Origin of the sequence: Streptomyces malaysiensis subsp. malaysiensis, from assembly GCF_040653035.1 — a bacterium.
GTDB classification, from domain to species: Bacteria; Actinomycetota; Actinomycetes; order Streptomycetales; family Streptomycetaceae; genus Streptomyces; species Streptomyces malaysiensis.
This window is the reverse complement of the sequence record NZ_JBEZNG010000048.1, coordinates 1-51,421: the sequence shown is the minus strand read 5'-3', so window position 1 is coordinate 51,421 and position 51,421 is coordinate 1. Positions and strand designations below refer to the sequence as shown.

The window sequence follows — 51,421 nt, the reverse complement described above, 5'->3', positions numbered from 1 at the left end:
CCGTTTCACCGGTCTCTCCGGGCGCTTCCCTTCGGTGTTTCCAACCTTACCAGATCCGATTTCCGGTCCGTTTCCGATCCGAATTCCGTTTCCGGCCCCCTGCTGGAGCGGGGTCTTTCGCGCCTTCCGGCGTGTCCACCACTTTAGCTAATTTCCCTCTCAGCTCCTAATCGGAGCCCCGGGTCTTGATTTCGCGCAGCGAAATAGGACCCTGTTCGGGAGTTGTCGTCTAGTGGTTGGCCGCTCCGGGGCCACTGTGACTCGATCATGGGATCGCGCCGACAGCACTGCCCGTCTCAAGCGGCTCGGGCTACGTTAGGCGCCCTGTCCAGCAGAGTCAAGTTCCGACCTGACGGCGCGTCGAATTCCGGCGACGGGGCGTGTGCGCCCGGTAGGGGCTGACCGAGGGCTCGCCATCGATCCAGAAGCGCCAGGGATGAGTTGCGCCCTCCCCGCCCACACCGGTGCGCGGACCGCTGAGCACCTGGGCGGGCCGGGCGGGGTGGCCGGTGAGTATGGCGAGCGCGGCGTCGGGACCCGCGCAGACATCGGTGCCGTCAAGCCTGCGGTCCACGCCCAGGGCCGTGGCCAGCCGGGCCGGGCCCTTGGCCAGCTCATGGTCGTTACGCGCCTTCGGCCTGCGCTGATGGGCCCGCGCATGGCCGTGCAGCACCTCGCCCGCGCGCAGCAGCACCCCGCTGGGATGGCCCTCCGGTCCGCAGACCAGATTGAGGCAGTGCCACATGCCGTAGGTGAAGTAGACATACGCATGGCCCGGGGGGCCGAACATCACGGCGTTGCGCTCGGTGCGGCCCCGGTAGGCGTGCGAGCCGGGGTCGGCCGGGCCCGCGTACGCCTCGACCTCGGTCAGGCGCAATTCGATCGGTCCGTCCGGGGTGCTCCGGACCAGGACGCGGCCCAGGAGGTCGGGCGCGACCTCGAGGACGGGTCGGTCGAAGAAGGAGCGGTCGAGGGGCTCACGGTCAGGTCCTGCTGTCACGCGCCCCGAGCGTAGTGGAACAGATATCAACCGGTGGTTGGAGGCGGCACCGGTCCGCTGGAAGGGTATGAGCCGCGGAACCGTCCACGGCTGTTTCGCGTTCCTACGTGTCAACAGTGATCGAGTGCGATCGAGTCAAGACGCAGTCGCGTCCTTGAGAGGGAGAACATGGGCTTCAAGAAGCTGCTCGCGAGTCTGGGTGCCGGTGGCGCTTCGGTGGAGACGGTGCTGACCGAGGAGAACGTCGTCCCGGGCGGCATTGTGCAGGGCGAGGTCCGCATCCAGGGCGGTTCGGTCGCGCAGCGGATCGAGGGCCTCTCGGTCGGCTTGCAGGCGCGGGTCGAGGTGGAGGGCAACGACCAGGAGTACAAGCAGGACGTGGAGTTCACCCGGCAGCAGCTGGGCGGTGCGTTCGAGGTGCAGCCGGGTGCGGTGCACGCGGTGCAGTTCGGCCTGGAGATTCCGTGGGAGACCCCCATCACCATGTTCCTGGGCCGGCATCTGAGCGGTATGAACGTGGGGGTGACCACGGAGCTGGCCATCGCGCGTGCGGTGGACTCGGGCGATCTGGACCCGGTCCATGTGCATCCGCTCCCCGCCCAGCAGGCCATCCTGGACGCCTTCGGCACCCTCGGCTTCCGGTTCAAGAGCGCCGACCTGGAGCGTGGTCACATCCGCGGGACCCGGCAGCGGCTGCCCTTCTACCAGGAGATCGAGTTCTACGCGCCGGAGCAGTACCGGGGCCTGAACCAGGTGGAGTTGTCCTTCGTCGCGGACGACCGCGAGATGGACGTGGTGCTGGAGATGGACAAGAAGCCGGGGCTGTTCACCGAGGGCAGTGACACCTACCGGTCCTTCACGATGAACCTGGCGTCCTTCCAGGACACCGACTGGGCCGCGTATCTGAACCAGTGGCTCGCCCAGGTCGGCGGCAAGCGCAACTGGTTCTGAGCTCTCCCTCTCCGGACCCTGACTTCCGCGCGGGGCGCGCACCGAAGCCATCTCGGTGCGCGCCCCGCGCCGTGTGTCAGGACGCGTTGCCGGGTGCCGTAGGCCGTCGCCGTACGTCAGGGCCATATGTCAGGGCCGTAGTTCAAGGGCCGTCGTCGTAGCGCACCACCAGGGGGCGTCCCTGCGTGGCCCAGTACGCCTCCGCGTCGGCCAGGATGTCCGCCGCGATCGCGGCGGCGTCGGGGTCCGCGTCGCGGAAGGCCGGCCAGCCCTGGATGTCCAGCAGACAGCCGCTGGGCTCGCGGCCCTCGGCCCACCAGGACAGATCGGTGACGCAGTCGGCGAGGGCATCCCAATTGCGCCCGTACCAATGGGGAAAGCGCAGGTCCCGGGCGCAGCGGTCGAGGAAGCCGTCCTTGTCCGTCACGCCGTCGAGGCGCAGGTGGAGGGCGAGGGTGGGGCCGGTCATGGGCGACATGGTGCCAGCCCGGCGAGCGGCGGTCTCGTTAGGCTGGCCGCGGAGATGATCCACTGCGACCTGAGGAGGTTCTTGAGGTGTCCGAGCAGAACCGGCCCCCACTCCCCCATGACTTCCATCCGCCGGTGCCGTCGTTCACGGTGGTGAGCGACGATGTGGAACCGGGCGGCACGCTCAACTCCGCCCAGGTGTACGCGGAGGGGAACACCTCTCCGCAGCTGCGCTGGGAGGGGTTCCCGGAGGGTACGAAGAGCTTCGCCGTCACCTGCTACGACCCGGACGCGCCGACCGGCAGCGGTTTCTGGCACTGGGTGTTGTTCGACATCCCGGCCACGGTCACCGAGCTTCCGGCGGGTGCGGGCAGCGGCGGCTTCGCGGGCCTGCCCGACGGGGCCGTACAGGCGCGCAACGACTACGGGACGCGTGACTTCGGCGGGGCCGCGCCGCCGCCCGGGGACGGTTCGCACCGCTATGTGTTCACCGTCTACGCGGTGGACAGCGAGAAGCTGGGCCCGGACGCGGACGCCTCGCCCGCGGTGGTCGGCTTCAATCTGCGCTTCCACACGCTGGGACGTGCCCAGTTGATCGGGGAGTACGAGGCGCCGGCCGCGGGCTGACGCGGCGAAATTGCGTTGTTCTCGGCCAGGCTCCCGGCCAGAGTTGATCCCGGTCCCGCCCATGTCAGGCGCGGGGGCCGGGACACGGGATGCGGGGGTGGTCGGGATGCGCGAGACGCTGGTTCTGAACGCGAGCTTCGAGCCGCTGGCGACGGTGACGCTGCGACGTGCCGTGGTGCTGGTCCTCCAGGACAAGGCCGTTGTCGAACACGCTCACCCGGGGCTGCGGGTGCGGGCCGCGGACGTCGATCTGCCGCTGCCGCGGGTGATCCGGCTGTGCCGTTACGTACGGGTGCCGTTCCGAAGACGGGCGCCGTGGTCGCGGCGCGGGGTGCTGGTCCGGGACCAGCACCGGTGCGCGTACTGCGGCCGCCGGGCGACGACCGTGGACCATGTGGTGCCGCGGTCGCACGGGGGCGGGGACACCTGGCTGAACACGGTGGCCTCCTGTGCCGAGGACAACCACCGCAAGGCGGACCGGACTCCCGAGCAGGCGGGTATGCGGCTGCTCAAGGCGCCGTTCGAGCCCACGCCCTCCGATGCGCTGGTGCTGGCGCTGGGGGCGGCGGAGCGGGACGGGCTGCCGGAGTGGCTGGCGCTGCCGGCCTAGGGCGCTCCTGACACATCCGGGGGCCTCCTGGGGGGCCGGTCCGGGGGCCTCCTGGGGGGCCGGGAGGCCGCCCCGACCCCCGACCGTTCAGGTTCAGTCGATCCTGGGCTGTTCGCGGCGCGGGGCGGGCTCCTTACCGGTGGCGGCGGGGGTGCCACCGCCGTTGCCGCCGCCGGTCAGCGGGCCGAAGTTGCCCATGGCCCCACCGAGGCCCTTGAGGGCGTCGCCGATCTCGCTGGGCACGATCCAGAGCTTGTTGGCGTCGCCCTCGGCGATCTTCGGCAGCATCTGGAGGTACTGGTAGGAGAGCAGCTTCTGGTCCGGGTCTCCGGCGTGGATGGACTCGAAGACCGTACGGATCGCCTGGGCCTCGCCCTCGGCGCGCAGCGCGGCGGCCTTGGACTCACCCTCGGCCCGCAGGATCGCGGACTGCTTCTCACCCTCGGCGCGCAGGATCTCGGACTGCCGGACACCTTCGGCCTGGAGGATCGCGGCGCGCTTGTCACGGTCGGCGCGCATCTGCTTCTCCATCGAGTCCTGGATGGAGGTGGGCGGCTCGATGGCCTTGAGCTCGACGCGGTTGACGCGGATGCCCCACTTGCCGGTGGCCTCGTCGAGGACGCCGCGCAGCGCCGCGTTGATCTCCTCGCGGGAGGTCAGGGTGCGCTCGAGGTCCATGCCACCGATGATGTTCCGCAGGGTGGTGACGGTCAGCTGCTCGATCGCCTGGATGTAGCTGGCGACTTCATAGGTGGCGGCGCGGGCGTCGGTCACCTGGTAGTAGATGACGGTGTCGATGTTCACGACCAGGTTGTCCTGGGTGATCACCGGCTGCGGAGGGAAGGGCACGACCTGTTCACGGAGGTCGACGCGGTTGCGGATCGAGTCGATGAACGGGACGACGATGTTGAGGCCCGCGTTGAGAGTGCGTGTGTAGCGTCCGAAGCGCTCCACGATGGCGGCACTGGCCTGCGGGATGACCTGGATCGTCTTGATCAGTGCGATGAAGACCAGCACCACCAGGATGATCAGGACGATGATGATCGGTTCCACAGCGGCTCCCCGTGCCCTTCATGCGGTGATTCGGATGGTCGGGATGATCAGGTCTGGCGGTTCCCGAGGGTGGAGTCTGTCAGATTCATGGTCGACTCCGCAGCTCAACCGGGGCGTCCTCAACTCTTGATAGGACACCCCGGGTACGGCGTCTACATGACGACGGCCGTCGCACCGTCGATCTCCACTACGTCGACCTGCTGCCCGGGTTCGTAGCTCTGGCCGGGGTCGAGGGAGCGCGCGGACCAGATCTCGCCCGCGAGCTTGATGCGGCCGCCACCACCGTGGTCGACCCGCTCGAGGACGACGGCCTGGCGTCCCTTCAGCGCCTCGATGCCACTGCGCAGCTCGGGTTGCTGACGGCGGCTGCGGACCGCCATCGGGCGCACGACGGCGACCAGCGCGACCGAGACGACACAGAAGACGACGACTTGGAGCACGATGCCGCCCCCGAGCGCGTCGGTGATGGCACCGGCCACCGCGCCGACCGCGACCATCCCGAATTCGGGCATCGCGGTCAACACGAGCGGAATGCCCAGTCCTACGGCGGCGATCAGCCACCACACCCACGGATCCACATGGTCATGGTAGTTGGCGCCGGTCGTCGGGGACAGTGCGCGGATCACCCGTCGATGGCGCGGTGGGCGCGGAGGGCGGACATCGGGCCGGCGGAAATCAGGTCAGCGGCAGTCCCTGGGCGGTCCAGCGGTCGCCGTTGCGCTCGACGACCAGCGGGAGTCCGAAGCAGCGGGAGAGGTTGCGGGAGGTCAGCTCGGTCTCCACGGGGCCCGCGGTGAGCACCTTTCCCTGGCGGATCATCAGAACATGGGTGAAGCCAGGGGGGATTTCCTCGACATGATGTGTCACCATGATCATCGATGGCGCGAGCGGGTCGCGGGCGAGCCGTCCGAGGCGGCGGACGAGGTCCTCGCGGCCGCCGAGGTCGAGTCCCGCCGCGGGCTCGTCGAGGAGCAGCAGCTCGGGGTCGGTCATCATGGCGCGGGCGATGAGGGTGCGCTTGCGCTCGCCCTCGGATAGGGTGCCGAACTTCCGGTTGAGGTATTCGGTCATGCCGAGGCGGTCGAGGAAGGCGCGGGCGCGGGTCTCGTCGACCGCGTCGTAGTCCTCCTGCCAGTGGGCCGTCATGCCGTACGCGGCGGTGAGGACGGTCTGGAGGACGGTCTGGCTGCGCGGCAGCTTCTCGGCCATGGCGATGCCCGCCACGCCGATCCGGGGGCGCAGCTCGAAGACGTCGACGCGGCCGAGATGCTCGCCGAGGATGCGGGCGCTTCCGGCGCTCGGGAAGAGATAGCTGGAGGCGAGGTTGAGGAGGGTGGTCTTGCCGGCGCCGTTGGGGCCGAGGATGACCCAACGCTCTCCCTCTTTGATCGACCAGGAGACCTCGTCCACCAGAGCCCGCCCATCGCGGACCACCGATACGTCCAGCAGCTCCAGAACCTCGCTCATGAGCGCGTTGTCTCCCATTGCAGTCTCGAGTCGTGCGTGCGCCTGTGGGCGCAGCCCCCTGAGGAAAACCTACGCCACACGTTGTCGGTGGCAGTCCTTAGGCTGGTGCCATGCTCGATGAACCACGTTCAGGGCGCCTCGCGGCTTGGGGAAATGCCCTTCTCGCCGGACTTGTCTCCCCCGATGAGGCGGCGCATCGCATCGCGGACGAGGACGCGTCGCACCGGGTGGCGGGGCTTCCGGGGGAGTCCGGGCAGGTGGGGCTCACGCTGGCGCTGGGGCGGCTGCGGGCGCTCGGAGCCAAGGGGCTGCGGGTGGCGCTGCCCATAGCGGGGCATCCGCTGGGGCTGAGCGGCCCGCCGGAGTTCAACGCCCAGGCGCTCGAGGCGGGTGAGGCGGTGATCGCTACGGGGGCGGCGCTGGGCCTGGTGCCCGAGGTGTCCGCGGTCGGCCCCGAGGGTGATCAGCACGTCGAGGTGGTGTGGCGATGCCAGGGGGTGCGGGAGGCGCCGCCCGCGGATGTGCCGTCGCTGAGCGAGGCCGAGCGGGAGCTGGCCGAGGCCCTGCGGGAGGCCACGGAGGTGCTCTCGCGGCTGAATGTGGCCGGATCGGGCCCGATGGCCCAGGCGGCTCTGGACGCGTATCGGGCGCGGGCCGAGCGGGGCCGTGAGGTGCTGGCGCCGGGCTATCCGCCGCGGGCCCTACGGGTGCTGGAGCTGGCGCAGCGGGTGGGTGCGCTGGTGGACATCGCGTATACGGCGGGCGGGGACGGCCGGGAGCACGGCGGCGCGGTGAGCGCGTCGGAGATCACGGCGCGGGCCGAGGCGCTGCGGCCGGTGGAGCGCACCTCGCGGCGGGCGCAGGTGGCGGCGTACAACGCGTATGTGGAGGAGCGGGAGCGGGGCGGTCTCTGAGCCTTCCGGGGGCACCGGGGGTGTCATGGGGCCGACTCCGCCATGGAACCGGCCCTGTCCCGGGGTCGGCTCCGTCATGAAGCCGGCCCTCCTGGAACCGGGCTCGTCCCGGGGTCGGCCCCGTCATGGAACCGGGCTCCCGTGATGGAACCGGACCCCCGTCATGGAACCGGCCCCGGAGGCGGGTGCCTCCGGGGCCGGTCGGTGGTGAGTCGGGTATTCCGCCGGGGCGGGGCCGGTCAGCGGCCGCAGGGGACGCCGAACGCCGGGTTCATGGACCCGATGACCGAAATCGTGTTGCTGCAAAAGTTCACGGGCACGTGGATGGGCGCCTGAATGTTGTTGCCGGCGACCACACCCGGGGACATCGTGGCCCCACCGTCGGCCTGGGGGCCCTGGGCGGAGGCGACACCGGCACCTGCGACGGCGAGTCCGCCGGCCGCGATCGTGATGGCAGCGAACCTCTTGATGTTCTTCACTTCTCAAGACCCTTCATTCATCAGCGCGTCACCGCGGCGGTCCACCGCGGTACGCCGTGAAGAACGGCACGGGCGATGGCGAGTTGCGCTGTTCGAGTGATCCCCACACGTTGGTGTGATTTCACGGAGAAAGGCTGTTCATGCCCCGATTCCGTGCCGTACCGCCCAAAGCGCGGCCTGGGTGCGGTCGGAGAGGTCCAACTTCATCAGAATGTTGGACACATGGGTTTTCACGGTCTTTTCGGACAGCACCAGCGCACGGGCGATCTCCCGGTTGGACCGGCCGTCCGCGATCAGCGCGAGCACCTCGCGTTCGCGCTCGGTGAGCGAGCCGCGCCCCTGACCGCCGCCCTCCTCCTGGGAGAGCAGCGCGAGGGCCACCTCGGGCTGGAGCAGCACATGCCCGGAGTGGACGGACCGGATGGCGCGGGCGAGCGCCTCGGGGTCCACGTCCTTGTAGACATAGCCCGCGGCGCCCGCGCGCAGGGCGGGGACCACGGTGCGCTTCTCGGTGAAGCTGGTCACGACCAGCACCCGGGCGGGGTTGTCGAGGTCGCGCAGGGTGCGCAGCGCCTCGATACCGTCCAGGCCGGGCATCTTCACATCCATCAGGACGACATCGGGACGCAGCTCCTCGGCGCGGGCGACACCCTCCTCGCCGTCCGCCGCCTCGCCGACCACCTCGATGTCGTCCTGGACCTGAAGGAAGGTCCGCAGGCCGCGCCGCACCACCTGGTGGTCGTCGACGAGCAGCACCCGAATCCGTCCCGGGTCAGCCACCGGGCACCTCCATCTCGATCACGGTGCCCTTGCCGGGCGCCGACTCCACGGTCAGACCGCCGCCGACACCGCCGGCCCGGTCCCGCATCGACACCAGCCCGAGGTGGCGTCCGGCGCGCCGTACGGCCGAGGGGTCGAACCCCCTGCCGTCGTCGGCGACCCGGAGCCGGGCGCCCTGGCCGCGCCGGGCGAGGGTGACGTCGACCTGCCGCGCTCCGGCGTGGCGCAGCGCGTTGTGCAGGGCCTCCTGGGCCACTCGCAGCACCGCTTCCTCCTGGGCCGCGGGCAGCGCGCGTACGCCGCGGGAGGCGAAGGTGACATGGGCGGAGTGGGCCCGGTCGAGCACCTGCACCTGTGTCCTCAGCGTCGCCACGAGGCCGTCCTCGTCGAGGGCGGCGGGGCGCAGCTCCACGACGGCGGAGCGCAGTTCGTCGGCGGCCTCGGCGGCGAGCAGCGCGATCTGCTGGAGCTCCTCCTTGGCGCGGACGGGGTCGCGGTCCACCAGAGCCGCGGCCGCCTGGGCGGTCAGCCGCAGCGAGAAGAGCTTCTGGGAGACCGCGTCGTGCAACTCATGGGCGAGCCTGGCCCGCTCCCCGGCGATGGTGAGCTCGCGGCTGCGCTCGTAGAGCCGGGCGTTGGTCAGGGCGATGGCGGCGTGCTGGGCCAGGATGGACAGCAGTTCCTCGTCCTCGGCGGTGAATCCGCAGCCGCCCTCGGGCTTGGGGCATCGCTTGTTGGCGAGGAATACCGCGCCGAGAACTTCATCGCCGTCGGCAATAGGAAGACCCAAGAAATCAGACATAACGGGATGAGCTGATGGCCATCCCTCAAAACGGGCATCCAGTCGCACATCGGCGAGTCGCTGCGGGGTGGCGTCCTTGAGCATCGCGGCGAGAATGCCGTGCTGCCGGGGCAGCGGTCCGATGGCCTTCCACTGCTCCTCACTCACCCCATCTACTACGAACTGGGCGAAACCTCCGTGGTCGTCCGGAACCCCCAGAGCGGCATACTCCGCATCGAGCAGCTCACGGGCGGACACAACGATGGTCTTTAGGACATCACGGACTTCCAGATGTCGGCTCATGGCGAGCAGCGCACCGCTCACCCGACTCAGCCCGGCCTCGGGCCCGCCGGCCCGTCCTTTCGTCATGAGCATTACGTTACCGACCGCCATCCGGAGGGCATATCGGCCGGTCGGCGGCCACCTGATAAGACCTGAGCCCTAGGTCGAACGGCGCACACCGGACCCCCAAAGGGGCTGTTACAAGGGTGGAAAAAACAAACACCCTGAGCATTTGCGTGGGCACAGCGCGCAATATGAGAAGCTCCGCGATGTGAGCCCTGACACACGACTTAAATCACTTACGAACGTGCTTAGTGGACGTTTCATAGGCGACTGAGCGGGGATGACGGCCGTCCGCACGGGCATGAGCGGCCTACTTATCCACTAAGCAGCATCGTATGTCACGCCTTTGCGACAACTTTTTGCGGCAGCTAAGAATTTCCCCCAGTCGCACGGCGCCGTAGATCCATGAAACGGCGCTCTGCGCGCCGATTTGGCCTGCGACACAAGCGATTGGAAGAGGTCTACTCCGCCATGCCCCTGCCCAGCATCCCCGGTTACAACCGTCTCACCAAGACGCACAAGTACTCCGCCGCCGGTATCGCGGCCGCCGGTGCGGCCGCCATAGCCTTCGCGGTCGTCCCCGGTGGTGACGCCGGCGCCAAGACCACGGCCCAGGACCTGCCGAACAAGCCGGTCGCCCTCACCTCTCAGAAGGCCGACGCCCAGGCCCACCACGAGGCCCTGGTCAAACAGTCCGCCCTCGCCGACAAGCAGGCCAAGGAAGAAGCCGCGGAGAAGAAGGCCGCGGCGGAGGCCGCGAAGAAGAAGGCCGCGGAAGAGGCGGCCAAGAAGAAGGCGGCGGAAGAGGCCGCCGCGGCCAAGGCCGCTGAGGCGAAGGCCGCCAAGGAGCGCGCCGTCAAGCAGGCCGCGAGCCGCTCCGCCGCTCGTATCGAGACGGTCGCCGACACGAAGAAGACCTACCCGGACAACCTCGACGGCTGGATCCGCGAATCCCTCGACATCATGAAGGCGAAGGGCATTCCCGGTAGCTACCAGGGAATCCACCGCAACATCATCCGCGAGTCCGGCGGCAACCCGCGCGCCATCAACCTCTGGGACATCAACGCCCGCAACGGCGTGCCCTCCAAGGGCCTGCTCCAGGTAATAGCCCCGACCTTCAAGACGTACCACGTCGAGGGCACCTCCTGGGACCCCTACGACCCGGTCGCGAACATCACCGCCGCCTGCAACTACGCGGCCGCGCGATACGGCTCGATGGACAACGTGAACGGCCCGTACTGACCCCCGTACCGCTGGTACCGAACCTCAACGGCCTGTGCGGAACCCGGCGTTACGACGCCGAAGGGCGACGGCACCCCCTGTGTGCGAGGGGTGCCGTCGCCCTTGTCCCCGACGGTGGTGGCGGCTACTTGCGCATGACCTCCGGCTCATGGCGGCGCAGCAGCCGTGCGACCACGAAGCCGCACACGATGCCCAGGACGACCAGCGCGACCATGTCGATGCCCCACTGGGTCGTGGTGTGCTCCCACAGCGGGTCGGTGTCCAGGGGCTGCTTGCCGTCCCACGGCGCCATCATGTGGCCGGAGCCCGGACCCAGGTCCAGCGTGGCACCGGCCGCGCCGACCGCCCAGCGGGACGGCATCAGCCAGGCGAACTGCTCCACACCCGGGGATCCGAAGATCTTGAACAGCACACCGGTGAAGACCACCTGCACGATGGCGAACATCACCAGCAGCGGCATCGTCTTCTCGGCGGTCTTCACCAGCGAGGAGATGACCAGGCCGAACATCATCGAGGTGAAGCCGATCGCGATCACGGCCAGGCACAGCTCGGCGGCCGGCGGCATCAGCAGCCCCTCCTCGGGCAGCTTCCGCGTAGAGAGGCCGATCGCGCAGATGATGACGCCCTGGAGGGCGGTGATCACGCCGAGCACGATCACCTTGGACATCAGATACGCCGAGCGGGAGAGGCCGACGGCCCGTTCCCGTTCGTAGATGACCCGCTCCTTGATCAGTTCTCGTACGGAGTTGGCCGCTCCGGTGAAACACATACCGACCACGAGGATCAGCAGGATCGTCCCGGCGGCCTGGTTGAACGAGCCCTTCGGCGCGAACTGGAGGCCGAACTTCGCCGGGATGACGACGCTCACCGCCCCCAGCACGGCGGGCAGGATCACCATCAGACCCATGAAGCCCCGGTCGGAACCGATCACCGACAGATAGCGGCGGATCAGCGTCCACAGCTGCGAGCCCCAGCTCTGCGGCTTCTGCATCCGGGTCGGCGGGGCCTGGACATGGACCGACTGCGGGGCCACGGAGTCGAGGTCCGCCGCGTACATCTGGTAGTGCTGCGAACCGCGCCAGCGGCCCGCCCAGTCGTAGTCGCGGTAGTTCTCGAACGCCGAGAAGACATCCGCCCAACTGTCGTAGCCGAAGAAGTTGAGCGCCTCGTCCGGCGGGCCGAAGTAGGCCACCGAGCCGCCCGGCGCCATCACCAGGAGCTTGTCGCACAGCGCCAGCTCGGCGACCGAGTGGGTGACCACCAGCACGGTGCGGCCGTCGTCGGCGAGACCGCGCAGCAGCTGCATCACATCGCGGTCCATGCCCGGGTCGAGACCCGAGGTCGGCTCGTCCAGGAAGATCAGCGACGGCTTGGTGAGCAGCTCCAGCGCGACCGAGACCCGCTTGCGCTGACCGCCGGAGAGCGCGGTGACCTTCTTCTCCCGGTGGATGTCCAGCTTGAGCTCGCGCAGCACCTCGTCGATCCGGGCCTCGCGCTCGGCCTCGGCGGTGTCACCGGGGAACCGGAGCTTGGCGGCGTAGCGCAGGGCCTTCTGGACGGTCAGCTCCTTGTGGAGGATGTCGTCCTGGGGCACCAGACCGATGCGCTGGCGCAGCTCGGCGAACTGCTTGTAGAGGTTCCGGTTGTCGTAGAGGACATCGCCCTGGTTGGCCGGGCGGTAGCCGGTGAGCGCCTTCAGCAGGGTGGACTTGCCGGAGCCGGACGGGCCGATGACCGCGACGAGGGACTTCTCCGGGACGCCGAAGGAGACGTCCTTGAGGATCTGCTTGCCGCCGTCGACCGTCACCGTCAAATGGCGGGCCGAGAAGGAGACCTCACCGGTGTCGACGAACTCCTCGAGACGGTCGCCGACCAGCCGGAAGGTGGAGTGACCGACGCCGACGGTGTCGGACGGGCCGATGATCTGCTGCCGGACCGGCTGACCGTTGACATAGGTGCCGTTGTGGCTGCCGAGGTCACGTATCTCGAAGCGGCCGTCGGGCAGCGCCTGGAACTCGGCGTGGTGGCGCGAGACCTGGAGGTCGGAGACGACCAGGTCGTTCTCCAGCGCACGGCCGATGCGCATCACCCGGCCGGCGGCCAGCTGGTGGAAGGTGGTCGGGCTGCGGTCGCCCTGGCCGGGCGCGGCGCCTGCCGGGCCGGAGGAGCCGGAGGGGCCGGCGCCGGGGACGTTCTGCGCGAGATTGCCCTGCGGGGCCTGGGGCTGCTGCTGCGGGGGCGCCTGCTGCGGCTGCTGATGGGGCGCCTGCTGCTGCGGGATGAACGCCTGAGGCTGCTGCTGCCAGCCTTGGGGCTGCGCCTGGGGCGGCTGCCCGCCCGGCTGCGGCCAACCGCCGGGGCCGGGCTGCTGAGGCGGCTGCTGGGCGGGGGGCTGCTGAGGCTGCTGGGCCTGCTGGGGCATGCCCATCGCCCCCTGCTGACCGTATGCGCCCGCGGCGCCCATCGAGGCACCGCTGCCGGAGACGCTGAGCCTGGGGCCGTCGGTGGCATTGCCGAGATGGACGGCCGAACCAGGGCCGATTTCCACCTGTTGAATTCTCTGGCCCTGTACATAGGTGCCGTTGGTGGAACCCTGATCCTCGATGATCCAACTGCGCCCGCCCCAGCGCACCGTGGCATGTCGCCAGGAGACCCTGGCGTCGTCCAGCACCATGTCGCCCTGCGGGTCACGCCCCAGGCTGTACGACCTCGACGGATCAAGTGTCCAGGTCTGTCCGTTCAATTCCAGTACGAGTTCCGGCACTCCATGCCCCACTAGTTGTCCCCCGAGTTCCCCCCTGACACAGGGAGTCTAGGGATGGCGAACATCGTGAGGAACTATTTCAGGCTCAGTCCCTTCATCGGAAGTCGGGCTTTGACAAGAGCGCATCTCGGGCGTCGTTGACTCATCCGAAAGGCCCTCGGAAAGTGGTAATGGCTGACGGATAGTGCGGATCATGGTTTATCCGGGCAACTCGCGATGATCGGGGAGTCGGCGATATGAGCGCGAGCGGTGGCGGACGAGGGCCCTGGGGACCCGCCCTCCTCTCCGCGATCGCGACGGTGAGCTGGGCGTTTCTGGCCATGGCCGGGATCGCCGCGCTCGGTCTGCATCTGATCGGCGCCGATGGCGCGGGCGCGCTCGGGCCGATGACCGCCGCGGCGACGGTGCTGGCGGTCGGAGGTTCCGTCACTCCTTATGGCGATGTGTCCGCCTTCGGGCTGGGGGGCGCCCAGGCCCACGCCGCCATCGACCTCGCGCCGCTCGGGGTGAGCCTGGTCGGTGCGCTGCTTCTGGGATGGCTGTTCGTACGGTCGTTACGGGTCGCGGGGGCGGTGATCGGCCGGGCCGAACTCGCCGTGCGCGCGGGCCTGGTGGCCGTGCTCTTCCTGCTGCTGCTCGCCGGGCTGACCTGGGTGGGCAACGATACGGTCACGATCGACGGCGCCACGCTCGTCCTCCACGGCCTGGACAGACGGGCCACCGAGCAGGATCTGCTGAGCCGACTCCCCGAGCAGCTGGGCGATATCGCGGAGATCGGCGGCGGGCTGCTGCCGGACCGGCTGGCCGAGCTCGTCGACGCCAAGGCGTCCGTCGGCTTCACCGTGGCGCCGGGCCGTTCGGTGCTGGGCGGCGCGGTGTGGGTCGTCGCCGTCCTGCTGCTCGCGCTGCTGGCCTCGCGCCGTACACCGCTGCCGCCGGGCGCGCGGGCGCTGCACCGCACGGTCCGGCCGGCGGTGTCGGCGATGTGCGGGGCGCTGGTGCTCGCGGTCGGCGCGGGCCTGGTGGCCGGGATCTACGCGGCGGTCGGGGACGACCGTCCAGGGCTGGTGCTCGGGTCGGCGCTGCTCGGCGCGCCCAACGGGGTGTGGATCGGCGTACCGCTGGGGCTGTTCGTCCCCTGGTACGGCAGGGCGAGCGGCGCGCTGAGGCGGGTGCTGCCCGATCCCGTGGACGGTCTGCTCGCCGGGCCGGGCGGGGAGCGGATCACGGTGGCGCGGCTGGCCGAGCTCGACGGACGGGTCTGGCTGCTCGTGGCCGCGAGCGTGCTGCTGATGCTCACCGCCGGGGTGCTCACCGCGGCCCGTACGCCCGTGGGGAGCCCGCGGCCGCTCGCCTTCGCGGGGTGGTGTGCGCTGCGGCTGGGCGTGGTGACCGCGGTCGCGCTGCCGCTGCTGGTGGGGCTGACCCGGGTCTCGGCGGGGGCGAGCCTGTCGGTGCTCGGCTTCGACGCCTTCGGGGCCGGGCTGGAGCTGCACGGGAACGCTCCGCTCGCACTGGCCCTGGGTGCGGGGTGGGGCGCGGCGGCGGGGGCCGCCGGAGCGTTCGCGGCCTGGGCCACGGGCGCGGCGGGCCGCCGGGCCGCGGCGCTCGCGCGCGAGGACGTGGCGGCCGCCGCGGCCGCCACGCGGCGGCAGGACGGAGAGGCAGGGGCGAAAGGGGAGGAGGGCGGGGAGGGCGAGGGCCACGACGGCGGGCGCGGCCCATGACCTCGCCGATCATGCGAGGGGTGACCTCACGGCGACCGGGACATGAACGTTCCGCCTCGGCTTGCCGTCCACGGTGCGGGCTGCCGCGCGCGGCGCGCGAACAGCCGGATACGGTGGGAGGACCATGAGCGCATCGCGGATCCCCCCTGTCACCGCCGTCCCGGACGATGATGTCCCCACCCTCCTTGTCAAGATCTTCGGCAAGGACCGTCCCGGTATCACCGCCGGGCTCTGCGACACCCTGGCCGCCTACGGCGTGCACATAGTCGACATAGAGCAGGTCGTCACCCGGGGCCGTATCGTGCTGTGCGTCCTGGTCACGGCCCCCAAGGCCGATGGGGCGGAGGGCGATCTGCGGGCCACCGTGCACAGCTGGGCGGAGTCGATGCGGCTCCAGGCCGAGATCATCTCCGGCCGGGGCGACAACCGGCCGCGTGGCACGGGCCGCTCGCACGTCACCGTGCTGGGCAATCCGCTGACCGCCGAGTCGACGGCCGCCATCGCCTCCCGGATCACCGGCACCGGCGGCAATATCGACCGCATCTTCCGGCTGGCGAAGTATCCGGTGACGGCCGTGGAGTTCGAGGTGTCCGGCGCCGAGACGGAACCGCTGCGCACCGCGCTGGCCATCGAGGCCGCCGACATCGGCGTCGATGTGGCCGTGGTGGCGTCGGGGCTCCAGCGCCGGGCCCAGCGACTGGTGGTCATGGACGTGGACTCCACCCTGATCCAGGACGAGGTGATCGAGCTCTTCGCCGCGCATGCGGGCTGTCAGGCCGAGGTCGCCGAGGTCACGGCCCGGGCGATGCGCGGTGAGCTGGACTTCGAGCAGTCGCTGCACGCACGGGTCGCGCTGCTGGCCGGGATCGACGAGTCCGTGGTGCAGAAGGTGCGCGCCGAGGTCCGGCTCACGCCCGGCGCCCGTACGCTGATCCGCACCCTCAAGCGCCTCGGCTATCAGGTGGGCGTGGTCTCCGGCGGCTTTACACAGGTCACCGACGATCTCAAGGAGCGTCTTGGGCTGGACTTCGCCTCCGCCAACACCCTGGAGATCGTGGACGGCAAGCTGACCGGCCGGGTGATCGGCGAGGTGGTGGACCGGGCGGGCAAGGCCCGGCTGCTGCGGCGCTTCGCCGCCGAGGCGGGGGTTCCGCTGGTGCAGACGGTCGCGATCGGCGACGGGGCCAACGACCTGGACATGCTGAACGCGGCCGGGCTCGGCGTCGCCTTCAACGCCAAGCCGGTGGTCCGGGAGGCCGCGCACACCGCCGTGAACGTGCCGTTCCTCGACACCGTGCTGTATCTGCTGGGCGTGACCCGCGACGAGGTCGAGGCGGCGGACGCACACGAGGACTGACCCACGAGAACTGGCGCACGAGGACTGACCCACGAGGGCTTGAACGCGCCCGCGACGCGCACCGGCCCCGACGCGCACCGGCCCCCGGCTCCCCGACGACGTACGACGGCGGAGCGGGGGCCGGTGCGCCGGGATCACGCCCGGGGCATCACCCGGGGATCACTCGTGGGGCGCCCAGAAGCTGGTGAGACGTCCGCAGCCGAGCTCGACCGACTTCCACGAACCGCTGAAGGTCACGACCGCGAACGCGGAGGTGGGGAAGGCACCGCGGTCCATGCGCTCCTTGGCACCCTCGTCGGCCTCGCCCGCCAGCGCGTCGGCGAGGCCGTGCATCCCGGGGTTGTGGCCGAGGACCATCAGGTCGGTGATGTCGTCGGCGGTCTCGTTGATCACCTCGATGAGCTGACCGACCGGGGCGTCGTACAGCCGCTCCTCGTAGACGGTCTTGGGGCGCCGCGGCAGCTCATGGACCACCAGCTTCCAGGTCTCGCGGGTGCGCAGCGCGGTGGAGCAGAGGGTGAGTTCGGGGGTGAGACCGGCCTCCGCGATCCGGCGCCCGGCGATCGGGGCGTCCTTGCGGCCGCGCTCCGCGAGCGGGCGCTCATGGTCGGCCACCTGGGGCCAGTCGGCCTTGGCGTGTCGAAGGAGGACAATCCTGCGGGGCACATCGACGCTCATGCGTCCCAGCTTCGCATGAATCGGTGCAGGAGGCGCAGGGTGTTGGAACGACCTCGTCAAACGTGAGCACACCCGCGATACCGGCGGACACGGCTGATCACCACGGCCTACGGTGCTCACCCCACCGCGTCCCCGAAGGCCCGGTGCACCAACTGCACGACCTGCGAGACCGGCCCGGAGCCGCCGCTCTCGGCATGGGCGGCGGTGGGCCCGGTGAGCAGAAGCAGCAACGCCCCGAAGGCCACCGCCGGCAGAGCGACGGCCCACCACGGCAGCCGGGCGTCCACGCCGCTGACCGACGGGTGTACGGACCGGGTACGCGTGCGGGCGGACATGGGATCGCCTCCGGATCGCCGAACGTGTCGTTGGTTCGACGGTACGGAGCGTGCGGCGCCGCTCCCATCCGGTGAGCCACCCAGTTACCCCTGAGCCCAGCCCCCTAAGGGATGGTGGGGCCAGCCCCACCATCCGCTCCTCCGCACCAGGTCAGGGCGAGGCGAGGGTGGCGATCACGGCGATGATCGCGGTGATGCCCAGCATCACGCCGAAGATGATGAGGAGCTTCTTCTGGCCGTTCGGGGGGTTCTCATCGAGCACTGGCATGGCACCAGTGTCCCACCCCCGGTACGCGGCACCGATCAGCCCTCGTCCTCGAGGGTGCGGTCGCGTCCGGCCAGTACGCCCGCGACGATCTGCGGCACCATGAACCCGGCCATCAGCGCGAGGGGCTGCCCCCAGCCGCCGCTGTGCTGGTAGAGCACGCCGACCAGCAGCGGGCCCGGGATGGACAGCAGATAGCCGACGCTCTGCGCGAAGGCCGACAGCCGGACCACGCCCGCGTGGGTCCTCGTCCGCATGCCGATCATGGTGAGGGCCAGCGGGAAGGCGCAGTTGGCGACGCCGAGCAGCAGGGCCCACAGCCAGGCGCCCTCCGCCGGGGCCAGCCACAGCCCGCCATAACCGACGAGCCCGAGGACACCGAGGATGACGACCAGGACGCCCTGATGCCGCAGCCGGGCGGCGATCCGCGGCAGGACGAAGGCGAGCGGCACGCCCATCGCCATCATCACGGCCAGCAGCAGACCGGAGGTGGAGGCGGAGACCCCGGCGTCCCGGAAGATCTGCGGCATCCAGCCCATGGAGATGTACGCGGCGGTGGCCTGGAAGCCGAAGAAGACGGCCATCGCCCAGGCCAGCGGGGAGCGGGCGATGCGGATCGCGGGCCCGTCGGCCGGGGCGGCGGCGGTCTCGGCGACCGCGGCCGGGGCGCCCGTATCGGTATCCGTGCCCGTGCGCGTGCCCGTACCGCCGCCTGTCTCGGAGCCGCCCGCCTCCGAGGCGCTCGCCACCGAGGCGCTCGCGACCGGACCGTTCGCCCCCGGGCCGTTCGCCTCCGGGCCACTCTCCGCGCCGCTCGTACGGTCGCGGGCGAGGAACAGCCAGGGCACCAGCGCCACGGCGGCGAGCAGCGCCCACACCCCGAGCCCGGCCCGCCAGGAGCCGCCCAGCGCGTCGGTCATCGGCACGGTGACCGCGGCGGCGACGGCCGTGCCCAGCGACAGGCCCATCGAGTACAGCCCGGTCATCGCGCCGACCCGGTCCGGGAACCAGCGCTTGACGATCACCGGCATCAGGACGTTGCTCACCGCGATCCCGGCCAGGGCCAGCGCGCTGGCCGCCAGGAAGACCACGGTCCCGCCGGCGAAGGGGCGCAGCAGCAGACCGGCGGCGATGGCGGCGAGCCCGGCGCACACGACGGCGCCCGGCCCCCAGCGCCGGGCCAGCCGGGGCGCGGTGAAACCGAAGAGCGCGAAGCACGCCGGGGGCACGGAGGTGAGCACTCCGGCGACGGTGCCGCTCATCCCGAGGCCGTCCCGGACCTCCTCGAGCAGTGGGCCGAGGGTGGTGACCGCGGGGCGGAGGTTGAGCGCGGCGAGCAAGAGCCCCGCCGCCATGACGCGGCCGCGCCATGGCGAGGCCGCGCGGCGCGGTCCTCCCGGTTCCGCCGGGCTGGGCGCGGAGGCGGCGGTGTCGAGCGTCGCGAGATCGTCAGACGGGGACGTATGCATGCCGACCATCATAGAATCATGGGATGAATGCTCGTCCAGTGGCGAACGACCACCCGGTGACACCCGGACGGCATCATGATGGAAAGGCCCGTTCGCCCACTTCGGGCCGTGTCCGCCGCACGCACAGTCGTACGCACAGGAGAGTCATGCCGCTGACCTCGCCCCGGCGTTCCGCCCTCGCCGACCAGGTGATCGCCCAGCTGCGCGCCCAGATCACCTCGGGCGAATGGCCGGTGGGCTCGCGGATTCCCACCGAGCCCGAGCTGGTCGAGCAGCTGGGGGTGGCGCGCAACACCGTACGGGAGGCCGTGCGCGCCCTCGCGCACAACGGGCTGCTGGACATCCGCCAGGGCTCGGGCACCTATGTGCTGGCGACCAGCGAACTGGCCGGGGTGATGCACCGCCGCTTCGCCGCCGCCGACCCCCGCCATGTGGCCGAGCTGCGCAGCGCCCTGGAGACCAAGGCGGCCCGGCTGGCCGCGGAGCGCCGTACCGAGCAGGACCTCAAGCAGCTGGACGCACAGCTGGACCGGCGCGAGCGGGCCTGGGAGGGGGGCGATCCGGACGCCTTCGTCGAGGCGGACGCCACCTTGCACATGGCGGTCGTGGCCGCGTCGCACAACGATGTGCTGGAGGAGCTGTACGCGGACCTGGGCGCGGTCGTACGGGACTTCCTGCGCGCGGACGTGGGCGGCGGGATGGGCCCGGACGCGTATGTGGACCACGGACGGTTGGTGGAGGCGATCCGGGAGGGCGACGGGGAGCGGGCGGCGGCCGAGGCCAGCACCCATCCGTTCGGCTGTCGCTTCCGCGGCTGCTGAGCGACCGGGGGCGGCCGGAAGCGGGTGGCGCTCAGATGGGACCCGGCGCTCAGCGGTGATGGCTCACCCAGGCTTTCCGTATCTCCTTCCAGCAGCGCTCGGCGAGCCGCACATGTTCGGCCGGACCGACCTCCACCGGGCGGGTGTCCATGTCGGGGTCCCACCAACGGGCGCATTCGACGTGCAGCTGCACCCGGTCGGCGCCGGGATTGGGATTGAAGCAGTCGGTGGTGGCGTGCGAGCCGCGTACCGAGGTGCTGCACGCGGCCTCGCGCGGCCGGGGCCGTTCCTGTGCGGCGGAGCTGGAGGCGGCGATGACCAGACCCACCGTGGCGACGAGCAGCAGCGCGGCCGCGACACGGCGGGTCGTACGCATGCGGGACCTCCTCGGCCGTGCCGCTGGCGCCGGCGCTCCGGTCGGTGAGTCGGTTCGTCGTCGTGTCTCCACAGTGCGTGGATCCACCACCCATACGCGCGTCCTGCTCCCCCGTACGGGTGAACGCGCACGCGGAACGGCCGCCGCCCCGGACCCGCTGGTTCGCGGGGTGGGACGGCGGCCGTCGCGCGGAAACGCCGTGGGCTCAGGCGCCCATCATGTGCACACCGCCGTCGACATGCACGATCTCGCCGGTGGTGCGCGGGAACCAGTCGGAGAGCAGGGCCACGACACCGCGGCCGGCCGGCTCCGGGTCGGTGAGGTCCCAGCCGATCGGGGCCCGGTGGTTCCACACGTCCGCGAGCTCCTCGAAGCCGGGGATGGACTTCGCGGCCATGGACTTGATAGGCCCGGCCGAGACCAGGTTGCAGCGCACGTTCTGCTCGCCGAGGTCGCGGGCGAGGTAGCGGCTGGTGGACTCCAGCGCGGCCTTGGCCACGCCCATCCAGTCGTACTTCGGCCAGGCGAACTGGGCGTCGAAGGTCAGGCCGACGATCGAGCCGCCGCGCGGCATCACCGGCAGGCACGCCATGGTGAGCGCCTTGAGGGAGTAGGCCGAGACATGCACGGCCGTGCCGACGTCCTCCCAGGTGCCGCCGAGGAAGTTGAACGCGCCCTGCGGGCCGAAGGCGATGGAGTGCACCACGCCGTCGAGGCCGACACCCTCGCCCAGGTGCTCGCGCACCTTGTCGGCCAGGCCGTCCAGCTGCTCCTGGTTCTGCACATCCAGCTCGATGACCGGGGCGGGCTTGGGCAGCCGCTTGGCGATCCGCTCCACGAGGGAGACCCGGCCGAAGCCGGTGAGGATGACCTCGGCGCCCTCCTCCTGGGCCAGCTTGGCGGCGTGGAAGGCGATGGACGACTCGGTGATGACGCCCGTGACCAGGATGCGCTTACCGGCGAGAATTCCACTCATGACGTTCAGTGACCCATGCCCAATCCGCCGTCGACAGGGATGACGGCTCCGGTGATGTACGCGGCCTCGTCGGAGGCCAGGAAGCGGACCGAGGCGGCGATCTCCTCGGGCTGCGCGTAACGCGCGAGCGGTACCTGCTTCACAATGTTCTCGCGCTGATCGTCGCTGAGCGCGCGCGTCATGTCCGTGTCGACGAAACCGGGCGCGACCACATTGACGGTGATGTTGCGCGAGCCCAGCTCACGGGCGAGGGAGCGGGCGAAGCCCACCAGGCCGGCCTTGGACGCGGCGTAGTTCGCCTGACCGGCCGAACCCATCAGCCCGACGACCGACGAGATCAGCACCACGCGCCCCTTACGGGCCCGCAGCATCCCCCGGTTGGCCCGCTTGACCACGCGGAACGTACCGGTGAGGTTGGTTTCGAGGACGGCGGTGAAGTCCTCCTCGGTCATCCGCATCAGCAGCTGGTCACGGGTGACCCCGGCGTTGGCCACCAGGACCTCGACCGTGCCGTGCTTCTCCTCGATCTCCTTGTACGCCTGCTCGACCTGCTCCGGCTCGGTGATGTCGCACTGGACGGCGAGGAAGCCGGCCGGCGGCTCACCGGACCGGTAGGTGATGGCGACCTTGTCGCCAGCGTCGGCGAAGGCACGGGCGATGGCGAGGCCGATGCCGCGGTTGCCTCCGGTGACGAGAACCGAGCGGCTCAAGGGACCACCTTCTCTTGTCGATCTGCGTCGATGTCTCTGTGTCGACGTCGACGTTGCGTCGAAGTCGTGCAGGACGTCACAGCGCGTGCCGTCCCCTACCCCCGCAAACTATCGGTCCGAGGCCGTCGAGGAGGAATCCGGCGCCCACAGGGGCAGGTGCCCCTCCCTGTTGACTTCCTACAGAAACCCGGTGCCTGTCCGGCTCGGCATCCGGGCCCAGTGTCGGCGGCACGCCGCCTCGCCTCACGCGGGCGCGGATTCAGCCGAGGGTCGGGTAGTCGGTGTAGCCGCGGTGATCGCCACCGTAAAAGGCGGTGGGGTCGGGGGTGTTGTACGGGCCGCCGGCGGCGAGGCGCGCCGGAAGGTCGGGGTTGGCCAAGAACAGCGCGCCGAAGGCGATCAGGTCGGCCGTGCCGTCCTCCACCAGCTTCAGCTCACCGGGCCCGGTGGGCTCGCTGCCGGTGAACGGGTTGAGGATGAAGGTGCCGGGCCACTCCTTGCGCAGGCGTACGGTCAGGTCGCGTACGCCCGGCGCCTCCATCTGGTGCAGATAGGCCAGGCCCAGCGGGGCCAGCCGAGCCACCAGGGCGCCGTAGGTCTCCTGAAGTCCCTCCTCGGCGATGTCGTTGAAGGGGTTGCCCGGTGAGAGGCGGAAGCCCACCTTGTCCCCGCCGATGGCCTCGGCCGCCGCGGTCGCCACCTCGACCGCGAAGCGGATCCGGCCGTCGGCCGAGCCGCCCCAGGCGTCGGTGCGCCGGTTGGCGTTGGAGGCGAGGAACTGGTGGACCAGATAGCCGTTCGCCCCGTGGATCTCCACCCCGTCGAACCCGGCGGCGACCGCGTTGCGCGCCGCGGCCGCGAAGTCCTCGACGGTACGGACGATCTCGGCCTCGGTCAGTTCCCTGGGGGTGATGAAGTCCTTGGGGCCCTCATGGGTGAACACCTGCCCCTGCGGCGCCACCGCGGACGGGGCGACCGGCACCAGGCCGTCCGGCAGCAGGGCGGGGTGGCCGATGCGGCCGGTGTGCATCAGCTGCGCGAAGATCACCCCGCCCTCGCGGTGCACGGCGTCGGTCACCTTCCGCCAGGCCGCGACCTGGTCGGCCGAGTGCAGACCGGGGGTGTCGGGGTAGCCCTGCCCGACCACCGAGGGCTGGATGCCCTCGGTGACGACGAGCCCGGCGCTCGCCCGCTGCGCGTAGTAGGTCGCCATCAGATCCGTCGGGCTCGCTCCCGGGCCGTGGGCGCGGCTGCGGGTCATCGGGGCCATCGCGATGCGGTTGGTCAGGCGGGTGCCGCTCAGGTCGTACGGGTCGAATGCCGTCGCCATGATCACTTTCCTTGTCCAACGGAGGCCGCCGCACGGCGCGGTGACCAATTACCTGCCCGAACAAGTAAGTGATGGCAACTCATTCCCGGGCGACTGTGAGCTGCGTCACCATGAGCGCACTTGGGGCGGCGGCATCCGAGCACCCGCCTCCACCCGGTCCACAAGGAGCCGCGCTAGGCTGGTACCTGTTCGAGCAGCTACAAACCGCGGCGAGAGACGGCGAAGGGCATATGAGCGAGCCGAGACACATGGCCGGGAAGGCGCCGGCCGAGGCCGCGACGGCGGCGGCCGGGGTGCCGATGCCGGCCTCCGTCCGGGCCGGCGCCATGAGCCACGCGATCTTCCGGGTGGCCCGTCTGCACCGCATGCTCGCCGGGCAGCTGCTGCGCCGCGTCGGCCTCCACACCGGCCAGGAACTGGTCATGATGCAGCTCTGGGACCGCGGCCCCCAGCGCCAGACCGACCTGGTCCGCCTGCTCGGCTCCGACGCCGCCACCATGACCCGCACCATCCGCCGCCTGGAGCACGCCGGCTTCGTCCGCCGCTGCCCCTGCGCCGACGACAAGCGCGTCACCATCATCGAACCCACCACCGCCAGCCTCGCCCTGCGCCACGAGGTGGAACAGATCTGGGCGGAGCTCGAGCGCGGCGTCACCGACGATCTGACCCCGGATCAGCAGACCGAGGCCATCGACGTCCTGGAGCGCATCGAGCAGAGCCTCGCCCGCGCCGCCGAACGCAACGCCTGAGGCCGGGCACGGCCCCTCCGGCGCCCCGAGCCGCCCCACCGGGTCCCACACCGGGCGGCGCCCCTTGCTTCACCCCTTGCCTCACCCCTTGTTTCAACTCTTGCCTTAACTCTTGACGAGTCTGGTTCAGACCTTTAAGTTCACGCATCGCCCAGCTGCGAAAGCCATGACTCTGCGGTGGTGAACAACCCGCTCCGCAGCCGTGTCGGCATGGGCCGTCAGTGTCCAGTTCCCCCACCCGTGACAGCGGCATCATCCGTTACAGCGAGGAGCACGCATGCGGAAAAGCGGAGACATCAGATCGTTCAGGACGCCATCCGTGGCCATACGGCTGCTGGTGCTGCTGGCCACGCTGCTGGGGCTGGCGGTGGCCCCCGTCCACGCGACGGCGCGCGGCGCGGCCGCGCCGTTCAAGGTGTTGGCCCTCTACAACGGGACCTGGGACGCCGCGCACATCAACTTCGTCCATGAGGCGAACGACTGGTTCCCCCAGCAGGCGGCCCAGAACGGCTTCACCTATACGGCGAGCAACGACTGGAACCAGCTCGCCGACGGCAGGGTGGACGACTACAAGGTAGTGCTGTTCCTGGACGACCTGCCGCAGACCGCCGCCCAGCGGTCAGGGTTCGAGCGCTATATGCGTGCGGGCGGCGCCTGGATGGGGTTCCATGTGGCGGCCTTCACCACCGAGGCGCAGAACTGGCCCTGGTACCACGATCAGTTCCTCGGCAGCGGCAACTTCAAGTCCAACACCTGGGGGCCGACCACGGCCACCCTGCGGGTCGAGGACCGCACCCATCCGTCCACCAAGGCGCTGCCCGCCACCTTCACCTCGTCGGTCAGCGAGTGGTACAGCTGGTCGAAGGACCTCCGGCAGAACCCGGACATCAAGATCCTGGCCTCCGTCGACCCGAGCAGCTTCCCGCTCGGCACCGACCCCAACCAGACCTGGTACGACGGCTATTACCCGATCCTGTGGACGAACAGCAAGTACAAGATGCTGTACGCGAACTTCGGGCACAACGCGATGGACTACGAGCACAACACCCCCCTGTCGTCCACCTTCGACAGCGCGACACAGAACCGGTTCCTGCTCGACGGGCTGAAGTGGCTCGGCGGTGCCGGGTGACTTCCGGCCGGTGGACCGCGCGGATCTGACCCCGCGGACCTGACCCCGCGTGGAACGCTCTCCAGGGGCCGTCCCGGACAACCGGGGCGGCCCTGTCGTCTCATCACACCGAGCCGCGTGCCGGTCACCCGTGGTGTCGGCCAACTGTGTGAAGATAGCCCTCATGTTTGGCGGAGGGGGCGGCAGGCCGCCTGGTCAGGGCGGCCGGACAACGCTGGCGGACCTCGTCCGCCAGGAGACCGCCGCGCGGATGTCGGAGCCGGAGAAGTGGGCGGCGCTCCGGGGAGCTCGGCTGTACTTCCAGCGGCCCGAGGACCCGGGCTTCCTGGTCTCGGAGACCGCCGAAGACGGCCCGTTCGTGCCGGTCTTCACCTCGCTCGAAGGGCTCGCGCGCTTCGCGGGGGCGTGCGGCTGGGCGTCCACGACGGCCGAGGACCTGGTGGGCCTGCTGCCCGAGGGCGTACGGGCGTTGGTGGATCCCCTGGGTGAGCGCCCCTTCCTGCTGGACGCGCGGACGCTGCGCGACGCGGAGGGCCCCGGAGCGGAGCACCCCGGCACGGAGAGCCCCGGCACGGAGAGCCCCGGCACGGAGAGCCCCGGAGCCGAGCACCGGCAAGCGCGAGGCCAGGAAGCGGAAGACCCCGAGGAGAGGGCCGACGGTGGCGGATCCTGACGCCTGGAATGCGAACCGCGCCCCCAGCGAGGGCGGCGAAGACGGCAAATACGGCGGCAATGAGGGCGCCGACGGTTACAAGATCGAGATCGCCTCCGTGCAGGGCTTGATCACCCCGCTGGAGGAGTCGGTGGTCGGGGCCCGGTCGGTGAAGAACGGCCAGGAGAAGCTGACCGCCTATCTCCAGCACTGTGGCGCGCCCGAACTCCTCCAGTCCGGCAAGGGGTTCATCGAGGCGTGGGGCTTCGGCATGGGCGAGCTGGCGGATCACGCGGATGTGGTGGTGGAGCGGCTGTACGAGGCGATAGCCGGATACATGCTGGCTGATCTGCTGCGGGTGAAGGACTTCTGGCCCTCGGACGAGAACATGGCCAAGCTGCCCTCGGGCGGGGCGGCCAAGTGGTCCTGGGAGCACGTGGGCGCGCCGGAGATGGAGAAGCGCCCGGAGGATTCGGCGTTGTCGAAGATGACCCGCAAGTGGCTGAGTGAATACGAGGACGAGTCCTGATGGGCGATCCGGACGCGGGGCGGGCCCCGCAGATACGGATACCGGTCGACGCCAAGCCCAAGGATCTGATCCCCGGTAACCCGGACGACATCGACGACCTGGTGGTGGAGCTGCGCGCGTACGCGGGCGCCTTCCAGGACGGCAAGGACAAGCTGAGACCGCTGGACCTGGCGGACTGGTCGGGCAAGGGCGCGAGCGAGTTCCGGAAGTCGGTCGACCGGCTGCCGAAGGAACTCACCTCCGGCCATGACCAGTTCACCCATGCGGCCAGTGCGCTGGCGGCGTACGCCACCAAGCTGCGGTCGGTGCAGAAGCGCTGCGAGCCGATCATCGAGGACGCGGACGCGGCACGGGCGGCGTCCAAGGCGCACAACAAGAAGGTCGAGGCGTACAACGACGCGGTGACGCGCGGCGATGAGCAGCTGCCGGAGAAGCCTTCACAGACCGATCCTGGCATCTCCTCGATGGAGGGGTGTATCGGTCGGCTGGACAAGCTGATCGAGGAGTTGCAGCTGGTCGTCGACGCGTCGAAGAAGAAGATCGACAAGGCGGCGGAGAAGGCCCCCGACAAGCCGAGCAACTGGCAGAAGGTCGGGGACGGCTTCAAGGACGGGCTGTGGAAGGTCCACCACGGAATCCTGGGCGCGGCCGAGCTCCCCGCCTCGCTCCTCACGGGCGACGCCAAGGGCTTCGCGATGCAGCTGGCCGGTATGGCGGACGGCGCGGCCTACGCGGCCCAGCACCCCAAGGAGTTCGCGAAGGCGGTCACCAACTGGGACATGTGGTCCAAGGACCCGCTGCGCGCGGCGGGCGAGATCACCCCGTCGCTGCTGCTCGCCCTGGCCACGGGCGGTGCGAGCGCCCTGCGCAAGGGGCTCCAGACCGGCAGGACCGCCGCCCAGCGGCTGGCGGTCCGTAAGCAGGCCCTGGGCCGGGACGGCGAGGCGTCCCGCCGCGCGGACAGCGAGGGCACCCACGACCGCCACACCCACGACCGGGACTGCGAGGACGACCCGGTCGACGTCGCCACCGGCGAGATGGTCCTGCCCGCCACGGACGTGACCCTGCCCGGGGCGCTCCCCCTGGTCCTGGAGCGCACCTTCGTCTCCGGGCACACCTGCGGCGGCTGGTTCGGCCGCACCTGGGCCGCCACGCTCGACCAGCGGCTGGAGCTGGACGCGGACGGGATCGTGTTCGTCACGGCCGACGGGATGGTGCTGCGCTACGGGGTGCCGACGCCCGGGGAGGACGTGTACCCCGCGCGGGGTCCGCGCTGGCCGCTGCGCTGGGACGGCACGGCGGGCGGCACGATGCGGGTCGAGGTGCCCGAGCAGGGCCGCACGCTGCACTTCGCTCCGCTGACCGTCCTGGGCGGTCCCGAGGGCGGTCCCACGGGCGGTCCCACGGGCGGCAATGAGCTGCCCCTGGAGACGATCGAGGACCGCAACGGCCGGTCCATCACCTTCGGCTACGACGAGGACGGCACCCCGCGCGAGGTGGCGCACTCCGGTGGGTATCGCATCGCGATCGACACCGATCCGGAGCTGTCGCGCATCACGGGGCTGCGGCTGCTGGGCGTCGGCGGCGGCGGCAGGGAGGGCGAGGGCACCACGCTGGTCTCCTTCGGCTACAACGCCGCGGGCGACCTGACCGAGGTCTTCAACTCCGCCGCCGAGCCGATGCGGTTCACCTACGACGACCAGCACCGGGTCACCTCATGGACCGACCGCAACGGCACCAGCTTCGGATACGTCTATGACCACCGGGGCCGGGTGCTGCGCACCATCGGCTCGGACGACATGATGACCGGCCGCTTCCACTACGACGAGGCGTCCCGCACCACCGTCTACACCGACTCGCTCGGCCACCGCGTCACGTATGTCTTCGACGAGGCGTACCGGGCGGTGGCCCGCACCGACGCCCTGGGCCACACCACCCGCACCGAATGGGATCCGGGGCCGGCCCGTCGACCGCTCTCGGTGACCGACCCGCTGGGCCACACCACCCGTTACGCGTACGACGACTCCGGCAATCTGATCCGCGTCGACCGCCCGGACGGCACGGCGGCCACGGCCACGTACGACGCGTACGGCCTGCCGCTGGAGGTCCGCGAGCCGGACGGCGCCGTGTGGCGCCACGCCTATGACGAACGGGGCAACCGCGTCCGGACAACGGACCCCGCGGGCGCCGAGACGCACTACACGTACGACGAGTCGGGGAGCCCGACCTCGGTCACCGACGCGCTGGGCCACACCACGCATGTCGTATGCGACGCGGCGGGCCTGCCGGTGGAGGTCACCGACGCCCTGGGCAACACGACCACCGTCCGCCGGGGCACCCACGGCCGCATCACCCGCGTCACCGACCCCCTGGGCCATGTCACCCGCCAGGGCTGGACCATCGAGGGCAAGCCCGCCTGGCGCACCCGGCCCGACGGCACCCGCGAGACCTGGGCCTGGGACGCCGAGGGCAACCTCACCGAACACACCGACCCGGCGGGCAACACCACCCGCCACACTCACACCCACTTCGACCTCCCGGCGACGCGGACCGACCCGGACGGGGCGAGGTACGCCTTCGCGTACGACACCGAGCTGCGGCTGACGGCGGTGACCAATCCGCAGGGGCTGAGCTGGACCTACGCCTACGACGGGGCCGGGCGGCTCACCTCCGAAACCGACTTCAACGGCCGCACGCTGTCGTACGAGCACGATGCGGCGGGCCGCCTGATATCCCGGGCGAACGGCGCGGGCGAGGCGCTGACCTACACGCGTGACGCGCTGGGCCGCACGGTCGCCACGCGCATCGTCGGCCAGGCCGATGGCACGGAGACGACGTTCGCGTACGACGCGGCGGGCCGTCTGATCCGGGCGGCGAACCCTGACACGGAGCTGAGCCGTACGTATGACGCGCGGGGGCGCGTTCTGACCGAGACGGTGGGCGGTCGTACGACGTCGTACGCATACGACGCGGCGGGCAACCGCACCGAGCGGATCACCCCGAGCGGCCTGCGGTCGGCGTGGACGTACGACGCGGCCGGCCGCCCCACGTCCCTCACCACGGCGGACAACTCCCTGCACTTCGCCTACGACGCCGCGGGCCGCGAGACGACACGCACCTTCGGCGACGACGTGACCCTGACCCAGGCGTGGGACGCCCTGGACCGCCTGACGACCCAGACGCTGACCCACGCTTCCGGCGCGGCGCGGCTGCTGCAACACCGGGCGTACGCCTACCGCCCGGACGACCACCTCACCGAGATCCGCGAGCTGACGTCCGGCACCCGCCGCTTCGACCTCGACCCGCTCGGCCGGGTGACGGCGGTGCACGCCCACGGCTGGACCGAGACCTACGCCTATGACCCGGCGGGCAACCTCACGCACGCCACGGCCCCGGGCCATGAGTCGTCCGGCGACCGGGAGTTCACCGGCACGGTGATCCACCGCGCGGGCCGCACGTCGTACGAGCACGACGCCCAGGGCCGCCTGATCCGCCGCACCCGCAAACTCCTCAACGGCCAGACCCGCACCTGGACCTACACCTGGAACGCGGAAGACCGCCTGACAGCCGCGACAACCCCGGACGGCGACCGCTGGCACTACACGTACGACCCGTTGGGCCGCCGCACGGCCAAGCAGCGGCTGGCGGAGGACGGCACGGCCGCCGACCGAATCGACTTCACCTGGGACGGCACCCGCCTGGCGGAGCAGACGGCGGCGGCCGACGGCACGACGCTGACGTGGGACTACGCCCCGGAAACCCACCGCCCCCTGACCCAGACCGAGCACGACGAGACCGACGCCCGCTTCCACGCCATCATCACGGACCTGGTCGGCACCCCCACGGAGTTGGTCACCCCCGATGGCACCCTCGCCTGGCAGCACCGCACCACCCTGTGGGGCACCCCCCTCCCCGCCCCACCCGGCTCGGCCGACTGCCCCCTCCGCTTCCCCGGCCAATACGCCGACCCGGAAACCGGCCTCCACTACAACTACTTCCGCCACTACGACCCGGAAACGGCCCGCTACGTCTCCCCAGATCCTCTGGGCCTCGCGCCCGCCCCCAACCCGGCGGCCTACGTCCACAACCCCCACAAGTGGGCCGATCCCTTCGGCCTCGCACCGGAGTGCGGCAATAAGTGGAGTGGTCCAGGGTCTAGAACACCATCAGAGGCTGGCATAAGCCCGAACGATGCTCGGCGAATTCAAAATGCTGCCGACAAAGCAGGGCAACCCATCATTGTGGTTGGAAGCCGCGCGGGCGGAACGGCCAACCCTGCATCTGACTGGGATTACATCCTATCCGGCCCATCCAGGACTCGACACAGCGTCCAGAATTCCCTGCCACGAGGAACGGGTGACGGTGAAGGCAGTGGACGCGGCCGAGACTTCTGGCAGACTTATAACTCAAACCGGCCAGACTATGCAGAGCTGGAAACGGATAAGCCATATGTCGTATTCGAGCCAGGAAGTGGGTGATCACTTGAAAGAGTCGGAGCGAATGATCAATGAGGTGGCCCAAAGGCTACGCGGCATGGACGAGGCCGTGAGCTGGTTCAGTTCGCTGGACCAGACCGAGCAGCGAGCGGTGCTGCAAGAGGTGGTTCGTTACTCGATGCAGGCGCACGCAACAGCAGAGGACGGACGAAACGGCCTGGCACAGTCGGGGGTGAAGCCGACGATGACCCCTGCCGTCTTGATTGTTCGAGAACCAATCCTCGAACAGATGGGTAAGATCATCAACCTTCCGCCAAATGAGTACATGAAGTCCTTCCGCGTACTTCTCTCGACGTTCGCAGTCGCTGACACGCGGCGAAGAGAAACAGAGTGTCGAGGCGTGTGCAATCACGCCTGGCACAACCTGTGAATTCCACGGTGAAGCATACGGCGCGTCTCTCCGTAGATTACGAGTGCTATCCCGTGTGGGTCGTGACCGAACAAGGACTGGATAACGTAGCGCCCGACTCGCTTCCTCTCAGCAAGCAGCTCGTCGAGGATCTGGACCGCTGGGGCGACGAGTACGAGGCAACCTACAACCGGGATGCCGCCGTCGGGGCCGACAGAGCTGCCCCCGAACCCCGGCGTCCAGGGCAATTGCCGCGCCCCAGGCCCCAGCCGCATGGTTCACTGCCGACGGGCACCACGCCACGTACGCGACGAAGAGGAGCCGCCCGTGCCGCACGAGATTGATCCGTCCTTCCTCGCGTTGCCCCTGAGGGCGCTTGCCGATGCGGCTCTCGCTCGGGCTCGTGCGCTGGGGGCCGCGCATGCCGACTTCCGGTTCGAGCGGGTGCGCAGTGCCGGCTGGCGGTTGCGGGATGGCAGGCCGTCGGGGGCCGCCGATACCACCGATCTGGGGTACGCCGTACGGGTGGTGCACGGCGGGGCGTGGGGGTTCGCGTCCGGCGTGGACCTCAGCATGGACGCCGCCGCGCGGGTCGCCTCGCAGGCGGTGGCGATGGCGAAGCTGTCGGCCAAGGTGATCGAGGCGGCCGGGTCCGATGAGCGCGTGGAGCTCGCGGCGGAGCCGGTGCACGCCGAGAAGACGTGGATCTCCGCCTATGAGATCAACCCCTTCGACGTGCCCGACTCCGACAAGACCGGGCTGCTCGGCGAGTGGAGCGAGCGGCTGCTGGCGGCCGATGGGGTGGCGCACGCGGACGCGTCGCTGCTGACCGTGCAGGAGAACAAGTTCTACGCGGACACGGCGGGCACCGTGACCACCCAGCAGCGGGTGCGGCTCCATCCGCAGCTCACCGCCGTGGCCGTGGACCCGGCCAGCGGGGAGTTCGACTCGATGCGCACCCTGGCCCCGCCGGTCGGGCGCGGCTGGGAGTATCTGACCGGGGCCCCCGGCGCGGGCGGCGGCTGGGACTGGGACACCGAGCTGGCGGAGATCCCGGAGCTGCTCGCCGAGAAGATGCGCGCGCCATCCGTGGAGGCCGGGTCGTACGACCTGGTGGTGGACCCGTCCAATCTGTGGCTGACGATCCATGAGTCGATCGGCCACGCCACCGAGCTGGACCGCGCGCTCGGCTACGAGGCGGCGTACGCGGGCACCTCCTTCGCCACCTTCGACCAGCTGGGGAAGTTGAAGTACGGCTCCTCGGTGATGAATGTGACCGGGGACCGGACCGCCGAGCACGGGCTGGCCACCATCGGCTATGACGACGAGGGCGTGGCCGCCCAGTCCTGGGATCTGGTGAAGGACGGCACGCTCGTCGGCTATCAGCTGGACCGCCGGATCGCCCGGCTGACCGGTTTCGAGCGGTCGAACGGCTGCGCCTTCGCCGATTCGCCGGGCCATGTGCCGGTGCAGCGGATGGCGAACGTATCGCTCCAGCCCGCCCCCGACGGCCCCTCGACGGAGGAGCTGATCGGCGACGTCGAGAACGGTCTGTATCTGGTCGGCGACCGCTCCTGGTCGATCGATATGCAGCGGTACAACTTTCAATTCACGGCCCAAAGGGCGTACCGCATCAGAAACGGCGCTCTCGCCGGGCAGGTGCGCGACTTCGCCTACCAGGCCACCACCACCGACTTCTGGGGTTCGATGACGGCCGTCGGCGGCCCGCGGACATATGTCCTGGGCGGCGCCTTCAACTGTGGAAAGGCCCAGCCGGGGCAGATCGCGGCGGTTTCGCACGGCTGCCCGTCGGCGCTGTTCCGCGGCGTCAACATCCTCAACACCACCCAGGAGGCCGGACGATGAGCGTGAAGCCCCATGAGATCGTCGAGCGCGCCCTGGAGCTGTCCCGCGCGGATGGCTGTGTGGTGATCGCGAACGAGACCTCGACCGCCAATCTGCGCTGGGCGGGCAACGCCCTGACGACCAACGGTGTCACCCGCGGCCGCACCCTGACCGTCGTGGCCACCGTGAACGGCGGGCGGGGCACCGCCTCGGGTGTGGTGTCCCGGTCCGCGGTCACGGCCGACGAACTGGAGCCGCTGGTCCGGGCCGCCGAGGCGGCCGCGCGGGAGGCGGAGCCGGCCGAGGACGCCCAGCCGCTGGTGGAGCGGGATCCAGACGCGGCGGTCTCCCCCGGTTTCACCGACGCCCCCGCCACGACCTCCTCCGAGGTGTTCGCCGGCTTCGCCCCCGCCCTCGGCGAGTCCTTCGCCGCCGCCCGCGCGGGCGGCCGGGAGCTGTACGGATTCGCCCACCATCAGCTGGTCTCCAGCTATCTGGGCACCTCCACCGGGCTGCGGCTGCGCCATGACCAGCCCACCGGCACGCTCGAGGTCAACGCCAAATCCGCGGGTTCCGGCACGGCCGCACCCCGTTCGGCCTGGGCCGGGCGGGCCACCCGCGACTTCACCGATGTGGACCCGGCCGCGATCGACGCCGAGCTCGCCCGGCGGCTCGCCTGGGCCGAGCGGAGGATCGAGCTGCCGGCCGGCCGCTACGAGACGCTGCTGCCCCCGACCGCCGTGGCCGATCTGCTGATCGACCAGCTGTGGTCCTCCTCGGCCCGGGACGCGGCCGAGGGCCGTACGGTCTTCAGCAAGCCGGGCGGTGGCACCCGGGTCGGCGAGAAGCTGTCCGAGCTGCCGCTCACACTGCGCAGCGACCCGGCCGAGCCGGGTCTTGAGGCGGCGCCGTTCGTGATCGCGCACACATCCGGGGACGATGTGTCGGTCTTCGACAACGGTCTGCCGCTGACCGCCACCGACTGGATCCGCGACGGGGTGCTCCAGCGGCTGATCACCAGCCGGCACACGGCCGCCCTCACCGGGCTGCCCCTCGCCCCCGCGATCGACAACCTGATCGTGGACGCGGGCGGCACCCGCTCGCTGGAGGAGATGGTCGCGGCCACCGAGCGGGGGCTGCTGCTCACCTCCCTGTGGTACATCCGCGAGGTCGACCCGGCGACGCTGCTGCTGACCGGGCTGACCCGGGACGGGGTCTATCTCGTGGAGAACGGCGAGGTGGTCGGCGAGGTGAACAACTTCCGGTTCAACGAGTCGCCGGTGGATCTGCTGGCCCGCGCCACCGAGGCGGGCCGCACCGAGCGGACGCTGGCGCGGGAGTGGAGCGACTACTTCAACCGCGCCGCGGTGCCGCCGCTGCGCATCCCGGACTTCAATATGAGCTCGGTCAGCAAGGGGGTGTGAAGGAGCCGAATAGACTGGTCCACGCCCATCCGGAACGAATCGATATCCGTCACTTCTATCCCCAGGAACGCCATGACACGCCTCGGCGAATCCGTCGCCCGCGCCAGCGAGCTCCTCACCCAGGACCTCTCCTCCGACAAGACCGTCGAGCGGCTGCTCGAGGAGACGGGCTCGCGGCGCTATCTCGATCTGACGGACCTGTCGCCGACGGAGCAGGCCGAGCTGATCGCGTCCCGTACGGTCGAGATCCTGCCCGGTACGGAGGAGCTGGCCAAGCGGATCGAGGAGCGCCGCGGCGCGGGCCGGGGCCTGGCCATCAAGCTGGGCATCGACCCGACGGCCGCCGATGTGCACCTCGGCCATGTGGTGCCGATGATCATCCTCAGCCGCTTCCAGCGCATGGGGCATGACGTCACGCTGCTGATCGGCGACTTCACGGCCAAGATCGGCGACCCGTCGGGCCGTACGGCGGAGCGCCCGCCGCTCACCGACGAGGACATCGCCCGGAACCTCGCGGGCTACCAGGACCAGGTCCGGCCCTTCTTCGACTTCGAGCGGGTCAGTCTGCGGCAGAACAGCGAGTGGCTGGCGCCGTTCACCTTCCCCGAGCTGCTGGGGCTGCTCTCCCAGGTGCCGGTCTCCCAGCTGCTCCAGCGCGAGGACTTCCGCAACCGGCTGGCCGCCGGCTCCGGTCTGACCATGTCCGAGCTGCTCTACCCGATCGCGCAGGCCCTCGACTCCGTGGCCCTGGAGTGCGATGTGGAGCTGGGCGGCGCGGATCAGCTGCTCAACCTCCAGATGGGCCGCAAGCTGATGGAGCTGCGCGGGCAGCGGCCGCAGCTGGTGGTCACGATGCCGCTGATCGAGGGCACGGACGGCACCGGCGCCAAGATGTCCAAGTCCAAGGGCAACTATGTCGCGCTGTCCGCGACCGCCGACGATGTCTTCGGCAAGATCATGTCGATTCCGGACCGGCTGATGAAGCCGTACCTGGAGGCGTGGACCGAGTGGACGGACGCGGAGATCGCCGCCGCGGTCGCCCGGGTGGAGGACCGCTCGCTGCACCCGATGGATCTGAAGAAGGTCCTGGCCGGTGAGGTGGTGGCGGCGCTGTACGGCGTCGAGAAGGCGATGGCGGCCCGTGCGGGCTTCGTCGCCCAGTTCTCCAAGAAGAGCTTCACCGATGTCGAGACGCCGGTGGTCGACGCCGGGGAGCACGGTGCCGAGTCCATCGCGACCGTGCTGAGCAAGGTGCTGGCGTTCCAGCCCAGCGCCTCTGCCGCCCGCCGGGTCGCCAAGCAGAACGGGCTGCGGCTGGTGATCGAGACCGAGGGCGGCCAGGAGTCGGTGGTGCTTCCCGAGGCCCAGGCGGTGCGCCCGCTGGCCGAGGTGGTCGCGGAGACGCTGGCGGGCACCGGCGCGGCGCCGGGCTCCGGCACGGTCTACCTCAAGGCCGGGCGGAAGATCGCCCAGGTGCGCGGGGTGTAATCCACCCGCCCCGCGACCGCACGGAAGCGGCGGCCGGTGCGCATCCACCACGCGCACCGCCCGCCGCCGCTCGTACGACGTGTGCGGGCTCCGGAATCCGTCTCAGGCCCGCTCGCGGCGGCTGCCCGGACGCCGGATCCGCTGCCACAGCGGAGTGCCCAGGGCGACGATCAGCACGGCCCCCGCGAGCTGGAGCAGATGCCGGATCCAGTCGAAGCCGCCGGTGTGCCGGACCCCGATCCACCCCGACACGGCGTTGCCCAGCATTCCGCCGAGGATGCCGTAGACGCAGGTCAGCCAGAGGGGAATGGCCTGTTTGCCGGGGAGGATCGCTCTGGCGATCACACCGAGGATCAGGCCCACGACGATCGCCCACAGCCAGTTCATGTCGCCTCCCTGACACATGGCGAGGGGATGCACATCCCTTCCAGTGTTTGACCACTTCGGGTACGGCGCACGCCGGAGGGGCGGTACGCCTTCTGGCGCAGTGGGAGACGGCACCCATCAGGGTGCCCCGGTCTCGAACCGACAGCAGGCGCGGCGTAACGTTGAGTACGTCCCAGAGCGGGGGAAGCCCGCTCGGCGATCGGGTGGTGGAACGTGATGCGGAAGCACGGCGATGCGGAAGTCTTCCGGATCACCGGAGCGCGTCAGGGGCTGGCCGATGACGTACGCGGCCGGCAGCGGCGCTATGTGATCTCGATGTCGGTGCGGACCATCGCGGTTGTGCTGGCGGCGGTGTTGTGGAACGTGGAGCGCCATGTGGCCATCGTGGCTCTGGTGCTGGGCGTGGTGCTGCCCTACATCGCGGTCGTGGTCGCCAACGCGGGCCGGGAGAACGTCACTTCGCTGCCCACCACCTTCGTCCCGGCCCCGCCCCGTCCGATGCTGATCGCCGGGCGCGGAGAGGAGCCGACGGACCCCCACGGGGCGGAATCCGTCCCGGAGGACGTCGGACATATCAGCGAACCTGGACGCGGCGAGCGCGGCTGACCTGCCGCGATTCCATAAGCTCAAGAAAACCTCAGACCAATAGTGCAGTACCGGTGCACCGGGCCCTATCCCTCGTGACATACTGCGTACGCGCTCCGCATCCCCCGTCGGAGCGACGGACCGACGCCGGGCGGCTCCCCCCGTGGCTGCCCGGCGTCGCCATGTCCGGGGCACCTTCCGTAGAGTCTGCGGTGTGAACACCCGCGAAACCGCCGCCGAGACCGACACCGTGATCTGCTCCGCCAAGGGCTGCCACGCCCCCGCCGTATGGGTGCTGGCCTGGAACAACCCCAAGATTCACACCCCGGAGCGGCGCAAGACCTGGCTCGCCTGCGAGGAACACCGCGAGTATCTGTCGGAGTTCCTCGGAGTGCGGGGCTTCCTCAAGGACGTGGTGACGCTGGAGGAGTGGTCGGCCGCCGACCACTGACCCGAAGGCCACCGGCCGCCCGACCGGGGGCGTCAGCCACCGGCCACCCGCCACGGGCGCCATCAGCCGCCGATCGCCGACATCGGCCGGTCCGGCTGGAGGAACGACGGGTCGTCGAGCCCCGATCCGGCCTTCTTGCCCCACATCGCCAGCCGCCACAGCCGGGCGATCTCCTCGTCCGGGGCGCCGGAGCGAAGCGCTCCGCGCAGATCGGACTCCTCGCGCGCGAACAGACAGGTGCGCACCTGTCCGTCGGCGGTCAGCCGGGTGCGGTCGCAGGCACGGCAGAACGGGCGAGTGACCGAGGCGATGACGCCGACCCGGGCCGGGCCGCCGTCGACCAGCCAGCGCTCGGCGGGCGCGGAGCCGCGCTCCCCCTCGTCTTCGGCGGTGAGGGTGAAACGGGTGCGCAGGCTGGTCAGGATGTCTCCGGCGGTGATCATGCCGTCGCGCTTCCAGCCGTGCTGGGCATCGAGCGGCATCTGCTCGATGAAGCGCAGCTCATAGTCGTTCTCCACGGCCCAGGCGAGCAGATCGGGCGCCTCGTCGTCGTTGAGCCCGGGCATCAGCACCGCGTTGACCTTCACCGGGGTCAGCCCGGCGGTGCGCGCCGCGTCGAGGCCGCGCAGCACATCGTCATGGCGCTTGCGCCGGGTCAGGGCCTGGAAGACCTCGGGACGCAAGGTGTCCAGCGAGACATTGACCCGGTCCAGGCCCGCGTCGCGCAGGGCCGAGGCGGTGCGCGCCAGCCCGATGCCGTTGGTGGTCAGCGACATCTGGGGGCGCGGGGCGAGAGCCGCGCAGCGCTCCACGATGCCGACCAGACCGGGGCGCAGCAGTGGCTCACCGCCGGTGAAGCGCACCTCGGTGACGCCGAGCTCGGTGACGGCGATCCGGATCAGCCGCACTATCTCGTCGTCGGTGAGCAGATCCGGTTTGGCGAGCCATTGAAGGCCCTCTTCCGGCATGCAATAGGTGCAGCGCAGATTGCAGCGATCGGTCAGGGAGACACGCAGGTCGGTGGCTACGCGACCATAGGTGTCGATCAGCATGGTGGCGGCCCCTCCACAGTTGGTGTACGTGCACTGCTCAATTGTCTCGCAGCGTACGTGACAGGTGTGACATGGAGGGGCCGCGCGGGTGGGTGGGACCGGTCAGTGGGCGCCGTGTCCGGTGAGCGAGCGGACCTCGAGCTCGGCGTACTTCTCCCGGTCGGGCTCCTCCTTCGAGACGACGGTGCCCAGCCAGCCGAGCAGGAAACCCAGCGGGATGGAGATCAGTCCGGGGTTCTCCAGCGGGAACCAGTGGAAGTCCACGTCCGGGAACATCGAGGTCTCCTTGCCCGAGACGACGGGCGAGAAGAGCACCAGGAAGACCGAGGAGATCAGTCCGCCGTAGATCGACCACAGCGCGCCCTGGGTGGTGAACCGTTTCCAGAACAGGCTGTAGAGGATCGTCGGCAGGTTTGCCGAGGCGGCGACCGCGAAGGCGAGCGCCACGAGTCCGGCCACGTTGAGATCTCGTGCGAACACCCCGAGGACGACGGCGACGGTGCCGATGCCGACGGTGGCCCAGCGCGCCGCCGAGATCTCCTCCTTCTGTGTCGCCTCGCCCTTGCGGATCACGTTGGCGTACAGGTCATGGGCGAAGGAGGACGAGGAGGCGAGGGTGAGTCCGGCGACCACGGCGAGGATCGTCGCGAACGCCACCGCGGAGATCACCGCGAGCAGGATGGCGCCGCCGGTGGAGTCCGGTCCGCCGCCGATCTCCTCGGCGAGCAGCGGGGCCGCGGTGTTGCCCGATTTATTGGAGGCGATGATGTCGTCGTGCCCCAGCAGCGCGGCGGCTCCGAAGCCCAGCGCGATGGTCATCAGGTAGAAGAGGCCGATGATGCCGATGGCCCAGTTGACCGAGTTACGGGCGGCCCGGGCGGTGGGCACGGTGTAGAAGCGGATGAGGATGTGCGGCAGTCCCGCGGTGCCCAGGACCAGGGCGATACCGAGCGAGATGAAGTCCAGTTTGGTGGTGGAGTTGATCCCGTACTTCAGCCCCGGCTCCAGGAATGCCTCTCCCATGCCGCTGTTCTTGGCCGCCTCGCCCAGTAGGTCGGAGATGTTGAAGTTGAACTTCAGCAGCACCAGGAAGGTGATCAGCAGCGTGCCCGCGATCAGCAGCACGGCCTTGACCATCTGCACCCAGGTGGTGCCCTTCATACCGCCGATGGTGACGTAGAGAATCATCACGACGCCGACCAGGACGACGATGAGGATCTTCCCGGCCTCGCTGGTGATGCCCAGCAGCAGGGAGACCAGCACACCCGCGCCCGCCATCTGCGCCAGCAGATAGAAGATCGAGACGACGATGGTGGAGACGCCCGCCGCGGTGCGCACCGGGCGCTGGCGCATCCGGTAGGCGAGGACGTCTCCCATCGTGTAGCGGCCGGAGTTGCGCAGCGGCTCGGCCACCAGCAGCAGGGCGACCAGCCAGGCGACGAGGAAGCCGATCGAGTACAGGAAGCCGTCGTAGCCGGAGAGCGCGATGGCGCCGGCGATGCCGAGGAAGGACGCCGCGGACATGTAGTCGCCGGAGATGGCGAGGCCGTTCTGGAAGCCGGAGAACTGGCGGCCGCCGGCGTAGAAGTCGGTGGCGTCCTTGGTCTGCCGGCCCGCCCATACGGTGATGGCGAGGGTGGCCAGGACGAAGACCGCGAAGAGCGTGACGATCAGCGGCCGGTTGTCCGATGCGCTCTCGGCCGCGAGCAGAGAGGGGCTCATGAACGCTCCTCCAGACGGGACTTGATCGCCTGGGCACGGGGGTCCAGCTTGGTGGCGGCGTGCCGGGAGTACCACCAGGCGATGAGGAAGGTGGTCAGGAACTGGGCGAGACCGAACACCAGGGCCACGTTGATGTGGCCCACGACCTTGGTGCCCATGAAGCCGTCCGCGTAGTTGGACAGCAGCACATAGAGCAGGTACCAGCTGACGAACGCGATGGTGAGCGGGAAGGCGAACGAGCGGTGGGCACCGCGCAGTTCGCCGAACTCCGCGCTCGCTTGCACCTCGGCGTAGGAGGAACGGTCAAGTTGCCGTTGATCGTCGGGGCGATCGTTGGCCGGTGCGGTATCCACGGTCTCTCCTGGTGAGTGGGGCACGGGGATGAATACGGCGGCGAGGGTGATCCAGATCACGCATGGTAGGGCGACGTGGACCTGTACGACAGGGGCCGGTTGATTGAAAGACGGATAAGAATTCGGAGGAGGGATCGGCTCCGGGTACTGTGGCGGGTTTTCTTCCGGAATGCATTGATGTTCGACCTTGATCAGCGATAGCTTCCTTCGTCATGTACCCGCCCAGACGCGGAAGCGTCCGGGCGGCCCGTACGGATGAAGTGGAGACCCCATGGCTCATCTGAGATCGGCCCCTCCAAGACCCGGACGGCGGGCTTTTGACGGTCCGTCGGCTTCGCACCACCCCTTCGCCACTCCCCGCCGCCTCTGTCCCGGTCCCGCGGCGTCCCGGGGCATCGAGGCGGTGTGCGGGATCCGCGCCATGAGGGCGCGCGCATTCGCTTGTGCGGATGACCCCGGCCGGACCACGGCCGTTGACACGGCCCGCCGGACCGCCGCCCGCGCCCGGGGGCTCCGCGTCCCCCGAGTGGCGCGCTGAGCGCGCGTCCGCGCCCCCGGTCCGGAACGCTGTCGGTCCAGCCCGGCCGTACGCCCAGAGCCTTCTCACCCACATCGAGCACATCGAGCACATCGAGAGAACCGGAGTACCCATGACGCCGCGCCGCACCTCCCTGCCGCTGCGCACCGCCGCGATACCCGCCGCCATGGCGCTCACCACCGCGCTGGCCTTCCTGCCCACCACCGCCACCGCTCTGGGGCACGACGGCCACGCCGCCGCGGCCACCACGGCCGACGGCCCGTCCCTGAGCTATGTCGTCAACACCCGCCCGGGGCAGGACGCGTCCCGGATCCGCAAGGCCATCGCCCAGGCCGGCGGTACGGTCGTCGTGTCCTACGACCGGATCGGCGTCATCGTGGCCCACTCCGCCAACCCGGACTTCGCCAAGACCGTCCGTAAGGTCCGCGGCGTGGCCTCCGCCGGGAACACCCGCACCGCCCCGCTGCCCGCCCAGTCCACCGACGACATCGACGCTCCGAAGCTGCTGAGCGAGAAGGAGCGGCAGGCGGTGGCGGCCAAGGCCGGGGCCGGGCAGGACCCGCTGGAGCCGCTCCAGTGGGATCTGCCGGCGATCAAGGCGGACAAGGCGCATGAGAAGAGCCTGGGCAGCCGGAACGTCACCGTCGGGGTCATCGACACCGGAGTGGACGACACCCACCCCGATCTGGCGCCGAACTTCGACCGTAAGGCGTCCGTCAACTGTGTGACGGGCAAGCCGGACACCGCCGACGGCGCCTGGCGGCCGACCGCCGAGGAGTCCCCGCACGGTACGCATGTCGCGGGTGAGATCGCCGCCGCGAAGAACGGCATCGGAGTCACCGGTGTGGCCCCGGGCGTCAAGGTCTCCGGTATCAAGGTGTCCACGACGGCCGGGTTCTTCTACACCGAGGCGGTCGTCTGCGGCTTCGTCTGGGCCGCCGAGCACGGCGTGGACGTCACCAACAACAGCTATTACACCGACCCGTGGTACTTCAACTGCACCACCGACCCGGACCAGAAGGCCCTGGTCGAGGCGGTGCGCCGGGCCTCCTCGTACGCGGAGCGCAAGGGCGTGGTCAATGTGGCCGCGGCGGGCAACGAGAACTACGACCTGACCTCGGACACCATCACCGACCCCTCCAGCCCCAACGACACCACCCCCGGCGACCGGGACGTGGACCCGAGCGTCTGCCTGGACATCCCGACCCAGCTGCCGGGCGTGGTCACGGTCGCCTCGACCGGCGCCAAGGGGCTCAAGTCCTCGTTCTCCAACTACGGCCTCGGGATCATCGACATCGCGGCTCCCGGCGGCGACAGCACCGCCTACCAGAAGCCGGAGCCCCCGGCCACCAGCGGCCTGATCTACAACACGCTGCCGGGCGGGCAGTACGGCTACATGGCGGGCACTTCGATGGCCTCGCCGCATGTCGCCGGTGTCGCGGCGCTCATCAAGAGCACCCATCCGCACGCCTCCCCGTGGCAGGTGAAGGCGCTGCTGAAGGCCCAGGCCGATGACATCGCCTGCCCGACGCCGTACGACATCGACGGCGACGGCACGGTCGACGCGGTGTGCGAGGGCGGCAAGCGGTACAACGGCTTCTACGGCGCCGGGCTCGCGGACGCCCTGGACGCCGTCGAGAAGTGACCGGCTGACACAATGCACGGGCCGCCGTGGCGGAAGCCGCCCGGCGGCCCGTAGGCCCCCTGATGAAGCCGCGAGAGGACCGCGTTCCCGTGCATCACGACGACTCCTGGGGGCCGCTGCCCCCACGGCCGGCCTTCTCGCTGCTGATCCGGTTCGTGCTCACCGTGCTGCTCCTGCCGCTGTGGTGGGCACTGCTCGTGGTGCTCTTCCTCTGCTTCATCGCCTTCGCGCTCGTGGCCGAGATCTTTACGATCATCCCCGGGTTCGAGAAGGGCTTCCTCAGCCTGATCGACAAGTTCGGCGACAACGTGGCGGTGTGGCCCGTCTGGTGCGTGACGCTCCCGGAGCTGCGGCACGAGGGCGACGCGGCCTTCTACCGGGCCCGGGTGGACCAGCGCATCGCCTCCTGGACCAGCAAGGAGCTGGCCGCCCAGAAGGCGAAGAAGGCCCCGCCGCCGGGCCCGCACGACATCCCCGTGCGCGCCTACCGCGGTGTGGGCGCGGGCTATGTCGTGGAGGCTGCGCGCGCCCAGGGCTGGGAGCTGAGCCATGACCACCCCTCGGACCCGCTGCACATGGTCCGGCTCCGGCGGCTGCCGGTCGCGGCCTGACGAGGGTTACGGCCTTACGGACGTCAGGGCGTGACGGCCTTATGGGCGCCACGGCCTTACGGGCACCACCACGTGACGGCCTTACGGGCGCCACGGCCATACGAACGTCACGGCGTCACAGCCTTACGGGTGCCACGGCCATACGGCATCACCGCGTGACGGCCTTACGGGCGTCACGGACCGACGAGCGCCCGTTCCGGTCCGGGGCGCGGGGCCGCGTCGCGCGTCGCTCCCGTCATCAGCAGCCACTGGGCGGCGACATAGGTGGCCATGATCCAGAACTGGGGCACCGGCGGCCGTGGCCAGTCGGCGAGCCCGGCCGCGATCAGGGTGTCGGAGAGCATGAACAGCGCCCCGCCGAGCCCGGTCCACGGGCCCGCCCCGAGCGCGGCCAGCGCCATGGCCGTCAGCAGCAGACTGTAGCCCGCGACGGGAAGCCGCAGATGCGCGGCGAGGCCGGGCCACAGCAGCGCCACCGTGCCCAGCCACGCGGCCCCGTACCCGGCGGCCACCCAGGCCGCCGTACGGGGCTCCGCACGGGCCGCCGCGCGGCCCCGCCCGGCGCGGGCGAACAGGGCCAGATAGCAGAGGTGTCCGGCCGCGAAGCACCCCATTCCGGCCAGGAACGCGGTCTCGCCGCCGATCTGGAGCAGCACATCGCCCCCGCATCCGCACAGCAGCGCGGCGGGCAGCGGCCACGGCCCGCCGCGCATCAGGGCCCATCCGGCGAGGACGGGCATCAGGGCGGGCTTGGTGAGGTGGACGACGGTGGTGGCGTCCCCGAGCAGCGCGGTCAGCTGGACGGCGGTCAGCAGCGCGAAGAGGGCGGCCAGGGCCCTCGTCGCGCGCCCGGTGGCGGCCGTCACCGCACGCTCTCGCCGACCGGCTCCGGCCGCCCGGCCTCCGGGGGCGGCGCGGGCTGCCAGCCCGGCCCCATGAAGACCCGGCCCGCCCGCTCGTGCCAGTCCCGCGCCGCGGCGAGGTCGCGGGCGATGGCCGCGTACTCGTGTGTGGCCACGCGCAGCGGGTTGTAGGTGCCGATGTTCTTCGTCAGTCCGTAGACGGGCCGCTCGGTCTCGGGGACGAACGATCCGAAGAGCCGGTCCCAGACGATGAGGATGCCCCCGAAGTTGCGGTCCAGGTAGCCGCCTTGGGAGGCGTGGTGGACGCGGTGGTGCGAGGGGGTGTTGAAGAGGAACTCGACGGGGCGCGGCAGGGTGCCGATCCGCTCGGTGTGGATCCAGAACTGGTAGACGAGGTTCACCGAGGAGCAGAACGCCACCGCCGCCGGGTGCACCCCGAGCGCGATCATCGGCACGTAGAACGGCCAGACGGTCCAGGTGGTCCATGGCTGCCGCAGGGCGGTGGTGAGGTTGAACTTCCTGCTGGAGTGGTGCACCACATGGCACGCCCACAGGATGCGGATGACATGGTGCCCGCGGTGCGACCAGTAGTAGAAGAAGTCCTGGGCGAGCAGCATCAGCGGCAGCGTCCACCACTCCACCGGGACCCGTAGCGGGGTGAGTTCGTAGACGGCGGCGTAGATCGCCACAATCGGGATCTTCCACACCAGGTCGAAGACGAGGCTGCCGAGTCCCATGGTGACGCTGGTGGCGGCGTCCTTCGCCGCGTACCCCTCGCTGTCCTCGTCCGGGTGGAGGCGGTAGCTCACCATCTCCACGACGGTGAGCAGGACAAAGGCCGGTATCGACCACAGCACGGCATTCGGCTGGTGCGGCATGTCCGCAACATAGAACCGCCCATAAGGGCGCCGCTAGAGGTAGTTACCAACAAGTATGGTAGATGGCATGTCAATAACGGGGGTCGCCCGCGGCCGCACGGCCGATTAGGATCCCCGCCTGTGCGCAGAGCCAGAGAACGGTTCCGGACCGGAGGCATAGCCCTCGTCTGCATGCTGTCGGCGCTCACCACGGGGTGCTCCTCCGGGTCGGGCGGCGATGACTCCCCCTCGGATCTGATGGCCGCGGTGCGGCACGTCTCGATCGCGGGCGCGAAGGGGACCCAGGTCTCCTATCTCGACGCCGCCCGGGTGCGCTCCCTGGAGAAGGGCGGCTCCCAGCGGTTCCGCACCGTCGGCCAGGCGGGCAGTCCGCTGCTGACGGGCTACCGCTTCAACGCCCATGGCTACGGACTCGATCCGGCCATGATCGACACCGATGTGACCAATGGGACCGCCGGGCACTGGCAGGGCTCCTTCGACGCCGGCCGCGTCACCGCCAAGCTCAAGGCGGGCGGATTCGCCCGGCACACCTGGCGCGGCGAGACGGTCTGGACGAAGGAGGGGGTGACCCTCCAGGTCGCCAAGGACGAGATCTCCTTCGGCTCCTCCGGCAAGGACCTGTCGGCGGTGCGCCCGGCCAAGGGCAAGTCCGTGGCGGACGACCCGGATTACCGGGCGCTGGGCGACTGTCTGGGCGATGTCTACCGCGCCGACTTCGGCGGCAAGAACGCCAAGGACGCGGTGCGCCTTTCGGCCACCGGACAGCTCGCGAAGTCCGCGACCGAGACATCAGGGGTCATCTGTGCCCTCACCGACGGCAAACGGACCGCCGAGCGCGCCGCCGACCGTCTGAAATCAGTCATCGACCGGCGGGCCCCGCGCTACGACGGCGCCAAGGTGACGGTTCTCACCGGGGATTCGCCCAGGGTGAAGGTGACGGTGCCCGACCGCGCGGGCGACAAACGCGCCGGCCGCCTCCTCACCAGCGACGTCGATCTCCAGCTGGCACTGTCCGACCTCTGACCCGCCGTACGGGCCCGACCGACCCGCGTACGGGCCCGACGCCCCGTCAACCCCGGGGCGGCGCCCGCCCCGACCGGCCCACCCGTCAGAGCTGTCGGTGACGGCCCGTATCCTCATGGACCATGCTCGAAGACCCCACGGCAACCGCACCGCACCCCGTACCGCCGTCCTCCTGGCCGGCCACCTATCCGCAGGGGTACGCGGTCGTCGACGTGGAGACCACCGGCCTCGCCCGCGACGACCGGATCGTCTCCGCGGCGGTCTATCAGCTCGACGCCCGGGGCACGGTGCAGGACCACTGGTACACCCTGGTCGATCCGCAGCGCGATCCGGGCCCGGTGTGGATCCACGGCCTCACCGAGGAGGTGCTGGCGGGCGCCCCGCGCTTCGCCGAGATCGCCGGGGAGCTCTCCGAGCGGCTGGCCGACCGCGTCCTGGTCGCGCACAACGCCGCCTTCGACTGGTCGATGCTCGCCCGCGAGTACGCCCGCACCAGGACCGCCGCGCCGGTGCGGCAGCGGCTGTGCACCATCGCCCTCTCCAAGGAGCTGGGCCTGCCGCTGCCCAACCACAAGCTGGAGACCCTCGCCGCGCACTACGGAGTGGTCCAGCGGCGCGCCCACCACGCCCTGGACGACGCCCGAGTGCTCGCCGAGACCTTCCGGCCCAGCCTCCACCGGGCCGCCGAGACCGGGCTGCGCCTGCCGCTGCTGGCCTGCCAGCCGCTCACCGAGTGGTCCGAAGGCCCGGCGATCGGCCGCCAGCGGTCGTACCGGCAGAGCTGGCGCCCCAGCCGCAAGCTCCCGGCCTGCCCCTACCCCAACCCCGGGCGCTACGAGCCGGGCGGGCAGCTCGTCCAGGGCATGCGGGTGGCGTTCTCCGGGGACACCTCCGTCGACCGCGAGCTGCTGGAGGACCGGACGATCGAGGCCGGGCTGCATGTGGCCTCCAGCGTCTCCCGGCTCACCAGCGTGCTGGTCACCAACGACCCCGAGTCGCCCACGTCCAAGACCACCAAGGCCCGCTCCTTCGGCACGCCCATCATCGACGAGGCCGCCTTCATGCAGCTCCTCCTGGACGTCACCCCCGCGCCGCCGACAAACAGGTGAAGTCGGCGCGACGCGCCCGCCCGCCGCTCGCCCACCACCGCGCGGGCCCGCACGCTGAGGCGCATGGCACGTTGTGAGGTCTGCGGAAACGACTACCGGATGACATTCGAGGTGCACGCGCAGGGCAATGTGCACGTCTTCGACTGCTTCCAGTGCGCCATCCACCGCATGGCGCCCATCTGCGAACACTGCCGCGCCCAGATCATCGGGCAGGGCGTGGAGGCGGACGGCCAGTTCTACTGCTGTGCGCACTGCGCGCGGGCGGAAGGGAAGGTGGGCATCGTCGACCATGTGTGAACCCGGCCACCTGCGTGGATTGTCCTGGGACGCCCCCACCGGCCGAGGGACAATCCACGCCGAGTAATGTCAACGATGTGTACCGCTTCCTGTTGACCCGGCAGTGGGTGATCCTCACACTCGTGGCCCTGGCCCTGATCCCGACGATGATCAGGCTGGGTTTCTGGCAGCTGCACCGCCATGAACACCGGGTCGCCCAGAACCAGCTGATCGGGGACAACCTCGGCGCCCCGGCCGTGGCCGTCGAGAAGCTCACCGCCCCCGGCCGTACGGTCCCCCGCGACGACACCTGGCGCACGGTGACCGCCACCGGCACCTATGACATCGCCCATGAGATCGTCGTCCGCCAGCGCACCGGCTCCGACGAGCAGTCCATCGGCTACTTCGTGCTCACCCCGCTGCTGCTCCCGGACGAGCGCGCGGTCCTGGTCAACCGGGGCTGGATCCCGGCCGGCCCGGACCTCACCAAATTCCCGAAGGTCCCCGCCGCCCCCTCCGGCAAGGTCACCGTCACCGGCCGGCTGAAGGCCGACGAGACCACCGGCAACAGCGGCATCAAGGACAAGCAGGGGCTGCCGCCCCGCCAGGTCTCGCTGATCAACAGCGAGCAGCAGGCGAAGGCGCTCTCCCGCCCCGTCCTCGGCGGCTACGTGGAACTCACCGCATCCTCCCCCAAGGGCGGCAAGCAGCCCCAGCCGGTCGCCGCGCCCAACCACAGCGACATCGGCCCGCATATGGCCTACGCCGTCCAGTGGTGGCTGTTCTCCGCCGGTGTGCCCATCGGCTGGATCGTGCTGGCCCGCCGCGAGCGCCGGGACCGCGCCGCCGAGGCCGCGAAGGCGGCGGCCACCCCCGAAAAGGTCCCCGCCGCGGCCGGGGCCGACTAGTCGCCTGGTCGGCGGGGGTAGGAAGCCGTTCCCCGGGGAAGGCGCCCGGATATGGCACAGCACATCGACGACTACGCCCTCATCGGTGACCACCAGACGGTGGCCCTGGTCAGCCGCCGTGGCTCCATCGACTGGCTGTGTCTGCCCCGCTTCGACTCACCGGCCTGTTTCGCCGCCCTCCTCGGCGACCGCGACAACGGCCACTGGCGGCTCGCCCCCAAGGGCGCGGGCGCCTGCACCCGCCGCGGCTACCTCGACGACTCCCTCGTCCTGGAGTCGGTCTGGGAGACGGAGACGGGCACGGTCAAGGTCATCGACTTCATGCCGCAGCGCGACCGCGCCCCCGATGTCGTCCGCATCGTCGAGGGCGTATCCGGCCGCGTCGACATGCTCGGCGTCCTCCGGCTCCGCTTCGACTACGGCCGGGTCATCCCCTGGATGCGCCGCACCGACGGCCACCGGATCGCGGTCGCCGGGCCGGACTCGGTATGGCTGCGCTCGGAGCCCGAGGTCCACACCTACGGCGAGGACTTCAGCACCCGCTCCGAGTTCACCGTCTCGGCCGGGGACCGGGTGGCCTTCGTGCTCACCTGGCACCCCTCCCACGAGCCCCGCCCCCGGCTCATCGACCCGTACGACTCCCTCCGCTCCAGCCTGGCGGACTGGCGCGGCTGGGCCGCCCGCTGCCGCTACGAGGGCCCCTACCGGGACGCCGTCATACGCTCCCTGATCACCCTCAAGGCGCTCACCTACGCCCCGAGCGGCGGCATCGTCGCGGCCCCCACCACCTCGCTGCCCGAGCGGCTCGGCGGCGTCCGCAACTGGGACTACCGCTACTGCTGGCTGCGCGACTCCACCCTCACCCTGAACGCCCTGCTCCGCGCCGGCTACCGCCAGGAGGCCGCCCACTGGCGCGACTGGCTGCTGCGCGCGATCGCCGGCGACCCGGCCGAGCTCCAGATCATGTACGGCCTGCGGGGCGAGCGCCGGATCCATGAACACGAGCTGACCTGGCTGGAGGGGTACGAGCGCTCCACCCCCGTCCGGGTCGGCAACGACGCCGTCGACCAGCGCCAGCTCGACGTCTACGGCGAGGTGCTCGACACCCTCCACGTCGCCCGCTCCTCCGGACTGTCCACCGAACCCCACGTCTGGAAGATCCAGACCGCGCTCATGGACTTCCTGGAGTCCGCCTGGCGCGACCCCGACGAGGGGCTGTGGGAGGTGCGCGGACCCCGCCGCCACTTCGTCCACTCCAAGATCATGGCCTGGGTCGCCGCCGACCGCGCCGTCCGCGCCATCGAGTCCCACCCCGAGCTGGGCGGCGACGCGAGCCGCTGGCGCGCCATGCGCGACGCCGTCCACCGCGAGGTCTGCGAGAAGGGCTACGACCCGGTGCGGTCCACCTTCACCCAGTCCTACGGCTCCGCCGAACTGGACGCCGCGACCCTGCTCATCCCCCGCGTCGGCTTCCTCCCCGCCACCGACCCGCGCGTCATCGGGACCATCGACGCCGTCCGCCGCGAGCTCAGCGAGGACGGCCTGATCCGCCGCTACACCGCCGACGGCGACGTGGACGGCCTCCCCGGCACCGAGGGCGCCTTCCTCGCCTGCTCCTTCTGGCTCGCCGACGCCCTCCAGCTGGTCGGCCGCCACAAGGACGCCACGGCGCTCTTCGAACGCCTCCTCGCGCTCCGCAACGACGTCGGGCTGCTCGCCGAGGAGTACGACCCCGCGACCGGCCGCCAGCTCGGCAACTTCCCCCAGGCGTTCAGCCACATCGGGCTGGTGGGGACCGCCCTCACCCTCGCGGAGGGGCCCAAGGCAGACTGAACCCATGGATCTTGGACTCAAAGACCGGGTGTACATCGTCACCGGAGCCACCCGCGGGCTCGGGCTCGCGACCGCCCGTGAGCTGATCGCCGACGGTGCGAAGGCCGTCATCACCGGCCGCGACGCCGATACGGCGGCCGCCGTCGCCGCCGACCTCGGGCCCAACGCCGTCGGCGCCGCCGCCGACAACGCCGACCCCGAGGCCGCGGGCCGCCTCATCGCCACCGCCCGCGAGCAGTTCGGCCGCTTCGACGGCGTCCTCATCAGCGTCGGCGGCCCTCCGGCCGGGCTGACCGCCGACATCACCGACGCCCAGTGGCAGGCCGCCTTCGACTCCGTCTTCCTCGGCGCCGTCCGCCTCGCCCGCACCGCCGCGGACCAACTCGGCTCCGGCGGCGTGATCGGCTTCGTCCTCTCCGGCTCCGTCCGCGAGCCGATCCCGGGCCTCACCATCTCCAACGGCCTGCGGCCCGGCCTCGCCGGCTTCGCCAAATCCCTCTCCCTCGAGGTCGGCCCCCGCGGCATCCGCGTCGTGGGCCTCCTCCCGTCCCGCATCGACACCGACCGCATCCGCGAGCTCGACGGCCTCTCGGGCGACGCGGAGGCCGCGCGGGAGCGGAACGCGGCGGCGATTCCGCTGGGGCGGTATGGGACGCCCGAGGAATTCGGCAAGGCCGCGGCGTTCTTGCTGTCCCCGGCGGCGTCGTATCTCACGGGCGTGATGCTTCCGGTGGACGGCGGGGCACTGCACAACTTCTGAACCCCGGGGCGAGCCGCCAAGTGCGGACCGTGGGCGCCTCCGGCGGGCAATCCCCACCCCGCCCCTTCCCGAAAGACGGGGCTCCGCCCCGTCACCCCGCTCCTCAAACGCCGGAGGGGCTGGAGGACACCCCGGGCCGGACAGGAGTTCTGTGTCACCGGGGGGCGGTCGCCGACGAGACGGGAGGGGGCGGGGTCGGAGGGGTGGGGTCCTGGACGCTTACGTGTATTTGTGGCGCCAA

The 51,421-nt window shown here is 70.4% G+C and carries 50 protein-coding genes and 1 pseudogene; 28 read left to right on the top strand and 23 right to left on the bottom strand.

Annotated elements, in window-relative coordinates; genetic code table 11:
• Positions 1-337: 337 nt before the first annotated feature.
• Positions 338-1,000, bottom strand: a complete 663-nt coding sequence (locus AB0E24_RS44265) for a DNA-3-methyladenine glycosylase (RefSeq protein ID WP_069874698.1) — start codon at positions 998-1,000, stop codon at positions 338-340.
• Between the two features lie 168 nt (positions 1,001-1,168).
• Here AB0E24_RS44265 and AB0E24_RS44260 point away from each other — a divergent pair, with 168 nt between their 5' ends.
• Positions 1,169-1,951, top strand: coding sequence for a sporulation protein (locus tag AB0E24_RS44260; protein ID WP_069874695.1), 783 nt, complete (start codon positions 1,169-1,171; stop codon positions 1,949-1,951).
• 142 nt (positions 1,952-2,093) lie between these two features.
• On the opposite strand, the gene AB0E24_RS44255 is transcribed toward AB0E24_RS44260, so the two are convergent.
• Positions 2,094-2,420: a barstar family protein gene (locus AB0E24_RS44255; protein WP_231981507.1), complete on the bottom strand. Its 327-nt coding sequence runs from the start codon at positions 2,418-2,420 to the stop codon at positions 2,094-2,096.
• Positions 2,421-2,506: 86 nt separating this feature from the next.
• On the opposite strand from AB0E24_RS44255, the gene AB0E24_RS44250 reads away from it, so the two are divergent.
• Positions 2,507-3,046, top strand: a complete 540-nt coding sequence (locus AB0E24_RS44250) for a YbhB/YbcL family Raf kinase inhibitor-like protein (protein WP_102934200.1) — start codon at positions 2,507-2,509, stop codon at positions 3,044-3,046.
• 106 nt (positions 3,047-3,152) lie between these two features.
• The gene (locus AB0E24_RS44245; RefSeq protein ID WP_359385563.1) at positions 3,153-3,656 is read left to right on the top strand and encodes an HNH endonuclease; all 504 of its coding nucleotides are present in this window, start codon (positions 3,153-3,155) and stop codon (positions 3,654-3,656) included.
• A gap of 93 nt (positions 3,657-3,749) precedes the next feature.
• Here AB0E24_RS44245 and AB0E24_RS44240 read toward each other — a convergent pair whose 3' ends face one another.
• The 3 genes from AB0E24_RS44240 to AB0E24_RS44230 form a co-directional block, all read right to left on the bottom strand.
• Positions 3,750-4,709 carry an SPFH domain-containing protein gene (locus tag AB0E24_RS44240; RefSeq protein WP_069874688.1) on the bottom strand — a complete coding sequence of 320 codons (960 nt, stop codon included), beginning with the start codon at positions 4,707-4,709 and terminating at the stop codon, positions 3,750-3,752.
• Positions 4,710-4,861: 152 nt separating this feature from the next.
• Positions 4,862-5,335: an NfeD family protein gene (locus AB0E24_RS44235; protein WP_069874685.1), complete on the bottom strand. Its 474-nt coding sequence runs from the start codon at positions 5,333-5,335 to the stop codon at positions 4,862-4,864.
• 49 nt (positions 5,336-5,384) lie between these two features.
• Complete coding sequence (locus AB0E24_RS44230; RefSeq protein ID WP_069874706.1) at positions 5,385-6,176, bottom strand: ABC transporter ATP-binding protein; 792 nt, start codon at positions 6,174-6,176, stop codon at positions 5,385-5,387.
• Between the two features lie 110 nt (positions 6,177-6,286).
• Here AB0E24_RS44230 and AB0E24_RS44225 point away from each other — a divergent pair, with 110 nt between their 5' ends.
• Positions 6,287-7,090 (top strand): Rv1486c family protein, encoded by an 804-nt coding sequence (locus AB0E24_RS44225; protein ID WP_359385560.1) that lies wholly within the window; start codon positions 6,287-6,289, stop codon positions 7,088-7,090.
• Positions 7,091-7,329: 239 nt separating this feature from the next.
• Here the strand turns inward: AB0E24_RS44225 and AB0E24_RS44220 are convergent, their stop codons facing one another.
• The 3 genes from AB0E24_RS44220 to AB0E24_RS44210 all read right to left on the bottom strand — a co-directional run bounded on the left by AB0E24_RS44220 (position 7,330) and on the right by AB0E24_RS44210 (position 9,505).
• Positions 7,330-7,569, bottom strand: coding sequence for a chaplin (locus tag AB0E24_RS44220; RefSeq protein ID WP_033227481.1), 240 nt, complete (start codon positions 7,567-7,569; stop codon positions 7,330-7,332).
• 138 nt (positions 7,570-7,707) lie between these two features.
• Positions 7,708-8,349 (bottom strand): response regulator, encoded by a 642-nt coding sequence (locus tag AB0E24_RS44215; protein WP_069874680.1) that lies wholly within the window; start codon positions 8,347-8,349, stop codon positions 7,708-7,710.
• Positions 8,342-9,505, bottom strand: a complete 1,164-nt coding sequence (locus AB0E24_RS44210; protein WP_176743114.1) for a GAF domain-containing sensor histidine kinase — start codon at positions 9,503-9,505, stop codon at positions 8,342-8,344. Before AB0E24_RS44210 ends, AB0E24_RS44215 begins: the two co-directional genes overlap by 8 nt.
• A gap of 441 nt (positions 9,506-9,946) precedes the next feature.
• Between AB0E24_RS44210 and AB0E24_RS44205 the strand changes: the two genes are divergently transcribed.
• Positions 9,947-10,717, top strand: coding sequence for a transglycosylase SLT domain-containing protein (locus tag AB0E24_RS44205; RefSeq protein ID WP_093702970.1), 771 nt, complete (start codon positions 9,947-9,949; stop codon positions 10,715-10,717).
• Between the two features lie 124 nt (positions 10,718-10,841).
• Here the strand turns inward: AB0E24_RS44205 and AB0E24_RS44200 are convergent, their stop codons facing one another.
• Positions 10,842-13,493 (bottom strand): ABC transporter ATP-binding protein/permease, encoded by a 2,652-nt coding sequence (locus AB0E24_RS44200; protein ID WP_079153814.1) that lies wholly within the window; start codon positions 13,491-13,493, stop codon positions 10,842-10,844.
• 224 nt (positions 13,494-13,717) lie between these two features.
• Here AB0E24_RS44200 and AB0E24_RS44195 point away from each other — a divergent pair, with 224 nt between their 5' ends.
• The gene (locus AB0E24_RS44195; RefSeq protein ID WP_359385556.1) at positions 13,718-15,208 is read left to right on the top strand and encodes a streptophobe family protein; all 1,491 of its coding nucleotides are present in this window, start codon (positions 13,718-13,720) and stop codon (positions 15,206-15,208) included.
• Between the two features lie 124 nt (positions 15,209-15,332).
• Entirely contained in the window at positions 15,333-16,565 is a 1,233-nt protein-coding gene (gene serB / locus AB0E24_RS44190) for a phosphoserine phosphatase SerB (protein WP_079257145.1), read from the top strand.
• A gap of 159 nt (positions 16,566-16,724) precedes the next feature.
• On the opposite strand, the gene AB0E24_RS44185 is transcribed toward serB, so the two are convergent.
• The 4 genes from AB0E24_RS44185 to AB0E24_RS44170 form a co-directional block, all read right to left on the bottom strand.
• Positions 16,725-17,243, bottom strand: coding sequence for a SixA phosphatase family protein (locus AB0E24_RS44185; protein WP_069874667.1), 519 nt, complete (start codon positions 17,241-17,243; stop codon positions 16,725-16,727).
• 116 nt (positions 17,244-17,359) lie between these two features.
• Entirely contained in the window at positions 17,360-17,578 is a 219-nt protein-coding gene (locus AB0E24_RS44180; protein WP_079257147.1) for a hypothetical protein, read from the bottom strand.
• Positions 17,579-17,729: 151 nt separating this feature from the next.
• The gene (locus tag AB0E24_RS44175) at positions 17,730-17,846 is read right to left on the bottom strand and encodes an SGM_5486 family transporter-associated protein (protein ID WP_252100358.1); all 117 of its coding nucleotides are present in this window, start codon (positions 17,844-17,846) and stop codon (positions 17,730-17,732) included.
• A 35-nt stretch (positions 17,847-17,881) separates the two neighbouring features.
• Entirely contained in the window at positions 17,882-19,321 is a 1,440-nt protein-coding gene (locus AB0E24_RS44170) for a CynX/NimT family MFS transporter (protein ID WP_435865393.1), read from the bottom strand.
• A gap of 137 nt (positions 19,322-19,458) precedes the next feature.
• Between AB0E24_RS44170 and AB0E24_RS44165 the strand changes: the two genes are divergently transcribed.
• Complete coding sequence (locus AB0E24_RS44165) at positions 19,459-20,133, top strand: FadR/GntR family transcriptional regulator (RefSeq protein ID WP_069874660.1); 675 nt, start codon at positions 19,459-19,461, stop codon at positions 20,131-20,133.
• A 49-nt stretch (positions 20,134-20,182) separates the two neighbouring features.
• On the opposite strand, the gene AB0E24_RS44160 is transcribed toward AB0E24_RS44165, so the two are convergent.
• From AB0E24_RS44160 to AB0E24_RS44145, 4 genes are all read right to left on the bottom strand, one after another.
• Positions 20,183-20,509 carry a hypothetical protein gene (locus AB0E24_RS44160; RefSeq protein WP_069874657.1) on the bottom strand — a complete coding sequence of 109 codons (327 nt, stop codon included), beginning with the start codon at positions 20,507-20,509 and terminating at the stop codon, positions 20,183-20,185.
• Positions 20,510-20,714: 205 nt separating this feature from the next.
• Entirely contained in the window at positions 20,715-21,485 is a 771-nt protein-coding gene (gene fabI / locus AB0E24_RS44155; protein WP_069874655.1) for an enoyl-ACP reductase FabI, read from the bottom strand.
• A gap of 5 nt (positions 21,486-21,490) precedes the next feature.
• Entirely contained in the window at positions 21,491-22,195 is a 705-nt protein-coding gene (gene fabG / locus AB0E24_RS44150) for a 3-oxoacyl-[acyl-carrier-protein] reductase (RefSeq protein WP_093699816.1), read from the bottom strand.
• A gap of 259 nt (positions 22,196-22,454) precedes the next feature.
• Complete coding sequence (locus AB0E24_RS44145; RefSeq protein WP_359385550.1) at positions 22,455-23,525, bottom strand: alkene reductase; 1,071 nt, start codon at positions 23,523-23,525, stop codon at positions 22,455-22,457.
• A gap of 248 nt (positions 23,526-23,773) precedes the next feature.
• Here AB0E24_RS44145 and AB0E24_RS44140 point away from each other — a divergent pair, with 248 nt between their 5' ends.
• From AB0E24_RS44140 to tyrS, 10 genes and pseudogenes are all read left to right on the top strand, one after another.
• Positions 23,774-24,274 (top strand): MarR family winged helix-turn-helix transcriptional regulator, encoded by a 501-nt coding sequence (locus AB0E24_RS44140; protein ID WP_430541498.1) that lies wholly within the window; start codon positions 23,774-23,776, stop codon positions 24,272-24,274.
• 277 nt (positions 24,275-24,551) lie between these two features.
• Positions 24,552-25,397, top strand: a pseudogene (locus AB0E24_RS44135) (ThuA domain-containing protein); the annotation flags it as partial.
• Between the two features lie 169 nt (positions 25,398-25,566).
• Positions 25,567-26,076, top strand: coding sequence for an SseB family protein (locus tag AB0E24_RS44130; protein ID WP_347235040.1), 510 nt, complete (start codon positions 25,567-25,569; stop codon positions 26,074-26,076).
• Positions 26,063-26,584, top strand: a complete 522-nt coding sequence (locus AB0E24_RS44125) for a hypothetical protein (RefSeq protein WP_069874643.1) — start codon at positions 26,063-26,065, stop codon at positions 26,582-26,584. The genes AB0E24_RS44130 and AB0E24_RS44125 overlap by 14 nt, the downstream gene beginning before the upstream one ends.
• The gene (locus AB0E24_RS44120; RefSeq protein ID WP_359385548.1) at positions 26,584-31,062 is read left to right on the top strand and encodes a putative T7SS-secreted protein; all 4,479 of its coding nucleotides are present in this window, start codon (positions 26,584-26,586) and stop codon (positions 31,060-31,062) included. The genes AB0E24_RS44125 and AB0E24_RS44120 overlap by 1 nt, the downstream gene beginning before the upstream one ends.
• 22 nt (positions 31,063-31,084) lie before the next feature.
• Positions 31,085-31,450, top strand: coding sequence for a DUF5958 family protein (locus tag AB0E24_RS44115; RefSeq protein ID WP_232639311.1), 366 nt, complete (start codon positions 31,085-31,087; stop codon positions 31,448-31,450).
• Entirely contained in the window at positions 31,411-31,773 is a 363-nt protein-coding gene (locus AB0E24_RS46205) for an immunity protein CdiI family protein (RefSeq protein WP_518524791.1), read from the top strand. The genes AB0E24_RS44115 and AB0E24_RS46205 overlap by 40 nt, the downstream gene beginning before the upstream one ends.
• The gene (locus tag AB0E24_RS44110) at positions 31,757-33,295 is read left to right on the top strand and encodes a TldD/PmbA family protein (protein ID WP_069874633.1); all 1,539 of its coding nucleotides are present in this window, start codon (positions 31,757-31,759) and stop codon (positions 33,293-33,295) included. Before AB0E24_RS46205 ends, AB0E24_RS44110 begins: the two co-directional genes overlap by 17 nt.
• Entirely contained in the window at positions 33,292-34,698 is a 1,407-nt protein-coding gene (locus tag AB0E24_RS44105; protein WP_359385545.1) for a metallopeptidase TldD-related protein, read from the top strand. The genes AB0E24_RS44110 and AB0E24_RS44105 overlap by 4 nt, the downstream gene beginning before the upstream one ends.
• Positions 34,699-34,770: 72 nt before the next feature.
• On the top strand, positions 34,771-36,186 hold the full coding sequence (tyrS, locus tag AB0E24_RS44100; protein WP_093699808.1) for a tyrosine--tRNA ligase: 1,416 nt from the start codon (positions 34,771-34,773) through the stop codon (positions 36,184-36,186).
• A 102-nt stretch (positions 36,187-36,288) separates the two neighbouring features.
• On the opposite strand, the gene AB0E24_RS44095 is transcribed toward tyrS, so the two are convergent.
• Entirely contained in the window at positions 36,289-36,573 is a 285-nt protein-coding gene (locus tag AB0E24_RS44095; protein WP_069874626.1) for a GlsB/YeaQ/YmgE family stress response membrane protein, read from the bottom strand.
• Positions 36,574-36,789: 216 nt separating this feature from the next.
• Between AB0E24_RS44095 and AB0E24_RS44090 the strand changes: the two genes are divergently transcribed.
• Entirely contained in the window at positions 36,790-37,179 is a 390-nt protein-coding gene (locus AB0E24_RS44090) for a DUF3099 domain-containing protein (protein ID WP_069874623.1), read from the top strand.
• A gap of 193 nt (positions 37,180-37,372) precedes the next feature.
• Entirely contained in the window at positions 37,373-37,609 is a 237-nt protein-coding gene (locus AB0E24_RS44085; RefSeq protein WP_069874621.1) for a hypothetical protein, read from the top strand.
• 62 nt (positions 37,610-37,671) lie between these two features.
• Here AB0E24_RS44085 and moaA read toward each other — a convergent pair whose 3' ends face one another.
• The 3 genes from moaA to AB0E24_RS44070 form a co-directional block, all read right to left on the bottom strand.
• Positions 37,672-38,661 carry a GTP 3',8-cyclase MoaA gene (moaA, locus tag AB0E24_RS44080; RefSeq protein ID WP_069874619.1) on the bottom strand — a complete coding sequence of 330 codons (990 nt, stop codon included), beginning with the start codon at positions 38,659-38,661 and terminating at the stop codon, positions 37,672-37,674.
• 102 nt (positions 38,662-38,763) lie between these two features.
• Positions 38,764-40,383, bottom strand: coding sequence for a monocarboxylic acid transporter (locus tag AB0E24_RS44075; protein ID WP_102934211.1), 1,620 nt, complete (start codon positions 40,381-40,383; stop codon positions 38,764-38,766).
• Positions 40,380-40,736, bottom strand: coding sequence for a DUF485 domain-containing protein (locus tag AB0E24_RS44070; protein WP_069874613.1), 357 nt, complete (start codon positions 40,734-40,736; stop codon positions 40,380-40,382). The genes AB0E24_RS44075 and AB0E24_RS44070 overlap by 4 nt, the downstream gene beginning before the upstream one ends.
• 650 nt (positions 40,737-41,386) lie before the next feature.
• Between AB0E24_RS44070 and AB0E24_RS44065 the strand changes: the two genes are divergently transcribed.
• Positions 41,387-42,919, top strand: coding sequence for a S8 family peptidase (locus tag AB0E24_RS44065; RefSeq protein ID WP_079257158.1), 1,533 nt, complete (start codon positions 41,387-41,389; stop codon positions 42,917-42,919).
• Positions 42,920-43,008: 89 nt separating this feature from the next.
• On the top strand, positions 43,009-43,530 hold the full coding sequence (locus AB0E24_RS44060; RefSeq protein ID WP_099013332.1) for a hypothetical protein: 522 nt from the start codon (positions 43,009-43,011) through the stop codon (positions 43,528-43,530).
• A 173-nt stretch (positions 43,531-43,703) separates the two neighbouring features.
• Here AB0E24_RS44060 and AB0E24_RS44055 read toward each other — a convergent pair whose 3' ends face one another.
• Together AB0E24_RS44055 and AB0E24_RS44050 are read right to left on the bottom strand one after the other, a co-directional pair.
• On the bottom strand, positions 43,704-44,396 hold the full coding sequence (locus tag AB0E24_RS44055) for a lysoplasmalogenase (protein ID WP_079257160.1): 693 nt from the start codon (positions 44,394-44,396) through the stop codon (positions 43,704-43,706).
• Complete coding sequence (locus tag AB0E24_RS44050) at positions 44,393-45,271, bottom strand: sterol desaturase family protein (protein ID WP_359385540.1); 879 nt, start codon at positions 45,269-45,271, stop codon at positions 44,393-44,395. The genes AB0E24_RS44055 and AB0E24_RS44050 overlap by 4 nt, the downstream gene beginning before the upstream one ends.
• A gap of 120 nt (positions 45,272-45,391) precedes the next feature.
• Here AB0E24_RS44050 and AB0E24_RS44045 point away from each other — a divergent pair, with 120 nt between their 5' ends.
• The 6 genes from AB0E24_RS44045 to AB0E24_RS44020 all read left to right on the top strand — a co-directional run bounded on the left by AB0E24_RS44045 (position 45,392) and on the right by AB0E24_RS44020 (position 51,180).
• Positions 45,392-46,294, top strand: coding sequence for a hypothetical protein (locus AB0E24_RS44045; protein WP_359385538.1), 903 nt, complete (start codon positions 45,392-45,394; stop codon positions 46,292-46,294).
• Positions 46,295-46,416: 122 nt separating this feature from the next.
• On the top strand, positions 46,417-47,403 hold the full coding sequence (locus AB0E24_RS44040) for a DEDDh family exonuclease (protein WP_069874599.1): 987 nt from the start codon (positions 46,417-46,419) through the stop codon (positions 47,401-47,403).
• A 63-nt stretch (positions 47,404-47,466) separates the two neighbouring features.
• Positions 47,467-47,700, top strand: coding sequence for a metallothionein (locus AB0E24_RS44035; RefSeq protein WP_037949523.1), 234 nt, complete (start codon positions 47,467-47,469; stop codon positions 47,698-47,700).
• Positions 47,701-47,777: 77 nt separating this feature from the next.
• Positions 47,778-48,587, top strand: coding sequence for an SURF1 family cytochrome oxidase biogenesis protein (locus AB0E24_RS44030; protein ID WP_359385535.1), 810 nt, complete (start codon positions 47,778-47,780; stop codon positions 48,585-48,587).
• 51 nt (positions 48,588-48,638) lie between these two features.
• On the top strand, positions 48,639-50,420 hold the full coding sequence (locus tag AB0E24_RS44025) for a glycoside hydrolase family 15 protein (protein WP_147967291.1): 1,782 nt from the start codon (positions 48,639-48,641) through the stop codon (positions 50,418-50,420).
• 4 nt (positions 50,421-50,424) lie between these two features.
• Positions 50,425-51,180 (top strand): SDR family oxidoreductase, encoded by a 756-nt coding sequence (locus AB0E24_RS44020; protein ID WP_069874592.1) that lies wholly within the window; start codon positions 50,425-50,427, stop codon positions 51,178-51,180.
• Positions 51,181-51,421: the final 241 nt, after the last annotated feature.

Bases quoted from the DNA above. Each gene is read 5' to 3' on its own strand.
- AB0E24_RS44145 (WP_359385550.1), bottom strand. From the start codon at position 23,525: ATGGCGACGGCATTCGACCCGTACGACCTGAGCGGCACCCGCCTGACC.
- AB0E24_RS44130 (WP_347235040.1), top strand. From the start codon at position 25,567: ATGTTTGGCGGAGGGGGCGGCAGGCCGCCTGGTCAGGGCGGCCGGACA.
- AB0E24_RS44225 (WP_359385560.1), top strand. From the start codon at position 6,287: ATGCTCGATGAACCACGTTCAGGGCGCCTCGCGGCTTGGGGAAATGCC.
- AB0E24_RS44255 (WP_231981507.1), bottom strand. From the start codon at position 2,420: ATGACCGGCCCCACCCTCGCCCTCCACCTGCGCCTCGACGGCGTGACG.
- AB0E24_RS44140 (WP_430541498.1), top strand. From the start codon at position 23,774: ATGGCCGGGAAGGCGCCGGCCGAGGCCGCGACGGCGGCGGCCGGGGTG.
- AB0E24_RS44040 (WP_069874599.1), top strand. From the start codon at position 46,417: ATGCTCGAAGACCCCACGGCAACCGCACCGCACCCCGTACCGCCGTCC.
- AB0E24_RS44170 (WP_435865393.1), bottom strand. From the start codon at position 19,321: ATGGTCGGCATGCATACGTCCCCGTCTGACGATCTCGCGACGCTCGAC.
- fabI (WP_069874655.1), bottom strand. From the start codon at position 21,485: ATGAGTGGAATTCTCGCCGGTAAGCGCATCCTGGTCACGGGCGTCATC.
- AB0E24_RS44195 (WP_359385556.1), top strand. From the start codon at position 13,718: ATGAGCGCGAGCGGTGGCGGACGAGGGCCCTGGGGACCCGCCCTCCTC.
- AB0E24_RS44065 (WP_079257158.1), top strand. From the start codon at position 41,387: ATGACGCCGCGCCGCACCTCCCTGCCGCTGCGCACCGCCGCGATACCC.
- tyrS (WP_093699808.1), top strand. From the start codon at position 34,771: ATGACACGCCTCGGCGAATCCGTCGCCCGCGCCAGCGAGCTCCTCACC.
- AB0E24_RS44260 (WP_069874695.1), top strand. From the start codon at position 1,169: ATGGGCTTCAAGAAGCTGCTCGCGAGTCTGGGTGCCGGTGGCGCTTCG.
- serB (WP_079257145.1), top strand. From the start codon at position 15,333: ATGAGCGCATCGCGGATCCCCCCTGTCACCGCCGTCCCGGACGATGAT.
- AB0E24_RS44175 (WP_252100358.1), bottom strand. From the start codon at position 17,846: ATGCCAGTGCTCGATGAGAACCCCCCGAACGGCCAGAAGAAGCTCCTC.
- AB0E24_RS44075 (WP_102934211.1), bottom strand. From the start codon at position 40,383: ATGAGCCCCTCTCTGCTCGCGGCCGAGAGCGCATCGGACAACCGGCCG.
- AB0E24_RS44230 (WP_069874706.1), bottom strand. From the start codon at position 6,176: ATGAGCGAGGTTCTGGAGCTGCTGGACGTATCGGTGGTCCGCGATGGG.
- AB0E24_RS44205 (WP_093702970.1), top strand. From the start codon at position 9,947: ATGCCCCTGCCCAGCATCCCCGGTTACAACCGTCTCACCAAGACGCAC.
- AB0E24_RS44105 (WP_359385545.1), top strand. From the start codon at position 33,292: ATGAGCGTGAAGCCCCATGAGATCGTCGAGCGCGCCCTGGAGCTGTCC.
- moaA (WP_069874619.1), bottom strand. From the start codon at position 38,661: ATGCTGATCGACACCTATGGTCGCGTAGCCACCGACCTGCGTGTCTCC.
- AB0E24_RS44165 (WP_069874660.1), top strand. From the start codon at position 19,459: ATGCCGCTGACCTCGCCCCGGCGTTCCGCCCTCGCCGACCAGGTGATC.
- AB0E24_RS44160 (WP_069874657.1), bottom strand. From the start codon at position 20,509: ATGCGTACGACCCGCCGTGTCGCGGCCGCGCTGCTGCTCGTCGCCACG.
- AB0E24_RS44185 (WP_069874667.1), bottom strand. From the start codon at position 17,243: ATGAGCGTCGATGTGCCCCGCAGGATTGTCCTCCTTCGACACGCCAAG.
- AB0E24_RS44020 (WP_069874592.1), top strand. From the start codon at position 50,425: ATGGATCTTGGACTCAAAGACCGGGTGTACATCGTCACCGGAGCCACC.
- AB0E24_RS44025 (WP_147967291.1), top strand. From the start codon at position 48,639: ATGGCACAGCACATCGACGACTACGCCCTCATCGGTGACCACCAGACG.
- AB0E24_RS44210 (WP_176743114.1), bottom strand. From the start codon at position 9,505: ATGCTCATGACGAAAGGACGGGCCGGCGGGCCCGAGGCCGGGCTGAGT.
- AB0E24_RS44095 (WP_069874626.1), bottom strand. From the start codon at position 36,573: ATGAACTGGCTGTGGGCGATCGTCGTGGGCCTGATCCTCGGTGTGATC.
- AB0E24_RS44180 (WP_079257147.1), bottom strand. From the start codon at position 17,578: ATGTCCGCCCGCACGCGTACCCGGTCCGTACACCCGTCGGTCAGCGGC.
- AB0E24_RS44050 (WP_359385540.1), bottom strand. From the start codon at position 45,271: ATGCCGCACCAGCCGAATGCCGTGCTGTGGTCGATACCGGCCTTTGTC.
- AB0E24_RS44035 (WP_037949523.1), top strand. From the start codon at position 47,467: ATGGCACGTTGTGAGGTCTGCGGAAACGACTACCGGATGACATTCGAG.
- AB0E24_RS44090 (WP_069874623.1), top strand. From the start codon at position 36,790: ATGCGGAAGCACGGCGATGCGGAAGTCTTCCGGATCACCGGAGCGCGT.
- AB0E24_RS44245 (WP_359385563.1), top strand. From the start codon at position 3,153: ATGCGCGAGACGCTGGTTCTGAACGCGAGCTTCGAGCCGCTGGCGACG.
- AB0E24_RS44115 (WP_232639311.1), top strand. From the start codon at position 31,085: ATGATCAATGAGGTGGCCCAAAGGCTACGCGGCATGGACGAGGCCGTG.
- AB0E24_RS44120 (WP_359385548.1), top strand. From the start codon at position 26,584: ATGGGCGATCCGGACGCGGGGCGGGCCCCGCAGATACGGATACCGGTC.